The sequence below is a fragment of the Moorena sp. SIO3E8 genome (assembly GCF_010692445.1).
In the GTDB taxonomy this organism is placed as follows: Bacteria; Cyanobacteriota; Cyanobacteriia; order Cyanobacteriales; family Coleofasciculaceae; genus Moorena; species Moorena bouillonii.
Map to the genome: position 1 here is coordinate 1 of NZ_JAAHHM010000060.1, position 42,790 is coordinate 42,790.

The window sequence follows — 42,790 nt, forward strand, 5'->3', positions numbered from 1 at the left end:
AGTCAGAGTTGAGAACTAGTTCCTTTTTTTGAGAAGACATCATGCCCTCAGCTGGTTCACTGTTACCGTGCTCATTGCATCCTCAAGGGATGGGGGTTAGGCATAGCCTAGTTGTGAAGAGTGTAATAGGATGAGCTGAGCATCGAGTGGGTCAGCGGTTCATCCTTCTGTTTCACCATTATCCGCAGCTGCTCAAGCATTTCTACCGCGCTGCACTAGTAAATAACCTCAAAACTGTTTCCTCTCGACTAATGCGGAAAGAGTATGCAGCTCATCTAAAACGTTTTTACTGGTCAGAAAAACCGATGTTCTGGGGTGGCAGCTATGCTTTGATTTCAGTAGGAACACAAGCTCCATTACAAAAGCTGATTGCATATGTCCAGAATCAGGAAAAGCCAGAATAAGGATGCTGCGCTTTGTTTATTGGTTTCGCTAACCCCACCTAAATCAAAGATTCTAGGTGGGGACTGCGCTCAACATTTTGTTCAACAATGTAGTCAATGGCTGACTGGAATGCCGGATCGTCCTTGGACTTTTCCCCTACACCACGGGAATCTACAATTTCTAAGCTCCGTCCATTGCGCTCGCATGGGTAAGATTCAGGGTCTAGGGTTTCCGGTTTATCAACCCTAACCTTAGCAACCTGCTTTCCCATCATGGCATTGACCAGAGATGATTTACCCGCTCCTGTTCTACCGTAGAGGGCAATTTTAGGAATCCGGCTCTGCTTTGCCCACTTGGGAATTTTGCTTCTAAGAATCGGCTCTGCAATCAATCTTGCTGGTTGACCCAGTACTGACAGAATTGAGAGAATGGAAGACTCGATATCAATTATTTCTAGGCGCTGTAGAATATCTTGGGCATTCTTAGGTCTCCGCTCTGGTGAGGGAGCCATTAGATCATTAATTAAATCTGCCAGTGGGTCAGATATTTGGGTCGCGCTGTCTGGCCAATTGTGCCAATTGTTATCAAGTTTGCCTGTCAGTAAATAGACAAAGCTACGCCCTAGGGCAAAAAAATCAGACCTATACTCGACTCTACCTTCAAATTGTTCCGGCGGCGCGTAAGCTGGTGACCCAATTTTCGTAACATTGCCTTGTTGATGCTTTTCAACAAAGGTATCCGTCACCTCCCTAACTGCACCAAAGTCAATCAAAGCTAACTGACCATTAGGTCTGAGCATGATGTTAGCAGGTTTAATATCCCGGTGAAACCAGTTCTGCTCATGCACTAGAGCTAAGATTTCTGCCAGTTGTTTCAACCATGCGATCGCTTGCTCTTGTGTGATGGGTTGATAGCCATTCTTTTTTAGCCACTTCTCTAAATCCAACCCCTCAATTTTTTCCATCACTAAGCAGTGCAAATCCTGATTCCCACCTTCTTGCCTGAGAATAAAGTAGCCATCTGGATCGACTTTAGGAATTCCTGGATGATTTAGCTTTTTGAGTACCTCCGCTTCCCGTTTAAATAACTCTATAGCCTTGGGACTTTCGTCGTGCAGAACTTTTAATACTTTTCGCTTACCTTGGTCATCTACTTCCCAAGTTTTCCCAAAGCCTCCTTCACCCAATAATTCTACAACTTTATAGCGATTATCTTTACTCAGAAGCTGATTTAGCTGCTCTTGTTGCTTTTCCCGATAATTATTGTTTTGGATCATTTGATAATTTTATATCTCGTTATCTGTGATAGTTACTATGGGATTAAATATATTTATTGAGAGTATAATCTTGCATTTATTAAGCTCAAAAACAATGACTAATACTCTTATATAAAACCCCTGATTTTAATATAATATTGAGTTTATAAATTCAGATATAGGCTCTGGTTATTAAAGCTGAATTAGTTTTGCACTTACACAAGCAAATCAGGAAATTAGCATCTGCTTTCTGCTGTTTTTACCTCCGAGCCATGGTTTTATATGGCTGATTCTCTCCTAAGAAAGTTGAATCTACGTCATAAGTATGATCAACGCTATATACTACCCAAGATAGATGTAAATTATATATAGCTTGATATATGTTCTGATTTTCTTAATTTAAGTAGTCGGAAAAAATTAAAGTGAACGGTTAACAGAAGGAGACTTGGGGTCCCGGAGAAGGGCTGAGGGGCTGTTTGGGTCACTTGTTTCCGCACCTGCTCAGGGGGTGACAATAAGAGTGAAAAGTAGATAGGATAAGGATTTGAGCAAACGAACCCAAAAAAGAATAGAGTTGTCTAGTGGACAACCCTAAAATAGAAATGCTTCCTGAATTTTACCAAAAAGTCTTCAAAATTAACCTTAATGAAAGTCAATGTCAAACTGTGCAATTGCTGATCATGCTATTGCACAGTTGCCGAAATGTAAGGATTTCACCTGATTGGATAACCTGATAACAGGTTTTGTGAATTTTATTGGGTTAGAAACCAAATAATGCCATTAAAGGATAATGGCATTATTCGGTTTCTAGGTGCAACAGGTATCCGTGTAGGAATTGTGATAATTTTTGATGCCATATTGCCTACTCCCTGTTCCTATGATCCGTTGTTCCCTTTGCTATACATCTAATTCACACTTTCATCTACTGTTGAATTCGATGCCCCTGTAGCAATTGGCAATTCCTCGACTTTGGGTAGCTTTTCGAGGGCCAGACGAGAGGAAGAAGTCCCACCGGATAAACGCTTCAGAAGTTTTGGTCTAGGGTCATGGAGCAAGTAAATAATATTATCCCCCGGTTGCCAATCTTCATTACCACTGGCCACTTGAAAACTCTTTTCCCTCTGAAGTAGCAAAGGTACCAGTTCTCCAGAGCGAATTAAAGCTTGTAGATGAGCTCGCTGAAAACCAAATCCAGCTTCCTTGAGAGTGGTTTTGCCCAACTTGATTTGCCCATCATTAATGTACTGGATCCAAGTTTTGATCGGTAGTTGTGCCATGAAGGCCTGATTAACCTTGGTTTTATTGTTGTTGCTATTGACTTGGGGGTCACGAGGAAACACTGCTAAGACTCGCGGTGGATTAAACTCCTCTGCTGCTCGTTGAGCCAATACCAAGTTAATCTCACCATTCTTGGTCATTGCTAGGAACGTTCCCACCGATTCGATGCCAGCTTCTTCTAGAACATCCACATCCAAACCACTGCTTTGGAAAACCCGCAGATTTTCGTCCCTTGCTTTTTGGCATGCTTCTGGGTCTGTATCAATCAGCACAACAGACTCTCCTCGTTCTTGAAACAAACGAGCAATCAGACGGCTCATCGGATTACAACCGATAATTACAGCACCAGTTGCCTCCTCCTCTGGGTTAAGTTTTAGCCATTTGGCGACCCAACGAGCGGTCAAACCTTGTAAAACTACCGTCAACATAATGGTGAGGAATACCAAGGCTTTAATCGAGTCACCACCATTAAACCCCCGTTCCGTTAGGAGAATGGCAAACAAGGAAGCCACAGAAGCACTGACAATTCCCTTAGGACCAATCCAGGACACAAATAATTTTTGCCGCCAATTGAGATCACTATTCCAAGTACAAACCACCACACTGATGGGGCGCACCACCAACATCAACACCAAGACGGTAAAGATACTGCCCCAGCCTAGGGCAAACACACTGGCGATGGATAGGTCAGCGGAGAGGAGTACGAATAACATGGAAACCCCAAGGACAGTTAATTGTCCCTTGAAGCGTCGCAACAAGCGCTCTTCAGGCAGGTCAGAGGCTCCCATCACTACTCCAGCCACTACCGTTGCCATCAAACCGGATTCAGAGCGAACCATCTGAGCCAAGCCAAACAAACCCCACATGCCAGCCAGTACGACTAAGTTTTTGAGTTCTTCTGAGATGAAGCGTGCTTGCTTGAGAAGAAACCCCATTAACCAGCCCCCTAAGCCCCCAATAACAGCACCGATGCTCAAACGAAGACCTAGACCGACAAATGCTGCATTTGCACCAGCATCACTATTTAAAATTGTATCCAGGACAACCACTGCCAAAATTGCCCCGACTGGATCAATGAGAACCCCTTCCCCTTCTAGGAGGGTTTCTACACGTCGATCCACTTTCACCTGTTTTAGCAGAGGGCTAATCACCGTTGGTCCGGTGACCACCACTAGAGAGGCATAGAGAAAAGCAATCGGCCAAGGAAACTCCCCTAGCCAGTGAGCCGCCATACCACCTCCTAACAGGGTAATCAGTGTTCCTATGGTAACTAGATTTCTCAGACTACCAGACACTTTGCCCAGATCCCGCAGATCTAGGTTAAGCCCTCCTTCAAACAGAATAACTGCCACTGAGAGGGCAACAATTACCTCTAGACCAACCCCTAGCTTCTGTGGGTGCAAAAGACCGAAGCCATCTGGTCCGAGTAGAGTGCCAAACATCAGCAAAAAGACAATGCTGGGAATTTTTAAATACTCACCCATTACCTGGGCACTGATCCCAGCGAAGATGGCGATAACCATCTGTAGGGTTAGTTCAAATGAGCTTTCCATATGCGTAAGTGTCGCAAGTGATCAACTTAGGTAGAAATTCCTCATTATTCTGTGTTCAACTCCATGGGCTGGCTTGGTCAACAAGTGATCGGTTAGCAGTGAATCTGAACTTGAGGTAAGTTCTAGAACATTGCTCGTAGCAGTCGATGGTCAATGACAGAGCTATAGGTCACAGTAATAAAACCGTCTATAGCCTATCTTAAGCATGCCCTTTGTGTCCTGGTAGTGTATCACTTTCATAGGACTTATTACATAAGTAGGCAACTTCAGAACTTCGGAACAGTGAACAGGTAAGGATTCTGGAGAAGATTTTTTAACTTTGCTTACACTCGATTCGAAAAACTCAAGTTTGAATTACTCAAGACTATAAGCAAAGCTGTTTGCTGTTGTGCCTTACTTAAACCATTGCTGAGCAACAGTTCCTCCCGGAGATAAGACCCACGCCACTGTAAATAGTCATGGGGAGGTTTGAGAGTGTCTGTTACCATGTCATGCTCCTACTTGTCTAATTAGTTTTGTTTATATTGTGTTTATCTTGTGTATAATTGTCAGACTTTGCCATTGGTCAGCAATCTAATCATTAATTCGACCCATAGCTCACACTACTCATAAGTCATACTCATAGGTCAAAGGTTTTTCTACGTTGATTGGTAATTTCAAAAAAAGTTAAGTTTTAATTTATGCTGGATAGTTTAGCACCGTCACTTCAACAACGGACATTCTATCACTGACGGTAAACAGCTTCAACAGAATTGCCTGTTCACGCTCGCGCGAGACGATTAGTTAGAGACGATTAGTTTTCCGACATAATTGAAAGGTTAAAGGTAAAAAGTATACTGCTGTGGTTAAGAACACCAGACAACGGGGTTAGTAGATTAGATAAGATGGCTAGCAGCATTGGGATAATCCCCCAAGTAGAACCGAAAAATTGGATGATGGCTCGTGGTCTGGTGGGGAACGGTAAAATTAGCTTCGTTCATGGTTTTTTGTTAAACTTCTAGCTTTAATTATGAATTATTGGTAAAGGTAAAGGTAAAGGTAAATTTATGGATCATAAAACGTTTACTTGGGGTGGCTCGGGAAACCGCATACGTAGAACTCAACGCTGGATTGAGAGATTGTCGCTGTTAGGGTTACTCCTGGCAGCACTATTGTTGTTTAGCATTAATTTGGGCAGTGGCTCGTTGGAAGAGGTAGAGCAAAGCATAAGTCATCTTGCTACTCAACTACTTTCAGCAAAGGGGGAATTTGGGCAGTGGCTTTACCCAACTCTCGAAGGTGAAACCCTAATTGAACACCCCCCCCTACTAGCCTGGCTGATTGCCGTGGCTTATCAGTTTGGTGGTGTCAACGAGTGGACTACGCGCTTACCTAGTGCCATCCTCAGTGTTCTGTCGGTACTGCTAGTCTATGGTCTTGCTACAGAAATCTTCCCCTGCCGTCAGAAGGCTATTTTCTCTAGCTTGATTTACCTAACGTTCTTACCAATAGCCCATTATGGGCGTATGGCAATCCTGGATGGAGCTAATCTGTGCTTTGTGGTGTTGATGATGTGGTGTGTGTTGCGATCGCGTCGGGACTCACGCTGGTCACTGCCAGCGGGCATCGGATTAGGCTTGATTTTCCTTACTAAGGGGATCGTGGTGGCATTGTTGATCACAGCAATCACTTTGTTGTTTCTAGCATGGGATACCCCCAGACTGCTGAGCTCTACTTATTGGTGGTTGGGATTGCTTTTAGGCTATAGTCCTGCTATTGCTTGGTACACTGTTCCATTGCTGGTACAGGATCAAAGAGCCGTTACTACAATTAAAGCCATTCTCTACCAGTCCCTACGCCCGATCTGGAAAGCAGAGGATGGGCAAAATCCTCTTCCTTGGTATTACCTGGGGGAAATTTTAAAATTTTCCGCACCTTGGTTACTGTTCTTTTACTACTGGTTACAGCAGGCTTGGCAGAATCGCCATTGGGGCTGGGCTAAATTAGTACTGGTATGGGCTGGCGGTTACTTGATCGCCATTTCCTTTTTTGTCACTAAATTGCCTGAGTATGTGTTGCCAGTTTACCCAGCATTAGCCCTTGCTGGTGGAGCCCAACTCACAGAGATTTGGCATTGGCCTTCCGGCAAATCTTATCCCCGTTTTTGGAGTATTGGTTTGAGTCTGCTAGGTGTTGCTACCATTAGTGTGATGCTTCACTTTGGAATTACAAAAGCTCCTGACCTCAGCTCCTGGCTGTTCTTCGCTTGTGTCCCTTTAACCATGGTTATAGCAGGGATGTTGGTTGCGCGACGGGATAGACAATTTATGGTAATTTTATTCTGGGGAACCTATATTTCACTACTGATTTTGATGTCTTCTGACCCTGAGATTTGGCAATTGCTGATCTAGTTCAACTTATTGCTTAATACTGGTCTGCTTGAGTAATGGAAATTGAAGCCAGCCAGAAGAATTGATGATGCCCCTGACTGGATGTTATTTATACAATATCCCAATTGAGTGATTAAAAGCTAGATTGGGAAGTTTCCATAAATGGGGATGGAAATTGATACACCGCTTTCTTAACAGACAGTGATCAAGTTGGCATGGAGCTATCAGCAGTCAGCTGACGCGCTACTTTCCGGCTTTGCAAACAGCTAATGTTTTGGGAGCCTGGGTTTATCAAGAGAGTAAGCTTATGGGCTCCTTTTCAAACCACGCTTACTGTTTAAAGCCTCGTGGATTGGTTCTCTTGAGGGCATCATCAATGGCTACTTGCAGAGCGTTTCAAGTAGCGCTAATGCTGATAACTGACGGCGGAATGCTGACATTTTGAGCGAAAGCACATTTACCGGTTAAGGCGTTCTAAGCCTTGTCTATTCGGCTCAGGATGCCTCAAGTGCTTCTTCTTCTGTTTCATCAAGTTGTTTAAGGTGAATGTGCTTGCGTCCCAGGGTGATTTCAAACTGGTCCCCTGGTTCTAAACCCATTTGTTTCGTGTAAGCCGAGCCAATCAGAAGATTGCCGTTAGACTGCACACTAATCCGATAGCTGGCACTGCGTCCGCCACGACCATTGCCATTGACTTTGCTGTCTAATTCAATCCCCTCCGCATCAATAAGGGCATTGAGGAACTTCATCATATTGACTCGCTCTACTCCGTTTTTTGTCACGGTGTAGTAGCCACAGGCTCTAGCTTTTTCTTCTTTGCTCAGGCCACCTAGGTTTTTGACTTTCTCCACCAATGCTTGGCCCTGCAGAGGAACGATCGGAGCAGCCATGTTTTTCTTTTTAGCCATCAACTTGAATCTAATACTAAGGACTTAAGTGGTATCCAGCCTTTCTACTGGACTGACTGTCAACTAAGATCACAAAATCTTAGTTTAATATCAGTATATGAGACTATCTTACACCGATAGTGTCAACTGTGTTCGTTAATAGTCAGTTTTTAACTACCGTTCAACTACAGCAATAGGTTGTGAATAGGTCGTGAACAACTCCGATCATCTGGGTCACAGGAAAATTGCCTAGGGTCACGGGAAAATTGCCTAAAAGAGTATGGGCTACTCTTGTAGGCAATTTCCCCACCAGCAACTTGTACTTTCCATCCCTGTCACAAGTCAATGGCTATCTCCATTGGGTGACACTATTTTATAGTTTCTTTGAGCTGTTGCATTCAGAAGGGCGGGCTATCAGCTATCAGCCATTGATAGTCTAAGATATAAGCTTCTGCCTTGAAGCCGATAGCTAAAAGCATACCGCTCAAAGTATAGTCTTCAGGATGAGAGGGTTCCTTGGTTCCCCCTGCTCTTGATGCTGATAGCTGAGTGCATTAAACGAGCGTGATCTTTAAACAGGTCATAAAATCGTTTCCGACTAAGCGTCTTTCAAAGAAATTGTCCCGTTAACTCCCACGTCCACTTTCCGATTGGATTGCTATTTTATTATGAAGCTCACCACTCGTGGACACTACAGTGTTAAGGCACTACTAGATCTGAGCCTAAGACCAGGGTATGGACCGACATCGGTTAGAGCGATCGCTAAACGGCAAGGTCTACCAGCTCCATATCTAGAAAAACTACTGATTGAGATGCGTCGTGCTGGCTTAGTCAAGTCAGTTCGTGGAGCTCAAGGAGGCTATCAATTAGCCCATGAACCCACAGAAATTTCCCTCGGCAAAATCCTAGAAGCAGTGGGTGAAACCATCGAACCACTACCCCACCATACCCCAGACGCTGGTCAAGCCGAAGACTGGGTTACATTTACACTTTGGCATCGTTTGCATCAAAAGCTTAAAGAAGCATTGTACACTATAACTCTTGCCGATCTTTATTATGATGCCCGTAGTTGGCAAGCGGCTATGGGAGAAGAAACCAGTTTCGTTGTTTGAATCAATTTTTCTTTTCATGAAAAAGAGTAACGAACCGATTACTTATGAGGGAGGCTGTCATTGTGGCGCTGTCCGCTTCCAGGTAATTGTAAACAAGCATCAGGCAATTGATTGCAATTGTTCGATGTGTAAAAAAAAGGGCATCTTACACCTGATTGTCTCCCCTGAGCAATTTAGCTTACTTAAGGGAGATCAAGTGTTGACTAGTTATACCTTCAACACTCACACGGCCAAGCACACATTCTGCCAAATCTGTGGGATTCATCCTTTCTATCGACCCCGCTCTCATCCCAATGGGATTTCTGTCAACCTACGTTGTCTTGACGGTGATGTTCTATCTCGATTTACCATTGTCCCTTTCGATGGGGCTAACTGGGAAGAGAATGTCGATAAAATTAGAAAGTAGTGCTTCAAATCCTGGGTAATAACCATACTAATGGTGTCATTTTGCTGCTGGCGGCTAGTCTAGATTATCTAATCGGTGATCCTTGGGGTTGGGTCCATCCAGTGCAGATTATGGGCTGGGTAATCTCTCAGTTCACTCAGCTAGCAATTCACTTCTGGCAGCAGCCTTGGCAACGACGCCTAGCAGGAATTGGGTTGGGTATTGGACTAATTATTGGGAGTGGAGTAGCTGGATGGTTTATTGTCTTCCTAGGAATCTGGCTCAATCCATTTTTGGGTATAGGCATAGGAACGATCTTGCTAGCCAGTTGTTTTGCTGGTCGCTCTCTTCGAGCAGCAGCAATGGATGTATTACAGCCTTTAACTGCCGGAGAATTAAAACTAGCCCGTTCTCGATTAAGTCAATATGTTGGTCGTGATACAGAAAATCTTTGTGAGTCAGAAATCCTACGAGCTGTCCTAGAAACGGTGGCGGAAAACACTACCGATGGGGTCACAGCCCCTCTGTTCTATGCCATTGTTGGAGCGTTAATTCCTGGGGTTGGTAGTGTTCCTCTGGCCTTAGCTTATAAAGCTGCCAGTACTTTAGATTCGATGGTCGGTTACCGCCGAGAACCTTACACGAATTTAGGTTGGTTTAGTGCTAAATTTGAAGATTTACTAACCTGGATCCCCTGTCGATTAACCGTATTGACCCTAGCCTTGATGTCTGGAAAACCTCAGCAGGTCTGGCGTCTGTGTCGCCGTGATGCTATTGCTGATCCGAGTCCTAACTCTGGCTGGAGTGAATCGGCTTTTGCTGCGATTTTGGAGGTTCAGCTGGGGGGGACTAATTTTTACAGTGGTGTTGTCAAGCAAAAACCCTTATTAGGGAAACCTACCTACGAGATCACACCAGGCAAAATTGACCAAGCCTTAGAGCTAACACGATATTGCTTTTTAATTTGGCTGGGGATAGGGTTGGTTTTTTGTCTAGTGCAATATGCGATTGGCCTTTGGCCACGCTTTGCGAACGCTTTACACAACGTTATCGTTTAATCAGGCAATTATTTTTTTTTGCTTAAATTTTACTCTATGGTAGAAAATTGTCTTATAACCTTTTGCCAGCAATCTATTTGGCATTGCTGAACAAAAGAATGACATCAAGTATAGTTGGGTCACTTACCGATTACCGATTACCGATTACCCTTGGGTCTTCCAGCTGACAGCAAAGCCATCTATTTTTCCTCAACTTTAGGGGAAATTCTGATCATAATTGCCTCAAAACTTAATAAAACTTAAAAAAGGAGATAAACGTGGAAGTACTTGCTTACACTCATTCCTATGAATCCTATGAAGAAGCAGTAGGGATTAATTCTGATCTAAGAGAACTCAACCTCAACTGGTTTAAAATTCCCAACACTGCTTGGCTCGGTTTACTAGGATGTGCGGTCTGGTTAGCGAGTCTGAGTGTAACGGCTCCAGTGTTTGCGGCTTTGGAATCAGGAATCAAAGTAAGCACTCCAAGTGGTGGTTGTTTGACTGCACGCAAAGGTCCAAGCGATACTTCCGCAGCTGTTGTCTGTGTTAGCAATGGAGCTGTACTCAAACCTGTGGTTGCGAAAAATGGGAATTGGCTGCAGCTGAGCAGTGGCAATTGGGTTTATGGTCCTTACACTACCTCTGGATACTTTAATGACAGTGGACAAGGGGGTGGCGGCAGTCCGACTTTGGAATCAGCAATCAAAGTCAAGACTCCAAATGGTGGCTGTTTGAAAGCACTCACTGGTCCTGGTACTGGTCAGGTTGTTGCCTGTGTCCGCAGTGGATCTGCACTCAAACCTGTGGTTGCTAAAAATGGGAATTGGCTGCAGCTGAGCAGTGGCAATTGGGTTTATGGTCCTTACACTACCTCTAAATTATTTGATGGAAGTAGTGAAGGTGGTGGAGGTAGTCCGACTTTGGAATCAGGAATCAAAGTCAAGACTCCAAATGGTGGGTGTTTGAAAGCACTCCCTGGTCCTGGTACTGGTCAGGCTGTTACCTGTGTTCCCAGTGGGTCTGTGCTCAAACCTGTGGTTGCTAGAAATGGGAATTGGCTACAACTGAACAGTGGCAATTGGGTCTATGGTCCTTACACCACCTCTAAATTCTTTTAATCTGAATCTTTATAGGACAGGACTTACCCAGTAACTCTACTTGTAAGGTGCGTTATTAACGCACCTTACAAGTAGAGTTACCTCTCAAAGCTGAGGCTATTCAGAACATTGATCACTTCTGCTTTAGTCATTCCGGGACGAATTTCTGGTCTATATAGCATTTCTATGACAGCTTGATCAATCTCCGCATATTCGGTCGTATCAGTCCAGCCTTGGAAAAATACACTATTTCTGTATTTATAGGAATCCCTCATCAGTCCTATAGATTGGGTGAGCTCTTCTCGGATTAGGTGAGACCGTGCCTTTTGGGTAATACTAGTTGTAGAAATCATAATTCTTGACTTATAAATAACTTGGTTATTCCACCAAGTCCGAACAAACCCAAAATTGACCGGTCGATAGTTAGGCTCATAGCGACGAAACTCGTATTCGGGAACAAAATAAATCTTTAAATTGGGATTATTATCATCAAAATTGATTTGAATTGCATCTTGGGTAATGCTATTTATTTCATCAATGACCGTTGACAAAGTCTGCCAATCTTCATGGGTTGGCAAGCCGATAACCTTAATCCTCACATTCCTGTCCCATTTTTTGATAGTAGGATTGGAGGAGCGGTATTCCGAGCCTAAGGCAATTTCCAAAAAATAATCAATTTGAGCTTGAGTATAGTTTTTGTTTTCAATTGATTGGAGAGTGGGTTGTGTGCTACTTAGCTCATAATTATTCCCATAAGTGGGTGTTTGATAAGTAGATGGAATCAAAAAACCTAAGAAACTCAGAATAACAGACTTGACGATTGGCAAACAAAAATTACGCATGGTCATCCGTAAAGAAAGTAGATGAATCTATAGAGTTAGGTTGATAAGCGAGGGGGTTTTGGCAGGGTGCATCTCACATTTGTAAATGTTCGTAGGGTGCGTGATAAGACGGGCGAGCCCTTATTTTATCGGTAGCAAGTGTTAGGACAATCCGTCCCGTAACGCACCACCCAAACGGCAAAAATGAGATGCACCCTTTTGGCACAGTGATGATTCGCGATCGCATCACTGTGGAGCGCCGATTACAAAAAAAAACCCCAGCAGTCAGCTGAGGAAAATTATCCAGGAGATTTACTTTGATCACATCCGTTATAACTCTTAAATCCGCCAGGAAATTGACTACATCCGGAAAGATTGATCATGGTTGGGCTCATTAAACCGAAGAAACTCAGAATATATGACTTGACGATGGGCAAACAAAAATTCCCCATGGTCATCCGTATCGAAAGTTGATGAATCTAGAGGTGCGACCCGTGACGAATTAAATTCTTAATGGTAAGAGCGCACCTAAGAGTGAGGTTGTTCACAGGGGGTTTTGGTACAGTGATGATCCGCGATCCCATTACTGTATGTAGAGCGCCGAGCACAATAAAAACCCCCAGCAGTCAGCTGGGGGCAATATCCAGGAGATTTATCTTTACTAAATCCGTTATAACTCTTAAATCCAGGCTGAAATTGACTACATCCGGAAAGATTGGTGATGGTTGGGCTCAAAAAACTGAAGAGACTCAGAAGATATGACTTGAGGATGGGCCAACAAAAATTAGGTCATCCCCTTTGGAATTAATCTAGAGAGTCAGGTTGCTCAGAGGCGGTTTTGGCACAGTTATGATCCGCGATCCCATTACTGTAGAGCGCCGATCACAATAAAAACCCCCAGCAGTCAGCTGGGGGTAATATCCAGGAGATTTACCTTTTTAGGGTAATTATCCAGGAGATTTACTTTGATCACATCCGTTATAACTCTTAAATCCAGCAAGAAATTGACTAGCTCCGGAAAGATTTCATGGTTGGGCTCAAAAAAACCAAGAGACTGAGAATATATGAATTGAGGATGGGCCAACAAAAATTAGGCATGGTCATCCCCTTTGGAATTAATCTAGAGAGTTGGGTTGCTCTATAGCAATAAGCGCGCGGGTATTTACAAATAATGGTGAGGGATAAATGGCTAAAAGCTTTGTAAAACTTGGATTTTATCTTCCGGTCTTGATGCAGTCGCTCACGCCTGCATCAAGACCAGGCTCAAAAATGTAGTTAACGATACTCTTAAGCCTCGAAAACTACTTCTTACCTATTCCCGATTCCCGATTCCCGATTCCCGATTCCCTATTACCTATTACCTATTCCCTGTTCAACACTTCTGAGGCGATCGCATCACTGTGCGACGCGATTACAATAAAAACCCCCAGCAGTAAGCTGGGGGCAATATCCAGGAGATTTACCTTTTTAGGGTAATTATCCAGGAGATTTACTTTGATCACATCCGTTATAACTCTTAAATCCAGCCTGAAATGGACTACATCCGGAAAGATTGCTAAAAGATTGCTCCTTCAAGATTGCTCATTATTGGGATCAAAGATATTACCTGGGAACTGGTGAAGGAGTGATCAGCTAAAGGGGTGATCAGGTAAAGGGATGATCGGATCAGCAGTTATGACCGATGAAGGTAACTGGGGATGACGTGGGCTTGCTGATCTCCATTAAGATAGTAGTGTTATGAACACAATACAAATATTGCTAGAGAACTGGCTATCATAAAAAAAAATTTGGTAGGAAAGCGATGGAAAGCTTAGTCTGCGTTAATCTTGCCGAGTCCTATGAAGACGCGGATAATTTTCCGTGGCAAGATGATAATGGTTTAATTCGATGGTTAGATGGGCTAAACACTCCCACTATTCCTAGTTCAGCTTGGATCAAGATTAGTGCGATCGCAATTGCCCTAACCATCCTCAGTACCGCTGCTAATGCCAGTGCTAAAGTACTTCAAAAAGGCAGCCGTGGAGCACAGGTGACTTCTCTTCAGAGAGAGTTGGCAGCGGCTGGCTTTTATAAAGGTCGGATTACTGGCAACTATGACATGTTAACCCAGTCTTATGTTGCTATCTTTCAGCAAAAGAAGGGACTACCAATAGATGGTGTGGCTGGACCAAAAACCCTAGCAGCGTTATATAAAACTGCTGGTACTGATATTCGTCTACCAACAAACACACAGCTCAAACGCGGTAGTAGAGGAACGGTAGTCAGCGATCTGCAAAAGAAGTTGACAACCTTAGGATTTTTTAATGGTCCGATCACTGGCTATTACGGGCGCATGACCCAAGCAGCGGTAATTAAATTTCAGCGAGCCAAGGGATTACGGGCGGATGGCGTTGCTGGACAAAACACCTTATTCGTAATCAATGGTGGTTCGATCAACAGCGCCACTCAGTTACGGCGAGGTAACAGAGGAACTGCTGTGACCAAACTGCAACAGCGCATGAGGGAGTTGAAAGTCTACAACGGTCCAGTAACGGGATTCTACGGTCGTTTAACTGAAGCAGGGGTCATAAAATTTCAGCGCTTGAGGGGACTACCAGTGACTGGTATTGCTGACTCTCGGACTTTGTCAGACTTAGCCAAAAATCCTAATGATAAGGATAAAGATAAGGATATTCTTACCAACGTGACTGAGTTGCGACCAGGCAGCAATGGCGAATCGGTTACAAAACTTCAAAATCGCCTCAAAGACTTGGGATTCTACAAAGGGCCAATAACGGGATACTATGGTAAATTAACTGAGACTGCAGTCAAAGATTATCAGCTTTCTCGGGAACTGCCAGCAAATGGCATTGCTGACTCTCGTACGTTATCAGCACTACGGGGCAATTCTGGTATTGCTGTTGCTGCTACCATCATTACTCCATTAAAACGAGGTAGTCGTGGCACAAGAGTGAATAGCCTTCAGAATCGCTTGATTTCCCTAGGCTACTATAAAGGATTAAAAGATGGCGTATTTGGACCAGACACAGAGGCAGCCCTGAAGCAATATCAACGGGACAAAGGCTTATTTCCCAATGGAATTGCTGATGCTAGAACCTTTTCATCTCTTGCTCCACGGTAATAGCTGAACGTCTGGTATAATCTCAAAACCTTGACAGCCCTGTCCCCGCCTAACTATAGGACTGTGGGCGGGGTATCCTGCTGAAATTTTTAATTAACCAGGATGCCTACTCAAACCATTGAAATCCTATCAGCTGAAGAACTGCGCCGTACAGTCAATCGTTTGGCATCTCAAGTGATCGAACAAGTGAGTGATTTGTCCAAACTAGCACTGGTGGGTATATATACCAGAGGTGTTCCTTTAGCTCAGTTGCTAGGACGTCAGATTGAAACCCTAGAGCAGGTTAGTGTGCCAGTGGGAGCGTTGGATATCACCTTTTATCGGGATGATCTTGATCGAATTGGTATCCGTACCCCGGCAAAAACAGATATTCCCTTCGATCTTGATCGTAAGATAGTGGTGTTGGTAGATGATGTCATTTATAGAGGACGTACCATTCGTGCTGCTCTAAACGCGGTGCTTGAGTATGGTAGACCCCAAACGATTAAATTATTAGTGCTAGTAGACCGAGGACATCGGGAACTGCCGATTAGTCCAGATTTTACCGGCAAGCTACTCCCCACATCCGCCGAAGAACAGGTAAAGGTTTATCTAAACGATAATGATGGTCGGGATGGAGTGGAATTAATTAAAGTAATTAGCGCCTGAATCGTGATCAGATTGCTCTTATTTTCCAAATTATTATGACCCAAACCCAACAGCGAAAGGCTGACCACATCAGGATTTGTCTGGATGAAGATGTTCAATTTCGTGCCAATACCAATGGACTGGAAAGGTACCGCTTCACTCACTGTTGCTTACCAGAACTAAACCGCAGTGAGATTGACATATCTACTACATTTCTGGGGAAATCCTTGGGAGCACCATTGTTGATTTCTTCTATGACTGGTGGTACTGAACAGGCAAAAACGATTAATTTTCGTCTGGCTGAGGTTGCCCAACATTACAAACTAGGCATGGGGGTTGGTTCTCAGCGAGTAGCTGTGGAAAAACCCGAGGTTGGTCATACCTTTGCGGTGCGCTCCCAAGCTCCAGATATTATCCTATTTGCCAACATCGGTGCGGTTCAGCTGAACTACAGTTATGGACTAGAAGAATGCCAAAAGGTGGTTGACCTGTTAACAGCAGATGCGCTGATTTTGCACATCAATCCCTTGCAGGAGTGCATTCAAGCTAACGGGGATACTAATTTCAAGGGGTTACTTGACAAAATTAATGGTTTATGCAGTAAGTTAACGGTACCAGTGATTGCTAAAGAAGTGGGTAATGGCATCTCAGCCGCTATGGCCCAGAGGTTGCTGGAGGCTGGTGTTACCGCTATTGATGTTGCTGGTGCCGGGGGCACGTCTTGGGCAAAGGTAGAAAGTGAGCGAGGATTAACCGCTCATCAGCGTCGGTTAGGACAGACCTTTGGTGACTGGGGTTTACCAACCGCTGAGTGCATTACCAGTATTCGAGCCATTGCCCCCGACATTCCCTTAATTGCATCTGGGGGATTGCGCAATGGTTTGGATGTGGCAAAAGCGATCGCATTAGGAGCCGATATTGCTGGTCTAGCATTACCATTCCTGCAAGCAGCAGCTGAGTCAGTAGATGCCGTTGATGCCTTAGTGCAACTGTTGATGGCAGAAATCACTACTGCTCTATTCTGCACCGGTAATGCTACGTTGTCTGATCTCAAGCAATCCAACACTTTGAAAAAGTTAGGATAGTGGTAATAGGGAATCGGGAATCGGGAATCGGGAATCGGGAATCGGGAATCGGGAATAGAGAATCGGGAATCGGGAATCGGGAATCGGGAATCGGGAATCGGGAATCGCCCTTAATCCTTAATCCTTAATCCTTAATCCTTAATCCTTGATGCTTAATCCTTAATCCTTAATCCTTAATCCTTAATCCTTTATGCTTAATCATTCATTCTTTATGCTTAATCCTTAATCCTTAATCCTTCATCCTTCATCCTTCATCCTTTACCAAATGCGTCAATTTCTCCAACAAACCTTTGCCAGCCTAGTAGGAAGTCTTGCCGGTTTAATTCTATTTTTTAGTTTAGCTACTAGTGGATTCCTGTTTCTACTGATTGCAGTAGCATCCAAAGATACAGGGCCACAGGTTCAAGATAAATCAGTGCTGGTGTTTGATTTATCGGTCAATATCACCGATACCAATCCTACCTCAAGCACTAGTGAAGTGATTGAAGAGGTGTTATCGGGTCAACAAACCAATATCATCCCTTTGCGCAAGGTGCTCGATACTCTGGATAAGGCAACTAAGGATAAACGCATTGTTGCCCTCTACCTGGATGGATCCGCATCTAAAACTGTTGGCAACACTGGGTTAGCAAATCTCAAGGAGGTAAGGGAGGCTCTGGAGCGTTTCCGAGCTGCTGGGAAAAAAATTATTGCCTATGACGTAGATTTGGGAGAACGGGAATACTATCTTAGCTCAGTTGCGGATACGATAATTCTTAACCCGATGGGAGTTGTGGAAATCAATGGCTTGAACTCTGCCCAACTTTTTCTGACCGGAGCTCTCCAGAAGTATGGTATTGGTGTTCAGGTAGTTCGAGTTGGCAAGTACAAGTCCGCAGTTGAACCGTTCTTGCTCAAACAGCTCAGTCCTGAAAGTCGGGAACAGACTCGAGAATTGTTAGATGATATTTGGGATGAATTTTTGACAGCAGTGGGGAAAAGTCGTGAGATTACTCCCAAGACCTTGCAAGCGATCGCTAATACTAAAGGGATGTTGATCGCATCAGAGGCCAAAACTCAAGGTTTGGTGGATCAAGTTGGATACTTCGATGAGGTGATTGCTACTCTCAAGGAGCTTACTGGAGAAAAGGAAAAGGATAAATCGTTCCGGAAAATTAAGCTGGCTACTTACGCTAGAGCGAAAAGTCCTTACTCTAAAAATCGCAAGTCTAAGCATAAAATTGCCGTAGTTTATGCTGAGGGTAGCATTGTTGACGGTCAGGGAAATCTTGAGCAAGTGGGCGGTGAACGCTTTGCTAAACAGCTGCGCGAGCTACGGCTGGATAAAGATATTAAAGCAGTAGTGCTCAGGGTTAATAGTCCTGGTGGCAGTGCTACAGCCTCTGAGATTATTCAACGGGAAGTGCGACTTATCCGTCAAGAAAAGCCAGTGATTGTGTCTATGGGCAATGTGGCAGCTTCTGGTGGCTACTGGATTTCTACCTATAGCGACCGAATTTTTGCTGAGCCAAATACTATCACTGGTTCTATTGGTGTCTTTGGTGTACTTTTTAATATCCAAGAATTAGCTAACAACAATGGTCTGACGTGGGACATTGTACAAACAGCTTCTTTAGCCGATATTCAAAGTACTGTCCGTCCCAAAACAGACCAAGAGTTGGCAATCTACCAAACCATGGTTAATCAGATTTATGACCAGTTCATTGACAAAGTAGCAGAGTCACGTAAATTGCCTAAGGGCAAGGTTAAAGACATTGCTCAGGGACGGGTTTGGTCAGGTATAGACGCCAAGGAGATAGGTTTAGTTGATGAGATTGGGGGTATTAATCATGCTATTGAGTATGCCGCTAAGCAAGCTAAGTTAAAGGATGATTGGAAAGTAGAAGAGTATCCAAAAATTCCTAGTTTCGAGGAAAGGATTCTGGAAACGCTGACTAATGATGTGAGGGTCACAAGCCGACAATTACCTGAGCCACTCACTACAGAATTGCTGAAGCTAAAAGATGATTTGGCAATTTTAACAACCTTGAATGACCCGAAGGGGATTTATTCTATTTTGCCGTTTAACTGGCGAGTTGATTAAGGGTTCCATAGCGCAGCCAAAAGGCCAAGGTTGTCTGTCATAATGCAGAATGTAGAATGCAGAATGTAGAATGTAGAATTCCCAATTCTACATTCTACATTCTTAATTCAAAAATGTTGTTCGCCTTTGGCGATTCGGTGTAGGGTAGGGTTAAATCTGAATTACACTATTTGCCCGATTCCCGATTCCCGATTCCCGATTCCCGATTCCCGATTCCCGATTCCCGATTCCCGATTCCCTCTTAAAACCGATACTTGCGAATCTGCTGTTGAGAATCCTTACTTACCAGTGCCCAGATTCCGATTGGTAAAGCATTCCCTTGAGCATCCACCTTAATTTCCATCACAATTGGTGGTGGTGATATCGGTAGGTTAGAGTTCTCTTGCCTAGCACTATTTAATTCTTCATTAATTTGTTCCCGTTGGTCTTCTGGCATATAGTAAGTTTCCAATCCGTACTCAATCGAACCATAGTTAGCAACACCTTTGATGGGAATCTGATTAGCTGGTAGTCGGGAAGGGAATTTGGCACTTAAGCCTACTGGTTTCCAGGCTCTTGGTAGTTTAGTTGAGTTGGATGAGTCTGGTGCTTCTAAAATTACGTAAAAACGGGTACCAGGCTTGATAAAGGTTACCTTGTTGCCATTAGGTTGTTCCTTGGGCAATTTTTTCCAGCCAGGAAGATTGCGTAAGTTGTCCTGATTAGAAATGTCGTATCTTAGAGTTTGGGAATAGCCTCGCAAAAGTTCATAAGGGTCTACTGGCGCTGTCTGAAGGATGACAGTTTTCCCAGTCAGTGTAGTGTAAATTGCCTGGGTGGGAACAGTAATAATTAGTGCGGTTTGAAATAAAAGAGGTACCCAGAATCGCCAGCTTGGTATAGGACGGGAATACTCAGAATTAATGCTCATAGGTCATAATTTATAATTCATAATTGTAAGCATTCAGCTATCAGCCCTTAGCGGTCAGCTTAAAACAAGCTATCCGGCTGACGAGGTCAACAGACTCAAAGCCAAAGACTATGAATTCTTGGCCGAAAGGCCAGGGAAGTTAGATTAAACGAATGGTTACCTCTTTCATTCAAAAGCTGTTCGCGTGTAAGCATTCAGCGGTCAGCCATCAGCGGTCAGCAGTCAGCCGTCAACCGTGAGCTTTTGGCTCACGCTACTTGAGGTGCTTATTTTATTCAAAAGTCTCATAGCGTGGCCATAGACTGATAGCTGATAGCTGATAGCTGATAGCTGATAGCTGATAGCTGATAGCTGAATGCTGACGGCTGAATGCTTATTCATAATTCATAATTCAGACTTCAGATAGCGCTCAAACCATAGTCCAGCACCAATAATACCTAGCCCACAGAGGAATAAGACTATGGATTTGACTAACAAAGCAGTATCGTACTCCAGCATCCGGGTCAAAATTTGCAGCGTCAGTAGCACCATGCCACCCCAAAATAAACCTCGTTTCCCCTCTGCTAGTCCGGCGCGGATTAAACCGATGTCGATTAGGAATAAAAGCAGATTGAAGATGAATACCGCTATGATGGGTAGAATACCAATACTGAGATGCCAATAGGGAACTAGGGCGCTGATCACAATCATAATAGCCACACCCTTAGTGATTGAGTCCACTCGACGCAACAGTCTGCTCCATGCCCAGATCGTTAAGCTACCTAAAATGAGACTATCAATCACCGCAGGTTCCAGGAGTATTGAGGTTACCTCAACTAGCGGTTTGACTGATGGTGAACTATCCCATAACACGTGGAAAGACAAAAAATAAAATGATAGGCTGAGGAAGGTGATCCCAAGGGTGCGGGCTGTGCTATTAAATTCCTGGAGGTTGGGCTGAATTCTTCCCAGGAAACCCCCGTATGACCATAACAAGGCTGGTGGTAGAGCGCATGCGATCGCAGCAATCCAACCGGGATAAGGCCATAGCTCGAAGTTGATCAAGTTCCATTCCAGGGCAGCAACTACTGCGATCGCACTTAAGCGAAACATCCATCGTGAACGACACCAGTAAGCCAAGGGAATAAACAGTAAACCCGCAAACACTGGCATATGTTGTATGATTAGCCTTAGCCAAGACAACTCTGTGATTGCCAAAAATTCTGGCTGGGAGATTCCTCGCACATACCCTAACCCAATCAAGACCATTGCCAGCATTCCTAATAGGGTCAAGCGTAGGCTATAAGCCATGGCTAAGACTCCTAATCCCCAAATCAGGTATAACTGATAGAGTGGTCCACTTTGGTGGAACATTTGGGACATCAGTGCTATATTGGCTCCTAAAGTCAGGGCTCCTAAAACTAATAAACCCTGTCCCAAACGGCAATGCCTACCTTGGGTTGGGTCTCGCCATAGATAGAAGCCAGCAATGTTGATCCCGAAGAAGACACTCAGAAGCAAGGTCACTTTCAACCACCGAGACCAGGCTTGCCAGTTGGCTGCCACAAAGGTGATCATGCCCAAGCCTAAGAGAAGACTGCCTAGTACCAGCAAAATTACGACGAATCGATTACGGGCCGCTACTTCCAGGTCACTAAATTGATAGCGTTCCGCTAATTGAGCGTATAGGCCAGCATCAATCAACCCTTCTGTTTGCCATTGTTGTGCTTCTTGACGTAACTGGTGACGAAATTTATCGGAAGGCATCACAACCTATTTTTTAGAGCTTAAGACTTTCATCTGGGAATATACAATGTTATAATCACTAACCGACTGAATGTTTGATTATCTCCATGATATGGTGTAAACATTCTGTAATAATTAGATTAGAGTAAGTAAAAAACTGTTAACTAGAATCGGAGCTAATGGTAAACCAGAGGTCAACGTGTGGGTCGTAGTAGCTCCGATCATGTGGTATATAGGAGTTTTGATTTTACTACATCCGTCTGTTCAGTTGAGGTTGGTAAGGTACGTCAGAAGATTGTCTAGACGTGGCAAGTGTTCGTCCCTCAAATTTATCCTTATCCACCCTAGTGACTGGTGTCAACAATTTTTTCCTTTTTTTGTTATAGCCCGGAGGTATCTCTAAATGTCCATTCGTCTGTACATAGGTAACTTACCTAAAGAAGAAGTAAACCGTGATGAGCTGCAAGCTATTTTTGCTGAAGCCGGTGACAACTTTACCACAAAAGTGATTAAAGATCGTAAAACTGGTAAATGTCGGGGCTTCGGCTTCGTCACGGTGGCAACGGATGAGGAGGCTGATCAATTCATTGAAAAGTTCAATGGTCTTATGTTCAAGGATACTGCCTTGAAAATTGAAAAAGCCCTGCCACGATCCAAGAATGTAGAGAAAGAACCATCTAAGGAGAAAGAAAAACCCAATCAAGCATCAACCTCATCTACCAGCAACAATCCTCCCCCTCGCCGTAACAACAACAAGAATAAGTCTAATAAGCGTAAGCATCAACAGACTACATCTGACCCCGCTGGAATTCAACCCGATCCCCGTTGGGCTAATGAATTGGCAAAGCTGAAAGAAATGTTATCGGCTCAAACTACTAACTCTTAATTTTGAGTGAGATTAGCCCTACGCCATACCCGTCAGGGAGGCGTGGGCTTATTGCTCTGTAAAGCTTCAGGCTTTCGACGCAATTTTTTAATAAAAGATCTAATCACCAAGCGCCTGGGTTATACCAGTCTGCTGATAGTACTACTTTAATATCGATATCTGACTCATTCTGCCAGACAGAGAGTCTTTTCTTTTTTTTGGTTCATGTACACTGGCAAATCCCGATAGGTTTATGGTCATTTAAAAGGGAGGTTACAACCAGATCCCGATAGCTTACCAATACCAAACAAATTCAAGCCAACGAAACAGCAAACTATTGAGCTTGATAGATAGCTGTTAATGTTGTGTGTCCACTACCAACTACCTATTAGCTTAACCCTTGCCGATTAAAAGTCTGGCAAGCTCAGGTAATTTTGCATCCTCTGTTACCTGATGGATTTACAATTGTCAGTTGTGAACTAAAACTTACGTTTTAACCACTAACCACTAACCACTAATCACTAACGTTGTTATGAGTGCAGAAATTGACCCCATTAAGTTAATGAAACAGGAAGTTGGCAAAGCAGCTGCCAAGCGGGTGCAGTCGGGAATGATTGTGGGGCTAGGCACTGGTTCAACAACTGCCTATGCAATTCAGTTTTTAGGCGATCGCTTAAACTCTGGAGAGATTAAGGATATTGTAGGCATCCCCACCTCTTTCCAGGCAGAAGTCTTGGCGAAACAGTACGGCATTCCCTTGACTACCCTTGATGCAGTGGATCACATTGATGTAGCGATTGATGGTGCTGACGAAGTCGATCCCCAGAAAAATTTGATTAAGGGGGGTGGCGCTGCCCACACCCGTGAGAAAATTGTAGATTCCCTGGCCAAACAATTTATCGTAGTAGTCGATAGCACTAAAATAGTTGAACACTTGGGGTCTACCTTCCTATTACCTGTAGAAGTTATCCCGATGGCAATCACACCAGTTATGAATGCCATTGAAAAGCTAGGGGGTAAACCGGAACTCCGCATGGGGGTCAAAAAAGCTGGACCAGTGATTACGGATCAGGGGAATATGGTCGTTGATGTTAAATTTGACGCCATTGATAACCCAGCTGAGCTAGAAAAAACTATCAATAATATTCCTGGTGTTCTGGAAAATGGTTTATTTGTTGGGGTTACCGATCTGGTTCTAGTTGGAGAAGTTAAGGATGGTCAGACCGTGATCCGGGAAATTTAACACGTCCAGCGCTAGAGCTTCATGGTGCCGTGGGATTCTTGCTTGATAGAAATACTCTTGATAGAAATACTCAGATATTTCTCCCAAGCCAAGGCAATTAACTGTATCTCCCACGGCTTGACTAATTTTCCCGCTAAAGAGTAGTTGATTAGACTTTGTCGAGCTTAGCCACCAGCAGCAAAGGTGAGCATGATCACTGCTGAAAGCAACATACCAGGACTTAGTAACAGAACTAACATCAAAAAATCATGGGATTCCATAATCGTAAACTCTCCTAACTGCTTCTTTACTAAGTTAACCTGCTACAAAGGCTAATCCCGGAAAATCAAGAATTTATCAAGAATTCTTCAGCGGTCAGCGGTCAGCGGTCAGCAGTCAGCGGTCAGCGGTCAGCTTCAAAAAAACCTCGTTCGCACAGCGAGGCTTGTTATTAATCTATTTTTGTGCTAATCCGGAAAAAATGGATTACATACTGAACTATAGCATTTCTGAAAATGCTATAGCTAAAATCAGCAACGCCATAGCTTTAGTATAAATGCTCTTTATATAGCAATTCTCTATGCCATGAGGTACAAAAGGATCCCCCTAAATCCCCCTTGATAAGGGGGACTTTGAGGTTGATAAGCGTACCTCATTCCTAGAAAAGCTATAAGTGACATGCTCCCAACAAATCAGGTTAGAATACCTTGCAATTTAAGTTTGAAACCGGGAAGCACTGCTTCTCCAGATAACTCGTTGGGATTATCTATAATCTCAGTTTTTTGTCCTGAGCGATAGATTTCAACCCGTTGATTCTGAGGGTCAATTAGCCACCCCAAGCGCAAATCATTGTCAATGTATTCTTGCATTTTTGCCCGTAGCTCCTTCAGACTGTCAGACTTTGATCGCAACTCAATTACGAAATTAGGACAGATTTTAGGAAAGGTTTGTTTTTGTTCCTCGGTGAGTGCATCCCAACGGTGACGTGACACCCAAGAGCTATCAGGAGAACGATTGGAGCCATTGGGAAGTTCAAATCCGGTAGATGAGTCAAATGCTTCTCCTTTTTCTGGATTTTCCTCATACCAATTTCCCAACTGCCTGGTAATACTTAGATTTCTTTTACCGGTTTCCCATCCTGTTGGTGGATTCACAATCAATTTTCCCTCGGCAGTTCTTTCTAATCTCAGGTCTCGGTTAGCATTGGCTAATTGTTCAAACTGTTGGTGACTGACGTTGAGGTCCAAAGATGGTGGAACTATTAGCTTGAGTAGGGGATATAGTTTACTTGACATAACCGTTAATCCTTGGAATTGAGATATAACGAGAGAGCAGAAGATAAAGAACTCACGTCGGTTAATTTTACTGGGATTATGGGGAGTTTATCTAAGTCGCGTTCGCTTTTAGCGGAAGCTTAGCTTCATCGCCTTTGGCGTGGCCTACGGCCAATCGCTTAATGGATAATTGAGCAGGGAAAACAAAGGTTGGGCAATCTGCGAACATTTATCTTGCTGTTCATTCTTGTCCTGATTCAAAAATTTTATCGACGATCTCCTGCCCAAGATGCCACATCATCCTCCGACCAAGGCAATGGTGGATTGCTGCTATAGTCAATAAAAGACTCGTAGCCTAACTGGTCATAAAGCTGATCCACCAATGTCTGTAATTCTACCACTGGTTCCGTATCCCCAGGAAGAAGGGGAAGCTGAAAAGAGGGAATGCGATCGCTTAAATTAAAAAGGTACAAGTCAGCAGTGGGACGGGTATTAGAACGACTGACTAAAATCCGATAATGACTCGGATTACTGGTGTTAGAAACAGGCAGGGGTTCCCCATCTCGCAACAGGTCAATTTCGACCAAATGAGTCATACTCTCGAATATCTGCTGCCGTTTGGCTTCGTATTTCTGACGACCTTCTCCTCGTTTATTGGCAGGGGAGATAACTTCAATCGCTGTCACCACTTCCTTAGTGGCTACATCTTTAACCTCGATGTAGGATTGTCGGACTTCTTCTCGTAAAGGAACAGCTACCTTAATCGGTTGAACTGACGGTTCAGATACCGCAACTGCTGTAGCCATTGCGGCTGAAGCATCTCGGCTTTGTTGAACCGTAACATCGGGTCTACCAATAGCAATCTTGGTTGAGCCAGCAATCTTATAAACCCATTTATCCGTGACTACCCGATATTTAGGTAGCAGTTTGGGAATTAATGCTCTAGCCAAAGCCGCCACCAATTGGTTGTGGAAATCCGACCAATATTCCGGTTGTTCAAGGTAGGGATTCATCCCTGGAAATGGGTTAGTCATATAGCATTTTGATTTGAGTTGTAAACATACTTCCTTAGAGCTGATTCGTAAACTCGCACTAAACCTTGTATGATAAGGCTTGCGCTAAAATAGAACAATTGAACTATTTAATACCGAAAAGACAATCATAGCAAGGCTTTCAGACTTCTTAAGATTTACTTTACGAATCAGCTCTAAGGGGGCCTTGCCCCAAACCAACTATCAGCTGATATGGCTGAGAAAAGTACCGAGTAAATTCCAGAATCTTTTCCCTAGCCAAGCAGATAAAACTCCACAGTAAATGGAGAAGCCTATGCTTAAAAGCATTATTGTATTCAAAGATATCTCTACATGCCAAAGCCATCGATAGATAGACATGATAGCGATGCCCGCCAGTAATCCGGCAGCCGCACCTGCTGCCGTCTGAGTTAATACTTGTCTTGCAGTACGTTGAGTCGTTTCTGTTTCCATAACTAGAGGCTCCTCGTTAGTATTGTTTAAATCCTGCAGGGGACACACAGGAGTGTGCCCCCAATCTCAATCTATTAAATTAATTCACCTTGGATGCAATCAATTCCTGACCCGCTTGATAAAGTGTTAGTCCGTCAACCGTTTCATCTGCTGACAAATTGAATTGAATGGTGATATCTGCAACCTGAGCCAAGAATTTAGTTTCTGAAACAGGATAAAGGCTAAACGCTTCCTGCCCTGTGGCTTGGGCGAGTAGTTGTTGTTCCTCGACTCGAATAGCGATCTCCATATTAGGGAGTAACTGGTAGGTTCCCACATAGCGGTTGTAAATTGCTGGGTCAAGCTCAACAATCTCAGGCTCACCGGATTCATTAACTGTGACAGTGTCAATATCAACGGTTAATTTTTCTAGTTGAGCCTGTACGTCTGAAGACATCTCAGCCTGGTAACGTCCGCCTAAATGTTCAGCTAAAAACTTCTCTAATCCAGCGGTCATGGCCAGCGAGTTGATCTCCTTACGGAAACCATGGCCTTCATCGGGGGCAATCAGATATTCCACCGGTCGGCCATTGTCTCGTAATGCGGCCACAATTTGGTCTGACTCCGCTTGCTTAACTCGGGGATCGTTGGCTCCCTGAACCACCATCAGCGGGGCCTGAATTTGGTCGGCGGAAAACAGGGGTGACTGGGCTTCTAGACGGGTGCGATCGCTCGGATCATCTGGATCTCCCAGCCGCAGAGCAAAGGTAGCCTTCATCGATTCCCAATAGGGGGGAATTGACTTGAGCAAGGTAATCAGGTTCGATGGCCCCACATTGGATACGCCAACGGCATAGATATCTGGTGTAAATGCCAAACCAGCTAGGGTGGCATAGCCTCCATAGGAGCCACCAAAAATTCCCACACGCTCGGGATCGGCAATCCCTGCATCAATCAGATACTGCACGCCATCCGTCAGGTCATGCTGCATCGCACCCGTGCCCCATTCGTTGTTACCGGCATTGAGAAAGGCTTTACCATAGCCAGTAGACCCTCTAAAGTTGGGTTGGAGAACGGCGTAACCGCGATTAGCGAGAAACTGGGTAAACGGCCTGTACCCCCACATATCTCGTCCCCAAGGTCCACCGTGGGGCATGACAATCACCGGTAGCTTGACTGGGTTTACCCCCTGGGGCAGGGTCAGATAGGCTGGAATCTCTAGACCATCACGGGCTGTATAGCGGATCGGCTGCATGGTGGCCAAATGTTCCCTGGGCAGCTCTGGCCGATCATCGTAGAGTTTTTCCAGGGTTTGAGTACTACGATCAAATAGATAAGTAGACCCAGGATTCACATCGCTCCGGGTTCTAATCAACGCAAAGCGATCATCGATAGTAAGGGATTGCAACACAATATCAACGTCGGGCAGCTGTTGTTTCAGAAAGGCTAGATCAGCCGCTATCTTGTCGTTTTGAGGATAGATGCGGATGCGATCGCCAACATAGGAGGTAGCAATCAACTCATCAGTCGCTTCTGAAAACACTGCACGGCCAAAATCCACCTGGTTTTCAGGATCAACTTCCACGACCTGACTCTGCTGGCTTTCGAGATTAAGCAGCTTTAACTGCATTAAATTCCCATCCCGATTGCTGATCAGATACACCCGTTGGCCATCTTTATGAAAGCGAATGGGGACACAGGTTTCTTCAATTCGACAGGTGTAAACAGGTGTTAATCCATCTTGTTGCACCGCCAGAATCTCATGCCCCCCTTCCAGGGTTTGGCGATAGCCGATGCGCACATTACCGTCTAAATCGGTTGTCCAGAGGGCAATATTCTCGTCATTTTGAATCAGCAGCGTCCGCTCGCCTGTTGTCAAATCCAAACGATAGACATCATGAAACTGGGGATTGCGTTCGTTAAGACCGATAATGATGTGGTTCGGAGTCCGTTTAGGAACGCTATAGATCATGGCCGTAATCCCCTCTACAGGGGTTAAATCGCGGGTTACCGGGCTAGTCTCACCTAAAGATTTAGCTTCAACCGCATAAATGTGAAAATTCTCATTGCCCCCTTTATCCTGGCCGTAGAGAATGTAACGACCATCGGCGCTCCAAAAGTAAATCATGATCGGGCTTTCAGCATCAGCCGTGACTGGACGAGCAGCTTCCATCGGTTCATCGATGCCCTTAACCCACACATTGATCACGCCGTCTAGAGGTTTTTGAAAGGCCAGAAACTTACCGTCGGGGGAAAGCTGGGCACCCGTAATCTCTGGATCGCCAAAGAATAGTTCCCGCTGAAGTAACGGTGCTACAGCGGTATGACTTTTAGCAGCGCTAGCAGTTTTTGCCGTTAGCGGCAGCGGTGGATTGCCAAGGCAACCCATCAAACTAATAGAAATCATCAAACCTGCACCAAATTGAAATTGTTTCATGACAAACCGTATCCTCTGAATAGTGGCGTTGCTTAATAATGGAATGATTTTAAGAGTAAGGTGGAATAGGCATCAGGCGTGGAACTGGCATCTTGTGTAGAACTGGCATCTTGGTAGAACTGGCATCTTGCCAGTTTCAATATATTTTCGGGCGGGCAGGATGCCCACTCTACTCCTATTCATTCAAAGATTCAGCAATGCCTGAATAGTTGCTTATAATTCAATATTAAACAGGCCATTTCAAACTGACTATAGCGAAAGGTCATATGGATACATGACGTTTGTCATGGAAATTTATCCATAAGTTTCATAAGCTGTAGAAGCAGTCATAAGCATTAGGTAAGCTGATGTCAGCTCGGACAACTCCTCAGGTTTCCACCATTAATCCTTCAATTCCCAAAATCCTGCGTTATGTGGAATGGGCATGTTTGGTGATGGTGACCCTGATACTGCTGTTTTTCATCCTGAATAAATCATTGTCCTATGAGGCCAAGGGCGGTGACTACCTAATAAACTTCTTCGTATTGGGAGTTTTGGCCATTCTGAGCTTCTTCTTTCCAATCCGTCGCCCCATGTGGCAGCGACGAGCCTATATCTTTGCCGAAATTGCCTGTCTGTTGCTGACACGTATCTTTAGTCATGTAGGTCTGGATCTCCTTCTCTTTCTATACTTCGCCAAAAGCTGTTTTCTGTTGCGTCGTCGGGACGTGATCATCACGGTTGTTTTAGCCGGTATTGCCTGGCATGTAGGTTTTGCGTGGCAGTTAACGAATGATTTACTAACTGATCTCTCAAAACCGATTGCAGAGCAGCAAGCTCGCTTAGAAAAAAACCTACAAACCTTTCAAGAGGCTCCCCAAGTATTTCTTGCGGGTATTGTTCTCAATAACCTTGTGAACTATATTTCCCTGAGCGTACCGATTATTCTGCTCTGTTTAACCTTGGTGGCTGAGTACAGGAGTCGTCAGCGAGCAATCGCCTTGACTCAGGAAGTTGAATTGCTAGCCGCAGATTTAGAACGCACCCGCATTGCTCGCGATATTCATGATTCATTGGGGCATACTTTGACCTCCCTTGATGTGCAGCTAGAATTAGCACAACGACTCTACGAACGAAACTCTAATAAGCTTCAACCAGCGTTAGAGACGGCCAAACTGCTGGCCAGCCAATCCTTACAAGAAGTGCGTCGGGCAGTGAGCACCATGCGAGAAGAGACCTTTGACCTGAATACAGCGCTGCCACAGCTGCTGGAATCTTTTACATCCAACCCCTCCATAAAGGTTAAAAGCAAAATAGATTTGCCCCAGCTGCCGTTACAAACCAATCATCAGCTTTACTGTGTGGTTAAGGAAGGATTGGAAAATATCCGCAAACACAGTCAAGCCCAGGTTATTCACCTCCGGGGATATGCTTCTGCTGATGCGGTTATCCTTGAACTAAAGGACGACGGTATTGGCTTTGATATTGCTAAACCCACCCAGGGTTTTGGCCTCAGGGGTATGCAGGAGAGAGTTCAGCTGATAGGTGGATCGATACAATTAGATAGCACACCGGGACAAGGCACCTCTATTCAGATTAGGATACCACGATGATTCGACTTCTATTGGCTGATGATCAACCCATCTTTCGTCAGGGACTGGCGGCACTGTTGTCCCTGGAGGATGATCTCGAGGTGGTGGGTGAAGCCAATCACGGTGAAGAAGCCATTGCCCTCACCCAGAGGTTACAGCCTGACATTATCTTGATGGATGTGCGGATGCCCATCTGCGATGGCGTGCAAGCAACCCGAGAAATCCATACCCGCTACCCCTGGATTCGGATTCTAGTCTTAACTACCTTTGACAATGATGACTATGTGTTCCAGTCTCTTCAGGCTGGGGCGTTGGGCTATTTGCTTAAAAGCACTCCAGCACCTAAGGTGGCAGGGGCCATTCGCAGTCTGTATCAGGGATACAGCCAATTAGGTCCTACCATCGCTCCGAAGGTGTTTTCTCAACTGAATAATACCCAACCTGAACGGGAAAAAACAGATTATCATGCTCAATTCAATCAGCGGGAACTAGAGATCCTGAAGCTGTTGGGACAAGGTAAAAGCAATCGAGAAATTGCAGCCGCCCTTAATCTGACCGAAGGCACGATTAAAAATCATCTAACTAATATTTTCTGTGAGTTGGATGTTCGCGATCGCACCCAGGCTGCCCTCTGGGCTCATCAGCATCTTTAATGTGCATGATATTAAACTATTTTATCACTATTTTATCTGGAAAATCATCATAGCAGAGCTTTTTTGGTAAAAACTAAACTGCAAGAACCAAACCACCGGATGATTCCCTGATTTCGACGTAATAAAACTATTATTTAGTATAGCATATTCAGTATATATTAGGATGTTAAATAAACAGCAATATTAACTCCAAATACGAAAATATTAGATATTTATTTGTGATTTTTTAAATCGATTATTAATCGAAAAGTAATAATGTTTTATTTGATTTGAATCAGGATAATAGGGGGCAAATAGTAAGGTGCGCGCCTAGGGAACGCCTGAGGGGGTGACAACAAGGCTAAAAACTAGACAGGGTATGGGGTGACCGGGTGTGGGGTGTGGGGAAAATAGAAGCGATGCAGCGCGGTCTTGGGGAGGCAGTGCGGTCTTGGGGGTTCCCCCCATGAGCAACTGCCGTGGTTTCCCCCACTCGCGCTTTGCATCAAGACAGCGAATTTGGAGTGAGCCATTGGATAACAATCGCTCCGAAACCTGATTTAACCGTCCCGTCGCCACTCCGCCAGCTCCTGATCTTCCCCTACACCCATCACCCCACACCCGGTCACCCCGTAAAGCTTTTAAGGCTGTTTGTCACCCCGTCAGAGGGAACGCGCACCTGAAGTTCACAACCGGCTGATTCAACTAATTCTCAAATTTTTTCTCCTCTCTTAGTGCGCGTTCCCTAGGCGTTCGCGGAGCGGGGACCTAGGAGTTGGAAACGTCCCGCCTTGTCGCACCGCTATGTAAACTAGCTTGTCTGGCTTATTTTTATAAATTTGTTCTAGAAACTATTGCCTTTTTTATTCATCCATTTCTCGATAACCGTAAATTTTTTTTATCGGGTATAACCGATTTTTTTAAAGGCTTTACCTATAGTTTTATCACTAATCTTTTATGACCATGCTTCTGCCATTTTATTCTGATTTGATCTACCATGAGATTGCACAAATTACCTAAATCTATCTAAATCAGCTATTTTCGGATTATATCCCTTTTGATAACCCTATTTTGGGCTATAATATGTTTAATTTATCTTTTTTAACCAGATATTAATTGTATTTATGCTTTTTTGCAATAAACGAATATAGCGTTTCTCATAGCTATGAGGTACACATTATTTTTTCCCTCTTCCCTCTTCCCTCTTCCCTCTTCCCTCTTCCCTCTTCCCTCTTCATTCTTCCCTGCTCCCTGCTCCCTGCTCCCTGCTCCCTAAAAACCAGAGATTTGTACCTCATGGGTATAAGACTTGCTATAGCTTGAGTTTTTCCCATGCCATCGTCGATAGCACTAATCACTTTTTTTCTTAAATCGTAACTGTAAGGAACTGGCATTTGATTAATTGATTAACAATACTTTACTTTATGACTAGTATGTACTAAGCTTTCCTTTGACTGCTATAACTATAGGATTAATAGACAAAGATAACAGGGAATAGTAGTCAAGATATCCGAGGATTTTTTGGTGTTATGATAAAGCGATGCAGCGCTTTTGCAATTAGGCAAAATTCCGGATAAAATTCCCACACTTCCCGCGCCCGGGTTCCACACTTCCCACACTTCCAATCTTTTTTACAAATATTTAGATGCACCTATTGCTATATAGTATAGATGCACCATTATTGTTAACCCAATTACAACAACGTCACATGGTACCTAAATCTCTCAGAAGTCTATGGGCTTTTCTGCTGAGCGCGGTTTTGATAATTCCTGCCGTGATGCTCTTCCCCGCTCCAAGCCAAGCCATGGTTAACGCTGAAAGCGAGAGCATACAAAATGTAGACAAACCCCAAGTAGCACCAATCAATGCCAATGTTCAACTAATTACTACAGCAGCGGGCAATGGAGCAGACACCTTTATCCGAGGTGGTTCCTACTCTAGTAAGAACAATGGAACAAACGGTAAATTAGTCGTCAAGCTTGATAACACCGTCTCTTATATCCGCAAAACTTACCTCCGATTTGATCTCAGTGAGCTGAATGATGGTATTGATGATGTGAGCCTGAATTTGAGTACGATAAACCTTCCCAACACCAAAGGATCTATTGAGTTTTATGGCTTGAATGATGGAGTAGAGGAAAATTGGTCTGAAACCAAAACCACTTGGAATAACGCGCCGGGTAATGATACTTGCTCTACCAATTTATTTCTCTCAAACCAAACAACTTACTTAGGGAAACTCCCTGCAGCTTCTATAGCGACAGGAGATTCTTTTAGCTTTAACTCACCTGAGTTACTAGATTTCATCAAAGGTGATACTGATCACATAGTGACTATTCTGATTAATCGTGCAGAATATAAAGCCCCAGATGCCTATATCGTTTTTGCGTCTAAAGAAAGCACTGAGTATAGCCCTCCTACACTAATGGCTACTCTGAAACCTGCTGTTCAAAGCAACCCTGAAACTGATACAGCCAATCTTTTTGAGCTTCCCGATTGTGTGAATTCCGATTGTAACTGCTCGGATTTTAAGACTCAGGAAGAGGCACAGGCTGTGTTTAACTACTTTGGGGATGATCGTTTCCGTCTAGATGGGAACAAAGATGGTCTTGCTTGCACAAGTCTGCCCCATGCCAAAGCTCCATAACCTTTATTCCTCCACGACTTACCAATGTTCTAGATCGCTCTTATAGCACTACGCATTCAGGTGTTTGAGATTAATATAAGCAGCAAAAGCTATCGCTGTTAACTTTTGCCTGTTGCCTGTTGCCAATGCCATTGCGCGTAGCGCTATATTGAAACCAATCCCAATTCTCAGCAGGAGGATTGGGTTTAGCCTCACATTCCGCACTTCAAAGTAAGTACCTAGGCACAAGTGAACTACCTACACTGACCCGTTGGGTACAGTGTAGGCTTCCAGCTTGGCCTTTGGCCACGCTACGCGAACACGGAAGAATGCCTTAGCTTAGACGGACGCCCTCGCTTTGGTCTTACTTCTTCTCCACTGGCGTTGACCTCCCCCGTCCCAGAGGAGGATAGCATTCTGATCCCTTCTGCTCTAATATTCTTAGCTGCATTACCATCCCTATCGTGATGAGTGCCACAGCTTGGACAAATCCAAGACCTTACATCTAGCGGCAACTCTTTGATTAGGTAATGGCAATTAGAGCAGGTTTTGGAACTGGGGAACCACCGATCTATCTCGACCAGTACTTTTCCTTCTTTTTCGCATTTATAAGAAAGGAAATTTACAAAGGTTCCCCAACTCAGATCAAATATTGCTTTAGCTAATTTGTGGTTACGTTCGCGAAGCGTGCGCGTAGCGCACAGCATGCCCTTGACGTTTAGGTTTTCGACTACCACTACCTGGTTTTGATCTACAATCTTTCTAGATAGCTTGTGCAGGTAGTCTTGACGGACATTTCCAATACGTTCATATACCTTAGCTACAATCTTACGTGCTTTTATGCGACCATTACTACCCTTCTTTTTTCGGGCTGCAATGCGTTGTTTTTTACCTAGCTTTTTTTCGTATTTAGCTAAGTGCTTGGGATTGCTGAATTTAGAAGTCTTATCGCCATCGTAGGTGATCGCAAAATCCTTGATACCCAAGTCAATGCCAATAACTCTTCCGTCCTTAGAAGGCTTTAATTCCTTGGAATCGTACTCCATCAAAACAGAGGCATAATACTTACCAGAAGGATCTTTGCTAACCGTTACAGTCTTGATTGTTCCATCTAGTGGACGGTGAATTACTGCTTTAACAAATCCTAATTTTCCGGGAAATTTAAGACAGTCACCTACTTGCTTGACTTTCTGGGGGTACTGAATTGATTGGCGATGATGATATGACTTAAATCTAGGATATTTCGCCCTACCTTGGCCTATGGCCACGCTTCGCGAACAAAAAAGTTCTGATATGCACGGCTAATATTGAGACTCACGGCTTGCAGTACCTGGGAGTAGCACTCCTTTAGCCATTCAGTCTCTTTCTCTTTTTTGAGTTTTGGCAGCATAGAGTTGAGTGCAGATTGCTTTAGTCCTTTGCCAGTTTCTTTGTAAGTCTCTATGCAGTGATTTAACGCATAATTCCACCACCAGCGAGCACATCCAAAATGCTGAGCTAATATTTGAACTTGCTCTTTTGTCGGATAGATTCTGACTTTGACGGCTTTATGTTTCATCGCACTCAACTCTTTTATCGACCTTGTTACTATCATATATATAATACAGTAACACGTCAAGACATCGAAAAACTTTTCGCTTATCCTGTCCGTGCTTTCAACAAACACGCTAACCCTACGGGTATAGCGTGGGACTTCCCGCACGGCTAGTTAATGGGGTTGCCTACTTATGCGATCGCACCCAACTGTTTCAGAGTTGCTTTCTGTGCCTCAGTTAATCCTGTCACTCCAGTGATATTCATGGCTTCGTAGAGTCTCGGAGCTCTGAGAATTTTCAGGCACTTCCCCGTCTTAGTGTCCCAAAGCCTCACGGTTTGGTCTTGAGAGCCACTAGCTATAATTTGACCATCCCCACTAAAGGCAACAGAAGAGACCAGATGGGTATGTCCGGTGCAAGTGTGGCAGCATTCCCCTGTGGAAACATCCCACACCTTGACAGTTTGGTCGTGAGAGCCGCTAGCGATAGTGTTGCCATCGGGACTGAATGCCACGGAAAAGACCCAATTGTTGTGTCCGCGTAATAGTTTAGAGCATTGACCCGTACTCAAATCCCAGAGGCGTACCGTTTCGTCTGTACTACAACTGGCCAGGATAGTATCCTTAGGACTGAAAGCGACGGATTTGACCCGATTACCATGTCCCTGTAACGTTTTCAAGCATTCCCCTGTGCTGACATCCCACAGCCTCACCGTTTGGTCTGTATTGCTACTGGCCAAGGTTTTACCATCACTACTGAAAGCCACTGACCAGATCTGATTAGTATGTCCTTCCAAAGTGCTGACGCAGTGACCAGTACGCTGATCCCAAAGCCTCACCGTTTGGTCAGCACTGCCACTGGCTAGGGTTTTTCCATCACTGCTGAAAGTGACGGAATAGATCCAATCAGTATGTCCGTGCAAAATCTTTAAGCATTTTCCCGTCTTGATATCCCACAGCCTGATGGTTTCGTCTCTACTGCTACTAGCTACAGTTTGACCGTCACTACTAAAGGCAACTGAACACACGTGAGCAGTATGTCCGTCCAAAATACTGATACAGCGATCGCTATGATAATCCCATAGTCTGACTGTATTGTCGTTACTGCCACTTGCCAAAGTTTTCCCATCAGGACTGAAAGCCACTGGAAATACCCAATCAGTACTTCCCTGCCAAGTTTTCAAGCATTGACCAGTGCCCCAATCCCAAAGTCTGACAGTTTGATCTAAACTCACACAGACTAGGGTGTTACCTTGAGGGCTAAACGCCACAGAAAAGATCTGATTAGTATGTCCATGCAAGGTTTTCAGGCAAATACCAGTGTGGTAATCCCATAGCCTTACAGTATGGTCGCCACTACCAGTAGCTAGGGTTTTGCCGTCAGTGCTAAAAGCCACTGAGTAGACTCCACTACTATGTCCGGTGTGAGTACTAACACAGCTACCAGTCCTAGCATCCCACAGTCTGACAGTGTGGTCATTACTGCCACTGGCTAGGGTTTTGCCATCAGTGCTAAAAGCAACTGAGCGTACTCCACTGGTATGTCCAGTACAAGTTCTAACCCAACTACCAGTGCTAGCATCCCAGAGTTTGACAGTGTGGTCATCACTGCCACTGGCTAGGGTTTTGCCATTAGTACTAAAAGCCACTGATCTCACACAACCGGTATGTCCAGTAAAGGTATTAAGGCATTCAGCCGTGTCAGCATCCCAGAGTCTGACAGTTTGGTCGCTACTACCACTAATCAGGGTATTACCTTGAGGATTAAAAGCAACTGAGAACACTTCATCAGTATGTCCAGTACAAGTTTGTAAGCACCTGCCATCACTGACTTGCCATAACTTTACGGTATGGTCAGCACTACCACTGGCTAAGGTTTTACCATCCCCACTAAACGCAACAGAGCGTACCCAATTAGTGTGACCCTCACAGATTACCAGTAGTTTACCAGTTTGCACATGCCATAGGCGAATCTGAAAATCTGTATCACAGATTGCCAACATCCTCCCATCTGGACTAAATGCTGCCGATAACATATTCCCTAGGGTTTCAGTAAACACTGAGCCAGCCAAGTCACAGCCAGCGAAATTGACATTGTGTAATGTCAGTCCCTGTAGGTTGGCTTGCCAAACTGTCAGGCCAGAAAAGTCATAACCGTTTAAATCAATCTGTAATTGAGTAAGTAAATTAATAGTATTACCACTGACATATCCCATCTGGAGAGTAGATTTTTTAACCCCAGGAGTCGGGGCGCGCAGCATTGAGAGGATTTCCAGGAGATGATTTTCCAGCTGTTTTGTAGAACCAAAACTGGAGAGTAATTTCTCAATAATCGGTTCTAGAATCAGACAGACTTGAGCATCCCGAACATAGTCAGGGGCGCTGGCTTTGATTAGGGAGTGAGTGCGGAAGATAGCGATATTTTGACTAATAATCTCTTCAGGAATCTGCTCGATGAGTCGATTAATCATGTATTCCATGACTACAGGTTGTTGGGTAAACCCAGTTGAGGTTTTCTCAATCAATGACCGCCGTTGTAGAGACCCTACAGCTTCTAAAATATCCGTAGCGCATAGGTAGCAGACAAAGTCTTCTTGCAGTTCTTCAAGAGAAATGGGTTCCCGATTGATAGCTAGCCAGTACATCAGTTCCTTTTCTGTAGGGGTGAGGCGCTGAAAGTGCCGATCTAGTAAATCCCGAATATCATCAAAAATGAATGAGCCTTCCTTTAAAAAATCCAGAAACTGAGCAATATTGCTATCAAAAAAGTCTCTGACTGCACAGGCTACCATCTTTAAGGCTAAAGGATTTCCCGCATAACGCTCAATTAGGGTCATCCATTCGGTGTCATCGCCAATAAAATTGCCCTTTTCCTTAAAGATTTCCTGTCCGTGGGTTTCTGGTAAACCTTTGAGTGGGAAGCAGCGAACGGGTAAGGCTTCCCCCTCCAGAAGGGTCAAGTCTTGAGGTGCCTCCCGGGAGGTCATCACTAGGCAGCTGTTGTGGGAGGTTTCCCCAATAGTTCTGAGTAGCTCACCGTATCCAGCGTATCCCTCTCGATAGCCACCAGTGCGAGAACCACTTTCGAGGATCGATTCGGTATTATCAAGAACCAGCAGGCAACGCGCCGTCTGTAAATACTGAATCAATCGCAAAATTTTGCCATCCACAGAGGAAGGTAAATTCGTTTCCTGCTGCACAGACAGAAATTGAATCATGTCTGCCAGGACTTCCTCTAGGGGCGGAGCATTGCGTAGACTGCGCCAAATCACAAACTCAAATTTATCCTGTAGCAGATGGGCTAACTTCACAGCCAAGGTGGTTTTGCCAATTCCCCCCATCCCTAGAAGTGCCACCAGGCAGCAGTTGTCCTGTAGAATCCATTCCTGTAGAGTATTCAGTTCCTGCATCCGACCGTAGAAACTCCTCGGTTCTGGAGCTCCACCCCAATCAAGATGTCCAATTCCAGCCAGAGCAGTTGTCGATAGGGCTGTTAGCTCCATCTGATCTATCTCAATCTCATCCGGCTCAACTACCTTTTCCCAATCAAGACCTACAGCTTCACAAATGGCAATGAAGGTGTCAGTACGAATTGACTGTCTCCCCCAAAATCGGTTTAAGGTTGCCCTAGAGGTAAATGCACTGGTATACCAAGCTACCGCTGTTTTGTTCCATCTTTTCTGACGTCTAGCTTGGTCTACTAATTTAAGTCCTGATTCAGATGCTCGCACGGAATTCATCATAAGTCCACTCTCTTGCTTTGCTTAACCCCCAATCCATGGGGTCGATCGCTATGGCACCATCCCTAATCCAGCCATCACTATACCTAAATCTTTAATCTATGGGTGACCAAAAAGCCGCGCAATATGGAAATGTTATGGAAAGTTATGGAATTAGTTAGGGCAGGTTAACGCAGATGGAGTCTTAGGGAAACATGAGAAAAATCTGAGAAACACACCATAACTGAAACCACTGAGACAAAAACTGAGACAAACCTGTTTAACTTCTAGGCTAGCAGAGCTGGTTGTTAAGCTACAGTTCCCGACTCCCGACTCCCGACTCCCGACTCCCGACTCCCGACTCCCGACTCCCGACTCCCTGATCCGAAGTTCCCTTTGCTATATGAGTTATCCTGTTGAGTTCAACCTGAGGGAAATCTAAGAAATTCCTGAGATTACTCTAAAAAAAAACAGATAACTCACTTTAGTTCCAGTTACTAAGACAAAAACTGAGGCAAAAACTGAGACTTTCGGTTTGTGAGTGTCAGGCACGATAGAAATATCGAGATTGAGCTAAGTGCCATGAAACACTAAAAGTTAGTTTTCCAGTAAGCATAAGCGCTACGCGCACGCTACTTGAGGTGCTATCAGCTATCAGCTATCAGCGATTAGCGCTATACGCACGGTTATTGAGGAGGAAACTGTTTTGAATAAAAGAGGTAAGCATTCGTTTAATCTCTGTTACGGAAAGCTATTCGCGTAGCGTGGCCATAGGCCAAACAGGTTTATTTTAAGCTAACGGCTGACAGCTGTTCGCGTAGCGTGGCCAACGGCCAACGGCTGACAGCTGACGATTTTGGAAAACACCACATCATGTAATCGAGTCAAAAGGAGTCTCTTATGTCTCTTGGTAAAAATTATCGTTTGGCAAGAATTCTCAAAGGATTAGACAACTATTTTATAGTTCCAATTGACCATGGATTTACACTGGGTCCGGTTAGTGGTCTGGCAAAAGTTCATCAATTTATCAGATCGTTACCGGAGAAAACCATTAGTGCAATTGTTGCTCATCAAGGGATAGCTCGGGCAATCCATCCAGGTTTAATTCAGAAAGATATATCGTTAATTTTGCATCTTTCTGGGTCAACTAACCTATCTCCCGATCCATCTTCCAAACATCTAGTCAGTAGTGTTGAACAAGCCATTAAGCTTGGTGCAGATGGAGTTTCAATTCACGTTAATCTTGGGGCCAACGATGAATATCGTATGCTCAAAGATTTCAGCCAAATATCAGCAGCCTGTCATCAATGGGGTATGCCATTGCTAGCAATGGTTTATGCACGAGGAGAGAAGATTAAAAATGAGTACGATGCAGATGCGATCGCTCACTCAACCCGATTGGCCTGGGAGCTAGGAGCAGATATTGTCAAGGTCAACTACCCTGGCGATGTTCAATCCTTCAGACAAGTTGTTAATGCCGTTGACATCCCTGTTATCGTTGCCGGAGGAGCAAAGAGCAATGCAGATAGCTCGATCTTATCGATGATCAAAGATGCCATCAGGGCTGGCGGTAAAGGCGTTGCTGTTGGTAGAAATATATTTCAACACAGTAATCCCTCATTCATTTCTCAAGAAATTGCCAAAGTTATCAGTAATCCCTATCAGTTTGCCATCAAGGAGGTAGCGTAATGAAATTATCTTGGTTAGACCTCAGAAGCTTTAATGATGTTGACTATAAAGCACTGTGTGGATCTCTAAATTCTGATATCAATGGAGTGGTGGTTGATTCATCAAGTCCAGTCATGGATTGTCATGAATCTGTCTCTCGCATTGCTTTTGTAGACAGCCCAGAAGAAGCAGAAGGATGTATCGAAAAGGCCGATATCTTACTGTTTGATCATTCCTGGTATTCTGAAATAACTACTCAACCAGAAACCTACAAATCTAAAGCAGAAATTGGATTTTTTATTCATGTTATCGACGACGATACCTTACAAACTGCTTGTAATATCGCTAGACAGGAAAAATGGGCTGTCATCTATTTTAAAGACCCCACAAAAATTCCTCTGGAGATTGTTTTAGCCTCAGCAGACAACACGGATGGGCAAATAATTACCGTTGTCAAAGATATTGAGGAAGCAGAAATTGTCCTGGGGGTCTTAGAAAAAGGGTCACATGGAGTCATGCTAACCCCTAACGGGATTATCGATGCCAGGGAGCTTGGGCAACTGTGTCGTAAGGCCAACAATTTGGAAGTTTCACTGGAAGAACTTGAAGTAACAAAAATTTCCCATATTGGAATGGGAGAACGGGCTTGTGTAGATACTTGTTCTAACTTTGCCAAAGATGAAGGTATACTCATTGGTTCTTATTCCCAAGGAATGATTTTAGTTAGCAGCGAGACCCATCCACTGCCCTACATGCCAACTCGTCCTTTCCGAGTCAATGCTGGTGCTATACATTCTTATTTAGTGTCTAGTGTTAGTCAAACTAATTATCTTAGTGAGCTGAGTTCAGGACACAAAGTATTAGGGGTAAATTGTGATGGCAAGGCACGAGAAATAGTTGTAGGCAGGATGAAGATAGAAGTTCGTCCCCTACTCAGTATCGATGCAGTGTCTCAATCGGGAATTCCGGTAAATGTGATTGTCCAAGACGATTGGCATGTAAGAGTTCTTGGACCTGGTGGTAAAGTCCTGAATGTCACAGAATTGAAGCCTGGCGATAAGCTGCTTGGTCATACTGCGCCCAGTGGACGCCATGTTGGGCTTCCAGTTAAAGAGTCTTGTCTAGAAAAGTAAATAATATCATGTCCGGGAGTATCGATTACCAAAGAAACAACGACAAATAACACTATCACCCACAACCGGACATGATATCACTTCCTTGGAAACAATCAACATGTATTAGCAAGTAAGAGGGGATTTAAGAATGAGTAAATTACTTAGCTTAAATGACTATCAGCCAAAAGACTATAAGTCCAAACAAAATACGCAGACTGAATCGACCTTAGGTTTTAAAGACAAATCGATTGAGACTAACTCAAGTAACCTTGAGGCAGAATCCGACTATCAAATTTGGGTTAAAGCCCCTGATATCCCTAACTCGATTCATTGTGAAGAAGCTCTTATTTTAGGTCGGGAATCTGAAAATACCTGGCTAGCTTGGATTCCCGATTATGGTCAGATTATATTGTCTGATAGTGAACTTGCAAATTTGATTTGAATTGTAAAAAAAAATCGGCATTGTTGCCATTACATTATCTGTTAGGTAGTATCAATTATATTTCGACACGACTTTGGATTTAACCTCATGAACATTAACCCAACTATTTTGCCCTTGTACCAAAGACTTAAGTTATTCCTTGCCAAGCCATTAGGATGTGGTAACTTTATCCAGTACTCTGTTGCTAATAACCCTTATCGAAACAATGATTTTTTGTTTTTAGAAAAACCTTTTCAAACATTCACAGGGGAGACCATCAACAGTTTTAGTTTATCTTCCTTAAAAGATGTTGTTGATAACTATGCCTCTTGGTACAGAAAATCTGGTGTTCGTGAGAATGATCCTGTTGCTATCTATTTAGACGATGGAATCGGTTACTTTATCCATTACTTAGCACTAAACAACCTCGGTGCTATTCCAGTTTTGGTAAACGGTCGTATGGATCCTGATATTGCTGCTGACTTTATCAGGCGTGTTGGTGCCATTGGTT

Annotated in this window: 38 protein-coding genes and 1 pseudogene; 22 read left to right on the forward strand and 17 right to left on the reverse strand. The window is 44.1% G+C overall.

Annotation, left to right across the window (positions count from 1 at the left end):
* Positions 1-146: 146 nt before the first annotated feature.
* The gene (locus F6K46_RS22620; RefSeq protein WP_293059442.1) at positions 147-404 is read left to right on the forward strand and encodes a transposase; all 258 of its coding nucleotides are present in this window, start codon (positions 147-149) and stop codon (positions 402-404) included.
* Positions 405-442: 38 nt separating this feature from the next.
* Here the strand turns inward: F6K46_RS22620 and F6K46_RS22625 are convergent, their stop codons facing one another.
* Positions 443-1,660 carry a serine/threonine-protein kinase gene (locus tag F6K46_RS22625; RefSeq protein WP_293059440.1) on the reverse strand — a complete coding sequence of 406 codons (1,218 nt, stop codon included), beginning with the start codon at positions 1,658-1,660 and terminating at the stop codon, positions 443-445.
* Positions 1,661-2,413: 753 nt separating this feature from the next.
* Between F6K46_RS22625 and F6K46_RS22630 the strand changes: the two genes are divergently transcribed.
* Positions 2,414-2,548, forward strand: a complete 135-nt coding sequence (locus F6K46_RS22630) for a hypothetical protein (RefSeq protein ID WP_293059438.1) — start codon at positions 2,414-2,416, stop codon at positions 2,546-2,548.
* On the opposite strand, the gene F6K46_RS22635 is transcribed toward F6K46_RS22630, so the two are convergent.
* Together F6K46_RS22635 and F6K46_RS22640 are read right to left on the reverse strand one after the other, a co-directional pair.
* Entirely contained in the window at positions 2,545-4,470 is a 1,926-nt protein-coding gene (locus tag F6K46_RS22635) for a cation:proton antiporter (protein WP_293059435.1), read from the reverse strand. The genes F6K46_RS22630 and F6K46_RS22635 overlap by 4 nt on opposite strands.
* Positions 4,471-4,793: 323 nt before the next feature.
* Positions 4,794-4,958 (reverse strand): hypothetical protein, encoded by a 165-nt coding sequence (locus F6K46_RS22640; protein ID WP_293040370.1) that lies wholly within the window; start codon positions 4,956-4,958, stop codon positions 4,794-4,796.
* Between the two features lie 558 nt (positions 4,959-5,516).
* Here F6K46_RS22640 and F6K46_RS22645 point away from each other — a divergent pair.
* Positions 5,517-6,860, forward strand: a complete 1,344-nt coding sequence (locus F6K46_RS22645; protein WP_293059432.1) for a glycosyltransferase family 39 protein — start codon at positions 5,517-5,519, stop codon at positions 6,858-6,860.
* Positions 6,861-7,333: 473 nt separating this feature from the next.
* Here F6K46_RS22645 and F6K46_RS22650 read toward each other — a convergent pair whose 3' ends face one another.
* Positions 7,334-7,747 carry an AbrB family transcriptional regulator gene (locus tag F6K46_RS22650; protein WP_075905110.1) on the reverse strand — a complete coding sequence of 138 codons (414 nt, stop codon included), beginning with the start codon at positions 7,745-7,747 and terminating at the stop codon, positions 7,334-7,336.
* A gap of 647 nt (positions 7,748-8,394) precedes the next feature.
* On the opposite strand from F6K46_RS22650, the gene F6K46_RS22655 reads away from it, so the two are divergent.
* From F6K46_RS22655 to F6K46_RS22670, 4 genes are all read left to right on the forward strand, one after another.
* A complete protein-coding gene (locus tag F6K46_RS22655) occupies positions 8,395-8,838 on the forward strand; it encodes an Rrf2 family transcriptional regulator (RefSeq protein WP_070392486.1) in 444 nt (147 codons plus the stop codon).
* Positions 8,839-8,854: 16 nt separating this feature from the next.
* The gene (locus tag F6K46_RS22660) at positions 8,855-9,244 is read left to right on the forward strand and encodes a GFA family protein (RefSeq protein WP_070392487.1); all 390 of its coding nucleotides are present in this window, start codon (positions 8,855-8,857) and stop codon (positions 9,242-9,244) included.
* Positions 9,244-10,281: an adenosylcobinamide-phosphate synthase CbiB gene (gene cbiB, locus F6K46_RS22665; protein WP_293059422.1), complete on the forward strand. Its 1,038-nt coding sequence runs from the start codon at positions 9,244-9,246 to the stop codon at positions 10,279-10,281. Before F6K46_RS22660 ends, cbiB begins: the two co-directional genes overlap by 1 nt.
* Positions 10,282-10,538: 257 nt before the next feature.
* Positions 10,539-11,381 carry a hypothetical protein gene (locus tag F6K46_RS22670; RefSeq protein WP_293059420.1) on the forward strand — a complete coding sequence of 281 codons (843 nt, stop codon included), beginning with the start codon at positions 10,539-10,541 and terminating at the stop codon, positions 11,379-11,381.
* Between the two features lie 77 nt (positions 11,382-11,458).
* Here the strand turns inward: F6K46_RS22670 and F6K46_RS22675 are convergent, their stop codons facing one another.
* The 3 genes from F6K46_RS22675 to F6K46_RS22685 form a co-directional block, all read right to left on the reverse strand.
* A complete protein-coding gene (locus F6K46_RS22675) occupies positions 11,459-12,208 on the reverse strand; it encodes a DUF2927 domain-containing protein (protein ID WP_293059418.1) in 750 nt (249 codons plus the stop codon).
* Positions 12,209-12,275: 67 nt separating this feature from the next.
* Positions 12,276-12,506: a hypothetical protein gene (locus tag F6K46_RS22680; protein WP_149030925.1), complete on the reverse strand. Its 231-nt coding sequence runs from the start codon at positions 12,504-12,506 to the stop codon at positions 12,276-12,278.
* 1,036 nt (positions 12,507-13,542) lie between these two features.
* Entirely contained in the window at positions 13,543-13,683 is a 141-nt protein-coding gene (locus F6K46_RS22685; protein ID WP_198954246.1) for a hypothetical protein, read from the reverse strand.
* Between the two features lie 299 nt (positions 13,684-13,982).
* Between F6K46_RS22685 and F6K46_RS22690 the strand changes: the two genes are divergently transcribed.
* The 6 genes from F6K46_RS22690 to F6K46_RS22715 all read left to right on the forward strand — a co-directional run bounded on the left by F6K46_RS22690 (position 13,983) and on the right by F6K46_RS22715 (position 19,433).
* Positions 13,983-15,302 (forward strand): peptidoglycan-binding protein, encoded by a 1,320-nt coding sequence (locus F6K46_RS22690; protein WP_075905120.1) that lies wholly within the window; start codon positions 13,983-13,985, stop codon positions 15,300-15,302.
* Between the two features lie 102 nt (positions 15,303-15,404).
* Positions 15,405-15,950, forward strand: coding sequence for a bifunctional pyr operon transcriptional regulator/uracil phosphoribosyltransferase PyrR (gene pyrR, locus F6K46_RS22695; RefSeq protein WP_008184410.1), 546 nt, complete (start codon positions 15,405-15,407; stop codon positions 15,948-15,950).
* A gap of 35 nt (positions 15,951-15,985) precedes the next feature.
* Complete coding sequence (fni, locus tag F6K46_RS22700) at positions 15,986-17,014, forward strand: type 2 isopentenyl-diphosphate Delta-isomerase (protein ID WP_075905122.1); 1,029 nt, start codon at positions 15,986-15,988, stop codon at positions 17,012-17,014.
* Positions 17,014-17,142 carry an AraC family transcriptional regulator gene (locus tag F6K46_RS22705; protein ID WP_143727905.1) on the forward strand — a complete coding sequence of 43 codons (129 nt, stop codon included), beginning with the start codon at positions 17,014-17,016 and terminating at the stop codon, positions 17,140-17,142. Before fni ends, F6K46_RS22705 begins: the two co-directional genes overlap by 1 nt.
* Positions 17,143-17,279: 137 nt before the next feature.
* Complete coding sequence (sppA, locus tag F6K46_RS22710) at positions 17,280-19,097, forward strand: signal peptide peptidase SppA (protein WP_293059410.1); 1,818 nt, start codon at positions 17,280-17,282, stop codon at positions 19,095-19,097.
* A gap of 126 nt (positions 19,098-19,223) precedes the next feature.
* Positions 19,224-19,433 carry a hypothetical protein gene (locus tag F6K46_RS22715; protein ID WP_293059407.1) on the forward strand — a complete coding sequence of 70 codons (210 nt, stop codon included), beginning with the start codon at positions 19,224-19,226 and terminating at the stop codon, positions 19,431-19,433.
* Here F6K46_RS22715 and F6K46_RS22720 read toward each other — a convergent pair.
* From F6K46_RS22720 to F6K46_RS22730, 3 genes are all read right to left on the reverse strand, one after another.
* A complete protein-coding gene (locus F6K46_RS22720; RefSeq protein WP_293059404.1) occupies positions 19,339-20,007 on the reverse strand; it encodes a GDYXXLXY domain-containing protein in 669 nt (222 codons plus the stop codon). The genes F6K46_RS22715 and F6K46_RS22720 overlap by 95 nt on opposite strands.
* Before the next feature lie 222 nt (positions 20,008-20,229).
* On the reverse strand, positions 20,230-20,388 hold the full coding sequence (locus F6K46_RS22725; protein WP_293059401.1) for a hypothetical protein: 159 nt from the start codon (positions 20,386-20,388) through the stop codon (positions 20,230-20,232).
* A 3-nt stretch (positions 20,389-20,391) separates the two neighbouring features.
* Positions 20,392-21,753: a DUF2157 domain-containing protein gene (locus tag F6K46_RS22730; protein ID WP_293059398.1), complete on the reverse strand. Its 1,362-nt coding sequence runs from the start codon at positions 21,751-21,753 to the stop codon at positions 20,392-20,394.
* Between the two features lie 382 nt (positions 21,754-22,135).
* Between F6K46_RS22730 and F6K46_RS22735 the strand changes: the two genes are divergently transcribed.
* Entirely contained in the window at positions 22,136-22,618 is a 483-nt protein-coding gene (locus F6K46_RS22735; RefSeq protein WP_075905132.1) for an RNA-binding protein, read from the forward strand.
* 511 nt (positions 22,619-23,129) lie between these two features.
* Entirely contained in the window at positions 23,130-23,840 is a 711-nt protein-coding gene (gene rpiA / locus F6K46_RS22740) for a ribose-5-phosphate isomerase RpiA (protein WP_293059394.1), read from the forward strand.
* 671 nt (positions 23,841-24,511) lie between these two features.
* Here the strand turns inward: rpiA and F6K46_RS22745 are convergent.
* The 4 genes from F6K46_RS22745 to F6K46_RS22760 all read right to left on the reverse strand — a co-directional run bounded on the left by F6K46_RS22745 (position 24,512) and on the right by F6K46_RS22760 (position 28,993).
* The gene (locus tag F6K46_RS22745) at positions 24,512-25,114 is read right to left on the reverse strand and encodes a Uma2 family endonuclease (protein ID WP_293059391.1); all 603 of its coding nucleotides are present in this window, start codon (positions 25,112-25,114) and stop codon (positions 24,512-24,514) included.
* Between the two features lie 245 nt (positions 25,115-25,359).
* A complete protein-coding gene (locus F6K46_RS22750) occupies positions 25,360-26,127 on the reverse strand; it encodes a DUF4058 family protein (protein WP_293059388.1) in 768 nt (255 codons plus the stop codon).
* A 201-nt stretch (positions 26,128-26,328) separates the two neighbouring features.
* Positions 26,329-26,577 (reverse strand): hypothetical protein, encoded by a 249-nt coding sequence (locus tag F6K46_RS22755; protein WP_293117361.1) that lies wholly within the window; start codon positions 26,575-26,577, stop codon positions 26,329-26,331.
* 79 nt (positions 26,578-26,656) lie between these two features.
* Positions 26,657-28,993: an alpha/beta fold hydrolase gene (locus F6K46_RS22760; RefSeq protein WP_293059382.1), complete on the reverse strand. Its 2,337-nt coding sequence runs from the start codon at positions 28,991-28,993 to the stop codon at positions 26,657-26,659.
* A gap of 347 nt (positions 28,994-29,340) precedes the next feature.
* Between F6K46_RS22760 and F6K46_RS22765 the strand changes: the two genes are divergently transcribed.
* A complete protein-coding gene (locus F6K46_RS22765) occupies positions 29,341-30,585 on the forward strand; it encodes a sensor histidine kinase (protein ID WP_293059379.1) in 1,245 nt (414 codons plus the stop codon).
* Positions 30,582-31,217, forward strand: a complete 636-nt coding sequence (locus F6K46_RS22770; protein ID WP_293059376.1) for a response regulator transcription factor — start codon at positions 30,582-30,584, stop codon at positions 31,215-31,217. Before F6K46_RS22765 ends, F6K46_RS22770 begins: the two co-directional genes overlap by 4 nt.
* Positions 31,218-31,557: 340 nt before the next feature.
* On the opposite strand, the gene F6K46_RS22775 is transcribed toward F6K46_RS22770, so the two are convergent.
* Positions 31,558-31,689 (reverse strand): hypothetical protein, encoded by a 132-nt coding sequence (locus F6K46_RS22775; protein ID WP_293059374.1) that lies wholly within the window; start codon positions 31,687-31,689, stop codon positions 31,558-31,560.
* Positions 31,690-32,904: 1,215 nt separating this feature from the next.
* Here F6K46_RS22775 and F6K46_RS22780 point away from each other — a divergent pair.
* Entirely contained in the window at positions 32,905-33,843 is a 939-nt protein-coding gene (locus F6K46_RS22780; RefSeq protein WP_293059371.1) for a DNRLRE domain-containing protein, read from the forward strand.
* A 290-nt stretch (positions 33,844-34,133) separates the two neighbouring features.
* On the opposite strand, the pseudogene F6K46_RS22785 reads toward F6K46_RS22780, so the two are convergent.
* Positions 34,134-35,380 (reverse strand): annotated as a pseudogene (locus F6K46_RS22785) (RNA-guided endonuclease TnpB family protein).
* Between the two features lie 167 nt (positions 35,381-35,547).
* Entirely contained in the window at positions 35,548-39,099 is a 3,552-nt protein-coding gene (locus tag F6K46_RS22790) for an NB-ARC domain-containing protein (RefSeq protein WP_293059368.1), read from the reverse strand.
* 876 nt (positions 39,100-39,975) lie between these two features.
* Between F6K46_RS22790 and F6K46_RS22795 the strand changes: the two genes are divergently transcribed.
* The 4 genes from F6K46_RS22795 to F6K46_RS22810 all read left to right on the forward strand — a co-directional run.
* Positions 39,976-40,764, forward strand: coding sequence for a 2-amino-3,7-dideoxy-D-threo-hept-6-ulosonate synthase (locus tag F6K46_RS22795; RefSeq protein ID WP_293059365.1), 789 nt, complete (start codon positions 39,976-39,978; stop codon positions 40,762-40,764).
* The gene (locus F6K46_RS22800) at positions 40,764-41,876 is read left to right on the forward strand and encodes a 3-dehydroquinate synthase II family protein (protein ID WP_293059362.1); all 1,113 of its coding nucleotides are present in this window, start codon (positions 40,764-40,766) and stop codon (positions 41,874-41,876) included. The genes F6K46_RS22795 and F6K46_RS22800 overlap by 1 nt, the downstream gene beginning before the upstream one ends.
* Before the next feature lie 130 nt (positions 41,877-42,006).
* On the forward strand, positions 42,007-42,300 hold the full coding sequence (locus F6K46_RS22805; protein ID WP_293059359.1) for a hypothetical protein: 294 nt from the start codon (positions 42,007-42,009) through the stop codon (positions 42,298-42,300).
* 87 nt (positions 42,301-42,387) lie between these two features.
* A partial coding sequence (locus F6K46_RS22810; protein WP_293117363.1) for an AMP-binding protein occupies positions 42,388-42,790 on the forward strand: 403 nt, incomplete at its 3' end.

Bases quoted from the DNA above. Each gene is read 5' to 3' on its own strand.
- sppA (WP_293059410.1), top strand. From the start codon at position 17,280: ATGCGTCAATTTCTCCAACAAACCTTTGCCAGCCTAGTAGGAAGTCTT.
- F6K46_RS22630 (WP_293059438.1), top strand. From the start codon at position 2,414: ATGCCATTAAAGGATAATGGCATTATTCGGTTTCTAGGTGCAACAGGT.
- fni (WP_075905122.1), top strand. From the start codon at position 15,986: ATGACCCAAACCCAACAGCGAAAGGCTGACCACATCAGGATTTGTCTG.
- F6K46_RS22745 (WP_293059391.1), bottom strand. From the start codon at position 25,114: ATGTCAAGTAAACTATATCCCCTACTCAAGCTAATAGTTCCACCATCT.
- pyrR (WP_008184410.1), top strand. From the start codon at position 15,405: ATGCCTACTCAAACCATTGAAATCCTATCAGCTGAAGAACTGCGCCGT.
- F6K46_RS22780 (WP_293059371.1), top strand. From the start codon at position 32,905: ATGGTACCTAAATCTCTCAGAAGTCTATGGGCTTTTCTGCTGAGCGCG.
- F6K46_RS22755 (WP_293117361.1), bottom strand. From the start codon at position 26,577: ATGGAAACAGAAACGACTCAACGTACTGCAAGACAAGTATTAACTCAG.
- F6K46_RS22720 (WP_293059404.1), bottom strand. From the start codon at position 20,007: ATGAGCATTAATTCTGAGTATTCCCGTCCTATACCAAGCTGGCGATTC.
- F6K46_RS22805 (WP_293059359.1), top strand. From the start codon at position 42,007: ATGAGTAAATTACTTAGCTTAAATGACTATCAGCCAAAAGACTATAAG.
- F6K46_RS22645 (WP_293059432.1), top strand. From the start codon at position 5,517: ATGGATCATAAAACGTTTACTTGGGGTGGCTCGGGAAACCGCATACGT.
- F6K46_RS22725 (WP_293059401.1), bottom strand. From the start codon at position 20,388: ATGAATAAGCATTCAGCCGTCAGCATTCAGCTATCAGCTATCAGCTAT.
- F6K46_RS22800 (WP_293059362.1), top strand. From the start codon at position 40,764: ATGAAATTATCTTGGTTAGACCTCAGAAGCTTTAATGATGTTGACTAT.
- F6K46_RS22790 (WP_293059368.1), bottom strand. From the start codon at position 39,099: ATGATGAATTCCGTGCGAGCATCTGAATCAGGACTTAAATTAGTAGAC.
- F6K46_RS22795 (WP_293059365.1), top strand. From the start codon at position 39,976: ATGTCTCTTGGTAAAAATTATCGTTTGGCAAGAATTCTCAAAGGATTA.
- F6K46_RS22655 (WP_070392486.1), top strand. From the start codon at position 8,395: ATGAAGCTCACCACTCGTGGACACTACAGTGTTAAGGCACTACTAGAT.
- F6K46_RS22625 (WP_293059440.1), bottom strand. From the start codon at position 1,660: ATGATCCAAAACAATAATTATCGGGAAAAGCAACAAGAGCAGCTAAAT.
- F6K46_RS22690 (WP_075905120.1), top strand. From the start codon at position 13,983: ATGGAAAGCTTAGTCTGCGTTAATCTTGCCGAGTCCTATGAAGACGCG.
- F6K46_RS22635 (WP_293059435.1), bottom strand. From the start codon at position 4,470: ATGGAAAGCTCATTTGAACTAACCCTACAGATGGTTATCGCCATCTTC.
- F6K46_RS22765 (WP_293059379.1), top strand. From the start codon at position 29,341: ATGTCAGCTCGGACAACTCCTCAGGTTTCCACCATTAATCCTTCAATT.
- F6K46_RS22675 (WP_293059418.1), bottom strand. From the start codon at position 12,208: ATGACCATGCGTAATTTTTGTTTGCCAATCGTCAAGTCTGTTATTCTG.
- F6K46_RS22640 (WP_293040370.1), bottom strand. From the start codon at position 4,958: ATGGTAACAGACACTCTCAAACCTCCCCATGACTATTTACAGTGGCGT.
- rpiA (WP_293059394.1), top strand. From the start codon at position 23,130: ATGAGTGCAGAAATTGACCCCATTAAGTTAATGAAACAGGAAGTTGGC.
- F6K46_RS22730 (WP_293059398.1), bottom strand. From the start codon at position 21,753: ATGCCTTCCGATAAATTTCGTCACCAGTTACGTCAAGAAGCACAACAA.
- F6K46_RS22770 (WP_293059376.1), top strand. From the start codon at position 30,582: ATGATTCGACTTCTATTGGCTGATGATCAACCCATCTTTCGTCAGGGA.
- F6K46_RS22760 (WP_293059382.1), bottom strand. From the start codon at position 28,993: ATGAAACAATTTCAATTTGGTGCAGGTTTGATGATTTCTATTAGTTTG.
- F6K46_RS22660 (WP_070392487.1), top strand. From the start codon at position 8,855: ATGAAAAAGAGTAACGAACCGATTACTTATGAGGGAGGCTGTCATTGT.
- F6K46_RS22750 (WP_293059388.1), bottom strand. From the start codon at position 26,127: ATGACTAACCCATTTCCAGGGATGAATCCCTACCTTGAACAACCGGAA.
- F6K46_RS22650 (WP_075905110.1), bottom strand. From the start codon at position 7,747: ATGGCTAAAAAGAAAAACATGGCTGCTCCGATCGTTCCTCTGCAGGGC.
- F6K46_RS22735 (WP_075905132.1), top strand. From the start codon at position 22,136: ATGTCCATTCGTCTGTACATAGGTAACTTACCTAAAGAAGAAGTAAAC.